This is a genomic window from Streptomyces brasiliensis, assembly GCF_014647875.1.
Taxonomy (GTDB): domain Bacteria; phylum Actinomycetota; class Actinomycetes; order Streptomycetales; family Streptomycetaceae; genus Streptomyces; species Streptomyces brasiliensis.
Genome location: NZ_BMQA01000007.1, coordinates 226789 through 283421 on the forward strand (window position 1 = coordinate 226789; position 56633 = coordinate 283421).

48 protein-coding genes and 5 pseudogenes (2 of these 53 only partly in view) are annotated in these 56633 nt (G+C 71.2%); 26 read left to right on the plus strand and 27 right to left on the minus strand.

Features of this window, described 5'->3' with window-relative positions; all coding sequences use genetic code 11:
• Both IEZ19_RS13925 and IEZ19_RS13930 read left to right on the plus strand, forming a co-directional pair.
• Positions 1–256, plus strand: partial view of a 3-hydroxyacyl-CoA dehydrogenase gene (locus IEZ19_RS13925; protein ID WP_189311458.1) — the 3' portion only. 1262 nt of this gene lie to the left of the window's left edge; only the last 256 of its 1518 coding nucleotides appear in the window; the start codon falls outside the window, past its left edge; it ends in the stop codon at positions 254–256.
• Entirely contained in the window at positions 253–840 is a 588-nt protein-coding gene (locus IEZ19_RS13930) for a TetR/AcrR family transcriptional regulator (protein WP_189311459.1), read from the plus strand. The genes IEZ19_RS13925 and IEZ19_RS13930 overlap by 4 nt, the downstream gene beginning before the upstream one ends.
• A 2-nt stretch (positions 841–842) precedes the next feature.
• On the opposite strand, the gene IEZ19_RS13935 is transcribed toward IEZ19_RS13930, so the two are convergent.
• On the minus strand, positions 843–1328 hold the full coding sequence (locus tag IEZ19_RS13935; protein WP_189311571.1) for an Lrp/AsnC family transcriptional regulator: 486 nt from the start codon (positions 1326–1328) through the stop codon (positions 843–845).
• Between the two features lie 190 nt (positions 1329–1518).
• Between IEZ19_RS13935 and pdhA (IEZ19_RS13940) the strand changes: the two genes are divergently transcribed.
• The 7 genes from pdhA (IEZ19_RS13940) (at position 1519) to IEZ19_RS13970 (ending at position 9851) form a co-directional block, all read left to right on the plus strand.
• A complete protein-coding gene (pdhA, locus tag IEZ19_RS13940) occupies positions 1519–2655 on the plus strand; it encodes a pyruvate dehydrogenase (acetyl-transferring) E1 component subunit alpha (RefSeq protein WP_189311460.1) in 1137 nt (378 codons plus the stop codon).
• Positions 2652–3656 (plus strand): alpha-ketoacid dehydrogenase subunit beta, encoded by a 1005-nt coding sequence (locus IEZ19_RS13945; protein WP_189311461.1) that lies wholly within the window; start codon positions 2652–2654, stop codon positions 3654–3656. Before pdhA (IEZ19_RS13940) ends, IEZ19_RS13945 begins: the two co-directional genes overlap by 4 nt.
• Positions 3656–5107 (plus strand): dihydrolipoamide acetyltransferase family protein, encoded by a 1452-nt coding sequence (locus IEZ19_RS13950; RefSeq protein WP_189311462.1) that lies wholly within the window; start codon positions 3656–3658, stop codon positions 5105–5107. Before IEZ19_RS13945 ends, IEZ19_RS13950 begins: the two co-directional genes overlap by 1 nt.
• Positions 5108–5383: 276 nt before the next feature.
• The gene (locus tag IEZ19_RS13955) at positions 5384–6280 is read left to right on the plus strand and encodes an NTP transferase domain-containing protein (RefSeq protein WP_189311572.1); all 897 of its coding nucleotides are present in this window, start codon (positions 5384–5386) and stop codon (positions 6278–6280) included.
• Positions 6277–7731 carry a molybdopterin molybdotransferase MoeA gene (locus tag IEZ19_RS13960; RefSeq protein ID WP_189311463.1) on the plus strand — a complete coding sequence of 485 codons (1455 nt, stop codon included), beginning with the start codon at positions 6277–6279 and terminating at the stop codon, positions 7729–7731. The genes IEZ19_RS13955 and IEZ19_RS13960 overlap by 4 nt, the downstream gene beginning before the upstream one ends.
• Entirely contained in the window at positions 7728–8825 is a 1098-nt protein-coding gene (locus tag IEZ19_RS13965; RefSeq protein ID WP_189311464.1) for a potassium channel family protein, read from the plus strand. The genes IEZ19_RS13960 and IEZ19_RS13965 overlap by 4 nt, the downstream gene beginning before the upstream one ends.
• 45 nt (positions 8826–8870) lie before the next feature.
• Complete coding sequence (locus IEZ19_RS13970; RefSeq protein ID WP_189311465.1) at positions 8871–9851, plus strand: NAD(P)H-quinone oxidoreductase; 981 nt, start codon at positions 8871–8873, stop codon at positions 9849–9851.
• Between the two features lie 66 nt (positions 9852–9917).
• On the opposite strand, the gene IEZ19_RS13975 is transcribed toward IEZ19_RS13970, so the two are convergent.
• The gene (locus tag IEZ19_RS13975; RefSeq protein ID WP_189311590.1) at positions 9918–10553 is read right to left on the minus strand and encodes a hypothetical protein; all 636 of its coding nucleotides are present in this window, start codon (positions 10551–10553) and stop codon (positions 9918–9920) included.
• A 163-nt stretch (positions 10554–10716) separates the two neighbouring features.
• Between IEZ19_RS13975 and IEZ19_RS13980 the strand changes: the two genes are divergently transcribed.
• Positions 10717–11253 (plus strand): bacterial proteasome activator family protein, encoded by a 537-nt coding sequence (locus IEZ19_RS13980; RefSeq protein WP_189311466.1) that lies wholly within the window; start codon positions 10717–10719, stop codon positions 11251–11253.
• Positions 11254–11331: 78 nt separating this feature from the next.
• Here IEZ19_RS13980 and IEZ19_RS13985 read toward each other — a convergent pair whose 3' ends face one another.
• Entirely contained in the window at positions 11332–12978 is a 1647-nt protein-coding gene (locus IEZ19_RS13985; RefSeq protein ID WP_189311467.1) for a protein kinase domain-containing protein, read from the minus strand.
• 330 nt (positions 12979–13308) lie between these two features.
• On the opposite strand from IEZ19_RS13985, the gene IEZ19_RS13990 reads away from it, so the two are divergent.
• Positions 13309–14862, plus strand: coding sequence for a protein kinase domain-containing protein (locus IEZ19_RS13990; protein ID WP_189311468.1), 1554 nt, complete (start codon positions 13309–13311; stop codon positions 14860–14862).
• Positions 14863–15020: 158 nt separating this feature from the next.
• On the opposite strand, the gene IEZ19_RS13995 is transcribed toward IEZ19_RS13990, so the two are convergent.
• Positions 15021–16067, minus strand: a complete 1047-nt coding sequence (locus IEZ19_RS13995; RefSeq protein ID WP_189311469.1) for a phosphotransferase — start codon at positions 16065–16067, stop codon at positions 15021–15023.
• 55 nt (positions 16068–16122) lie between these two features.
• Positions 16123–16299 carry a hypothetical protein gene (locus tag IEZ19_RS14000; protein ID WP_189311470.1) on the minus strand — a complete coding sequence of 59 codons (177 nt, stop codon included), beginning with the start codon at positions 16297–16299 and terminating at the stop codon, positions 16123–16125.
• A gap of 334 nt (positions 16300–16633) precedes the next feature.
• Between IEZ19_RS14000 and pdhA (IEZ19_RS14005) the strand changes: the two genes are divergently transcribed.
• From pdhA (IEZ19_RS14005) to IEZ19_RS14015, 3 genes are read left to right on the plus strand one after another with little or no spacing between them, the layout of a single operon-like run.
• Positions 16634–17821 (plus strand): pyruvate dehydrogenase (acetyl-transferring) E1 component subunit alpha, encoded by a 1188-nt coding sequence (pdhA, locus tag IEZ19_RS14005; protein WP_189311471.1) that lies wholly within the window; start codon positions 16634–16636, stop codon positions 17819–17821.
• A 2-nt stretch (positions 17822–17823) separates the two neighbouring features.
• Positions 17824–18819, plus strand: coding sequence for an alpha-ketoacid dehydrogenase subunit beta (locus tag IEZ19_RS14010; RefSeq protein ID WP_189311472.1), 996 nt, complete (start codon positions 17824–17826; stop codon positions 18817–18819).
• Positions 18820–18829: 10 nt separating this feature from the next.
• Complete coding sequence (locus IEZ19_RS14015) at positions 18830–20242, plus strand: dihydrolipoamide acetyltransferase family protein (RefSeq protein ID WP_189311473.1); 1413 nt, start codon at positions 18830–18832, stop codon at positions 20240–20242.
• Positions 20243–20601: 359 nt separating this feature from the next.
• Here IEZ19_RS14015 and IEZ19_RS14020 read toward each other — a convergent pair whose 3' ends face one another.
• Positions 20602–21504, minus strand: coding sequence for a D-alanyl-D-alanine carboxypeptidase family protein (locus IEZ19_RS14020; RefSeq protein WP_189311474.1), 903 nt, complete (start codon positions 21502–21504; stop codon positions 20602–20604).
• A 227-nt stretch (positions 21505–21731) separates the two neighbouring features.
• Between IEZ19_RS14020 and IEZ19_RS14025 the strand changes: the two genes are divergently transcribed.
• Entirely contained in the window at positions 21732–22382 is a 651-nt protein-coding gene (locus tag IEZ19_RS14025) for a GntR family transcriptional regulator (protein WP_189311475.1), read from the plus strand.
• Positions 22379–23674 (plus strand): MFS transporter, encoded by a 1296-nt coding sequence (locus IEZ19_RS14030; protein ID WP_189311476.1) that lies wholly within the window; start codon positions 22379–22381, stop codon positions 23672–23674. Before IEZ19_RS14025 ends, IEZ19_RS14030 begins: the two co-directional genes overlap by 4 nt.
• Positions 23675–23684: 10 nt before the next feature.
• On the opposite strand, the pseudogene IEZ19_RS14035 reads toward IEZ19_RS14030, so the two are convergent.
• Both IEZ19_RS14035 and IEZ19_RS14040 read right to left on the minus strand, forming a co-directional pair.
• Positions 23685–24483 (minus strand): annotated as a pseudogene (locus tag IEZ19_RS14035) (methyltransferase domain-containing protein).
• A gap of 86 nt (positions 24484–24569) precedes the next feature.
• On the minus strand, positions 24570–25394 hold the full coding sequence (locus IEZ19_RS14040) for a maleylpyruvate isomerase family mycothiol-dependent enzyme (RefSeq protein WP_189311477.1): 825 nt from the start codon (positions 25392–25394) through the stop codon (positions 24570–24572).
• Between the two features lie 227 nt (positions 25395–25621).
• Between IEZ19_RS14040 and IEZ19_RS14045 the strand changes: the two genes are divergently transcribed.
• The gene (locus tag IEZ19_RS14045; RefSeq protein ID WP_189311478.1) at positions 25622–26446 is read left to right on the plus strand and encodes a carbon-nitrogen family hydrolase; all 825 of its coding nucleotides are present in this window, start codon (positions 25622–25624) and stop codon (positions 26444–26446) included.
• A 39-nt stretch (positions 26447–26485) separates the two neighbouring features.
• Here the strand turns inward: IEZ19_RS14045 and IEZ19_RS14050 are convergent, their stop codons facing one another.
• From IEZ19_RS14050 to IEZ19_RS14060, 3 genes are all read right to left on the minus strand, one after another.
• Entirely contained in the window at positions 26486–29203 is a 2718-nt protein-coding gene (locus tag IEZ19_RS14050) for a SpoIIE family protein phosphatase (RefSeq protein ID WP_189311479.1), read from the minus strand.
• Between the two features lie 71 nt (positions 29204–29274).
• On the minus strand, positions 29275–29769 hold the full coding sequence (locus IEZ19_RS14055; RefSeq protein WP_189311480.1) for an LURP-one-related/scramblase family protein: 495 nt from the start codon (positions 29767–29769) through the stop codon (positions 29275–29277).
• A complete protein-coding gene (locus IEZ19_RS14060; protein ID WP_189311481.1) occupies positions 29766–30761 on the minus strand; it encodes a GlxA family transcriptional regulator in 996 nt (331 codons plus the stop codon). Before IEZ19_RS14060 ends, IEZ19_RS14055 begins: the two co-directional genes overlap by 4 nt.
• A 52-nt stretch (positions 30762–30813) precedes the next feature.
• Between IEZ19_RS14060 and IEZ19_RS14065 the strand changes: the two genes are divergently transcribed.
• Positions 30814–31233 (plus strand): cupin domain-containing protein, encoded by a 420-nt coding sequence (locus IEZ19_RS14065; protein ID WP_189311482.1) that lies wholly within the window; start codon positions 30814–30816, stop codon positions 31231–31233.
• 29 nt (positions 31234–31262) lie between these two features.
• Positions 31263–33101 carry an NHL domain-containing thioredoxin family protein gene (locus IEZ19_RS14070; protein ID WP_189311483.1) on the plus strand — a complete coding sequence of 613 codons (1839 nt, stop codon included), beginning with the start codon at positions 31263–31265 and terminating at the stop codon, positions 33099–33101.
• Between the two features lie 5 nt (positions 33102–33106).
• Here IEZ19_RS14070 and IEZ19_RS14075 read toward each other — a convergent pair whose 3' ends face one another.
• From IEZ19_RS14075 to IEZ19_RS14090, 4 genes are all read right to left on the minus strand, one after another.
• Complete coding sequence (locus tag IEZ19_RS14075; RefSeq protein WP_189311484.1) at positions 33107–33271, minus strand: hypothetical protein; 165 nt, start codon at positions 33269–33271, stop codon at positions 33107–33109.
• 63 nt (positions 33272–33334) lie between these two features.
• The gene (locus tag IEZ19_RS14080; RefSeq protein WP_268248631.1) at positions 33335–34471 is read right to left on the minus strand and encodes a glycosyltransferase family 2 protein; all 1137 of its coding nucleotides are present in this window, start codon (positions 34469–34471) and stop codon (positions 33335–33337) included.
• A 202-nt stretch (positions 34472–34673) separates the two neighbouring features.
• Complete coding sequence (locus tag IEZ19_RS14085; RefSeq protein WP_189311485.1) at positions 34674–35996, minus strand: M18 family aminopeptidase; 1323 nt, start codon at positions 35994–35996, stop codon at positions 34674–34676.
• 85 nt (positions 35997–36081) lie between these two features.
• A complete protein-coding gene (locus IEZ19_RS14090) occupies positions 36082–37923 on the minus strand; it encodes an acyl-CoA dehydrogenase (protein ID WP_189311486.1) in 1842 nt (613 codons plus the stop codon).
• Positions 37924–38066: 143 nt separating this feature from the next.
• On the opposite strand from IEZ19_RS14090, the gene IEZ19_RS14095 reads away from it, so the two are divergent.
• The 3 genes and pseudogenes from IEZ19_RS14095 (at position 38067) to IEZ19_RS14105 (ending at position 40570) form a co-directional block, all read left to right on the plus strand.
• A complete protein-coding gene (locus tag IEZ19_RS14095) occupies positions 38067–38537 on the plus strand; it encodes an SseB family protein (RefSeq protein WP_189311487.1) in 471 nt (156 codons plus the stop codon).
• A 135-nt stretch (positions 38538–38672) separates the two neighbouring features.
• Positions 38673–39377, plus strand: a pseudogene (locus IEZ19_RS14100) (pirin family protein); the annotation flags it as partial.
• A 161-nt stretch (positions 39378–39538) separates the two neighbouring features.
• Positions 39539–40570 (plus strand): AI-2E family transporter, encoded by a 1032-nt coding sequence (locus IEZ19_RS14105; protein WP_189311488.1) that lies wholly within the window; start codon positions 39539–39541, stop codon positions 40568–40570.
• Positions 40571–40647: 77 nt separating this feature from the next.
• Here IEZ19_RS14105 and IEZ19_RS14110 read toward each other — a convergent pair.
• Positions 40648–41331 (minus strand): annotated as a pseudogene (locus tag IEZ19_RS14110) (phosphatase); the annotation flags it as partial.
• 147 nt (positions 41332–41478) lie between these two features.
• Between IEZ19_RS14110 and aspS the strand changes: the two are divergent.
• A complete protein-coding gene (gene aspS, locus IEZ19_RS14115) occupies positions 41479–43242 on the plus strand; it encodes an aspartate--tRNA ligase (protein WP_189311489.1) in 1764 nt (587 codons plus the stop codon).
• Between the two features lie 93 nt (positions 43243–43335).
• Here aspS and IEZ19_RS14120 read toward each other — a convergent pair whose 3' ends face one another.
• The 9 genes and pseudogenes from IEZ19_RS14120 to IEZ19_RS14160 form a co-directional block, all read right to left on the minus strand.
• Entirely contained in the window at positions 43336–43749 is a 414-nt protein-coding gene (locus IEZ19_RS14120) for a CoA-binding protein (RefSeq protein WP_189311575.1), read from the minus strand.
• A gap of 95 nt (positions 43750–43844) precedes the next feature.
• A complete protein-coding gene (locus IEZ19_RS14125) occupies positions 43845–44525 on the minus strand; it encodes a hypothetical protein (protein WP_189311576.1) in 681 nt (226 codons plus the stop codon).
• A gap of 58 nt (positions 44526–44583) precedes the next feature.
• Positions 44584–46170, minus strand: coding sequence for a methionine--tRNA ligase (metG, locus tag IEZ19_RS14130; RefSeq protein WP_189311490.1), 1587 nt, complete (start codon positions 46168–46170; stop codon positions 44584–44586).
• Between the two features lie 4 nt (positions 46171–46174).
• A complete protein-coding gene (gene metG, locus IEZ19_RS14135; protein ID WP_189311491.1) occupies positions 46175–47899 on the minus strand; it encodes a methionine--tRNA ligase in 1725 nt (574 codons plus the stop codon).
• A gap of 137 nt (positions 47900–48036) precedes the next feature.
• The gene (locus tag IEZ19_RS14140; protein WP_189311492.1) at positions 48037–49527 is read right to left on the minus strand and encodes a VWA domain-containing protein; all 1491 of its coding nucleotides are present in this window, start codon (positions 49525–49527) and stop codon (positions 48037–48039) included.
• 145 nt (positions 49528–49672) lie between these two features.
• Positions 49673–50087, minus strand: a pseudogene (locus tag IEZ19_RS14145) (FUSC family protein); the annotation flags it as partial.
• Between the two features lie 110 nt (positions 50088–50197).
• Positions 50198–50347 (minus strand): annotated as a pseudogene (locus IEZ19_RS50630) (endonuclease/exonuclease/phosphatase family protein); the annotation flags it as partial.
• Positions 50348–50372: 25 nt separating this feature from the next.
• Positions 50373–51317: a hypothetical protein gene (locus IEZ19_RS14155; protein WP_189311494.1), complete on the minus strand. Its 945-nt coding sequence runs from the start codon at positions 51315–51317 to the stop codon at positions 50373–50375.
• Positions 51318–51605: 288 nt separating this feature from the next.
• Positions 51606–52052, minus strand: a complete 447-nt coding sequence (locus tag IEZ19_RS14160) for a hypothetical protein (protein WP_189311495.1) — start codon at positions 52050–52052, stop codon at positions 51606–51608.
• 130 nt (positions 52053–52182) lie between these two features.
• Between IEZ19_RS14160 and IEZ19_RS14165 the strand changes: the two genes are divergently transcribed.
• Both IEZ19_RS14165 and IEZ19_RS14170 read left to right on the plus strand, forming a co-directional pair.
• Positions 52183–53373 carry a PP2C family protein-serine/threonine phosphatase gene (locus tag IEZ19_RS14165; RefSeq protein ID WP_189311577.1) on the plus strand — a complete coding sequence of 397 codons (1191 nt, stop codon included), beginning with the start codon at positions 52183–52185 and terminating at the stop codon, positions 53371–53373.
• Between the two features lie 62 nt (positions 53374–53435).
• Positions 53436–54569, plus strand: coding sequence for a hypothetical protein (locus IEZ19_RS14170; RefSeq protein ID WP_189311496.1), 1134 nt, complete (start codon positions 53436–53438; stop codon positions 54567–54569).
• Between the two features lie 7 nt (positions 54570–54576).
• On the opposite strand, the gene IEZ19_RS14175 is transcribed toward IEZ19_RS14170, so the two are convergent.
• Entirely contained in the window at positions 54577–55818 is a 1242-nt protein-coding gene (locus IEZ19_RS14175; protein ID WP_229840310.1) for an amidohydrolase, read from the minus strand.
• 4 nt (positions 55819–55822) lie between these two features.
• The gene (locus IEZ19_RS14180; protein ID WP_189311498.1) at positions 55823–56023 is read right to left on the minus strand and encodes a hypothetical protein; all 201 of its coding nucleotides are present in this window, start codon (positions 56021–56023) and stop codon (positions 55823–55825) included.
• A gap of 111 nt (positions 56024–56134) precedes the next feature.
• Here IEZ19_RS14180 and IEZ19_RS14185 point away from each other — a divergent pair, with 111 nt between their 5' ends.
• Positions 56135–56633, plus strand: partial view of a helix-turn-helix domain-containing protein gene (locus IEZ19_RS14185; RefSeq protein ID WP_189311499.1) — the start only. It continues 845 nt past the right edge of the window; the window shows 499 of its 1344 coding nt (coding positions 1–499); its start codon is at positions 56135–56137; the stop codon falls past the right edge of the window.

Genomic DNA, 56633 nt, shown 5'->3' on the forward strand with positions numbered 1-56633 from the left:
CGCCCGGATCGTCGACCTGGCGCACGACGCCGTCGCCAAGGGCGTCGCGACCGAGGAGGACATCGACACGGCGATGCGCCTGGGCGTCAACTACCCGCTCGGCCCCTTCGAGTGGAGCCGCAGGCTCGGCCGCGGCTGGGCCTACGACCTCCTAGACGACCTGCATCTGCGCGACCCCTCGGGCCGCTACGCGCCCTCCCTCGCCCTATACCGCCACGCGTACGCCTCCGACAAGCGGGAGGGCAGCACCTCATGACCACCGCCAAGCGCGACACATACACCCCGGAGACGCTGCTCTCGGTCGCCGTCCGGGTCTTCAACGAGCGCGGCTACGACGGCACCTCCATGGAGCACCTCTCCAAGGCGGCGGGCATCTCCAAGTCGTCGATCTACCACCACGTGTCCGGCAAGGAGGAACTGCTGCGCCGGGCCGTCAGCAGGGCGCTCGACGGCCTCTTCGGGATCCTCGACGAGGACCACGCGCGCGTGGGGCGTGCCGCGGACCGTCTGGAGTACGTCGTACGGCGCATGGTCGAGGTGCTCATAGCCGAGCTGCCGTACGTGACGCTGCTGCTGCGCGTGCGCGGCAACACCGGGACCGAGCGCTGGGCGCTGGAACGGCGCCGCGAGTTCGACCACCAGGTGGCCGCGCTGCTGAGTGCGGCCGCCGCAGACGGGGACGTGCGGGGCGACGTGGAGGTCCGCCTCGCGACCCGGCTGGTCTTCGGGATGATCAACTCGATCGTGGAGTGGTACCGGCCCGACGGGCGCGGCGTGAGCGAGCGCGAGGTGGCCGACGCGGTGGTGCGGCTGGTCTTCTCCGGCCTGCGGCGCGACTGACCTCAGCCCTCCGGTTCCAGGTCCTCCTCCTCGAACACCAGCAACGTGCGCGTGCTCAGCACCTCGGGGATCGCCTGGAGCCGGGTGAGCACCAGCTCGCGCAGTGCTCTGTTGTCCGGCGTGTGCACCAGCAGCAGGACGTCGAAGTCGCCGCCCACCAGCGCGATGTGGGAGGCACCGGGCAACTGCCGGAGCTGCTCGCGCACCGTGCGCCACGTGTTCTGCACGATCTTCAGCGTGATGTACGCCGAGGTGCCCTGCCCGGCGCGCTCGTGGTCGACGCGGGCCCCGAAGCCGCGGATCACGCCGTCCTCGACGAGACGGTTGATGCGCGCGTAGGCGTTGGCGCGGGAGACGTGGACGCGCTCGGCGACGGACCGTATCGACGCGCGGCCGTCCGCCTGGAGGATCTGCAGAATGTCCTGATCTATGGCGTCCAGCGGACGCGCGGGCGCCGGTACGGCACTGTCCTCGGGACCTTCGGCCATTTGTTCAGATGCCATGCGCCCTCCCCTCCCTGCCATGGACGTACTGCGTTCATTTCAAGTTGTGGAGAACCGTTTGTCCACAGCCTGGAGGTGCCTGTAGCCAAAATGTGTCGGCGACCGAACAATCGGTAGGTGAGGCGCCTCACAGTCGACGCGCCTCCCGTAGCCACTCCCACGAGGAGGTGCCGTCATGACGGTCATGGAGCAGCGGGGCGCGTACCGGCCATCGCCGCCGCCCGCCTGGCAGCCCAGGATGGACCCCGCACCGCTGCTGCCCGACGCCGAGCCCCACCGCGTCCTCGGCACGGAGGCCGCCGCCAAGGCCGACCCGGACCTGCTGCGCAGGCTGTACGCGCAGCTGGTGCGCGGCCGCCGGTACAACGCGCAGGCCACCGCCCTCACCAAGCAGGGCCGGCTCGCCGTCTACCCCTCCAGCACCGGCCAGGAGGCCTGCGAGATCGCCGCCGCGCTGGCGCTCGAGGAGCGCGACTGGCTCTTCCCCAGCTACCGCGACACCCTCGCCGTCGTCGCCCGCGGCGTCGACCCCGTCGAGGCGCTGACCCTGCTGCGCGGCGACTGGCACACCGGCTACGACCCCTACGCGCACCGCGTGGCCCCCCTGAGCACCCCGCTCGCCACCCAGCTCCCGCACGCCGTCGGCCTCGCGCACGCCGCCCGCCTCAAGGGCGACGACGTGGTCGCGCTCGCCATGGTCGGCGACGGCGGCACCAGCGAGGGCGACTTCCACGAGGCGCTGAACTTCGCCGCCGTCTGGCAGGCCCCCGTCGTCTTCCTGGTCCAGAACAACGGCTTCGCCATCTCCGTCCCGCTCGCCAAGCAGACCGCCGCACCCTCCCTGGCCCACAAGGCCGTCGGGTACGGCATGCGGGGCCGGCTGGTCGACGGCAACGACGCCGCCGCCGTGCACGAGGTCCTCTCCGACGCCGTACGGCACGCGCGCGCCGGCGGCGGCCCGACCCTGATCGAGGCCGTCACGTACCGCATCGACGCCCACACCAACGCCGATGACGCGACCCGCTACCGCGGTGACGCCGAGGTAGCGGCCTGGCGCGACCACGACCCGATCCTGCTGCTGGAACGCGAACTGACGGGCCGCGAGCTCCTCGACGAGGAGGGCATCGCCGCCGCCCGCGAGGACGCCGAGACCATGGCGGCCGACCTGCGCGAGCGCATGAACCGGGACCCGCGGCTCGACCCCCTGGACATCTTCGCCCACGTGTACGCCGAGCCGACCCCACAACTGCAGGAGCAGCAGGCCCTGTTGCGGGCCGAGCTGGAGGCCGAGCAGGAAGGCGGCCGTCGATGACCACCGTGGCCGTCAAGCCCGCCACCATGGCGCAGGCCCTCACGCGCGCGTTGCGCGACGCGATGGCCGACGACCCCGCAGTGCACGTCATGGGAGAGGACGTCGGCACCCTCGGCGGCGTCTTCCGGGTCACCGACGGACTCGCCAAGGAGTTCGGCGAGGACCGCTGCACCGACACCCCGCTGGCCGAGGCGGGCATCCTCGGCACGGCCGTCGGCATGGCGATGTACGGACTGCGCCCGGTCGTGGAGATGCAGTTCGACGCCTTCGCCTACCCGGCGTTCGAGCAACTGGCCAGTCACGTAGCCAAGATGCGCAACCGCACCCGCGGCGCGATGCCCCTGCCGATCACCATCCGCGTCCCCTACGGCGGCGGCATCGGCGGCGTCGAGCACCACAGCGACTCGTCCGAGGCGTACTACATGGCGACTCCGGGGCTCCATGTCGTCACGCCCGCGACCGTCGCCGACGCCTACGGACTGCTGCGCGCCGCGATCGCCTCCGACGACCCGGTCGTCTTCCTGGAGCCGAAGCGGCTGTACTGGTCCAAGGACGCCTGGAACCCTGAGCACCCGACGGCCGTTGAACCCATCGGCCGCGCGGTGGTGCGGCGCTCGGGCCGGAGCGCCACGCTCATCACGTACGGGCCGTCCGTCCCCGTCTGCCTCGAAGCCGCCGAGGCGGCACAGGCGGAGGGATGGGACCTCGAAGTCGTCGACCTGCGCTCGCTGGTGCCGTTCGACGACGAGACGGTCGCCGCCTCGGTACGGCGGACCGGGCGCGCGGTCGTCGTGCACGAGTCGGGCGGGTTCGGCGGCCCGGGCGGGGAGATCGCGGCCCGCGTCACGGAGCGCTGCTTCCATCATCTGGAGGCACCGGTGCTGCGCGTGGCCGGATTCGACATCCCCTACCCGCCGCCGATGCTGGAGAGGCACCACCTGCCCGGCGTCGACCGGATCCTGGACGCGGTGGCGCGTCTGCAGTGGGAGGCCGAAGGCTGATGGCACAGGTGCTGGAGTTCAAGCTCCCCGACCTCGGGGAGGGGCTGACCGAGGCGGAGATCGTCCGCTGGCTGGTCGAGGTCGGTGACGTGGTCGCCGTCGACCAGCCGGTCGTCGAGGTCGAGACGGCCAAGGCGATGGTCGAGGTCCCCTGCCCGTACGGCGGCGTGGTCACCGCCCGCTTCGGCGAGGAGGGCACGGAACTGCCCGTCGGGGCACCGCTGATCACCGTGGCGGTGGGCAAGTCCGACGTCGGCGAGGAGCCCGAGGGCTCGGGCAACGTCCTGGTGGGCTACGGCACGGGCACCGCGCCGGCGCGGCGGCGAAGGGTGCGGCCGACGCCGGTCGGATCTGCGGGAGCGGGTGCGGCGGGCGGGGTGCCCGAGCGAGGAGCGGCCGCGGCAGGAGGCCCGGCCGACGCGGGCGTGCCGGCCGGGCACGGCAGCATGTCGGCGGCGAGCCCGGCCAACGGCTCCGCCGGAGCGGTTGCGCCCGTCACGCGCAACGGATCCGCCTCCGACGGGCCGCATGCCGAGGGCCCCGTTCCCGTGATCTCCCCCCTCGTGCGCCGGCTCGCCCGGGACAACGGCCTGGACCTGCGGCAGCTGACGGGATCGGGACCCGACGGGCTCATCCTGCGCGTGGACGTGGAGGACGCGTTGCGGGCGGGCGCGGCCCAAGCGGGACCGGCCTGGACCGCGATCACGCCGACGACCCTGGCTCCGGCTCCGGCTCCTGTACCCCTCACACAACCCGGCGCCCAAGCCACCCGCATCCCCCTCAAGGGCATCCGCGGAGCCGTTGCCGACAAGCTCTCCCGCAGCCGGCGGGAGATCCCGGACGCGACCTGCTGGGTGGACGCCGACGCGACGGAACTCATGCGCGCGCGGTCGGCGATGAACGCCGCCGGTGGCCCGAAGATCTCCCTCCTCGCGCTCCTCGCCCGGATCTGCACCGCCGCCCTGGCCCGGTTCCCCGAACTCAACTCGTCGGTCGACATCCAGGCCCGCGAGGTCGTGCAGTTCGACCAGGTCCACCTCGGCTTCGCCGCGCAGACCGAGCGCGGGCTGGTCGTCCCCGTCGTACGGGACGCGCACGCGCGGGACGCCGAGGGGCTGACGGCGGAGTTCGCGCGGCTGACCGAGGCCGCGCGCACCGGGACCCTGACGCCCGGGGAACTCACCGGCGGGACCTTCACGTTGAACAACTACGGCGTGTTCGGCGTCGACGGCTCCACGCCGATCATCAACCACCCCGAGGCGGCCATGCTCGGCGTGGGCCGCATCGTCCCCAAGCCCTGGGTGCACGAGGGCGAACTGGCGGTGCGGCAGGTCGTCCAGCTGTCTCTCACCTTCGACCACAGGGTGTGCGACGGCGGCACGGCGGGCGGCTTCCTGCGGTACGTGGCGGACTGCGTGGAGCAGCCCGCGGTGCTGCTGCGCACCCTGTGAACCCCGGGCATACGGACACCGCTCTGTCCGCATGCCGTACGGGGGTATGGCAATGATCCATCCGGCGCCCATACTCGGAGGGTGACCGCCCACGACGAGCCCGCCGCACCACACGCGACGGAACCGCACGCCGCGGCAGCGCCGGCTGCCGCCGCCGAGGAAGGCGCGCCGTACGACACCGCGCCGGAGGCCGCGCTCGGCGCGCGCCGGGCCGATGCGCCGTACGGCGTCGCGCCCGAGATCGACGTCGCGCACGATGTCGCGTCCGAGGCCGGCATGCCGTACGACGCCGTCGTGCTCGCCGGAGGTGCCGCGCGGCGGCTCGGTGGGGCCGACAAGCCCGGTGTGCGGGTCGGCGGGCGGCGGCTGCTCGACCGGGTGCTCGAGGCCTGCGCCGGTGCGCGCACCACGGTCGTCGTTGCGGATCCCCGGCCCACCGCGCGCCCGGTGCGCTGGGCGCGCGAGGAGCCGCCCGGCGGCGGGCCGGTCGCCGCGCTCGATGCCGGGCTGCGGCACACCACGGCTCAGTACGCGGTCGTGCTCTCCGCCGACCTGCCGTTCCTCGAAGAGGTCACGGTACGGCGGCTGCTGACCGCCCTGCACACCAGCGGCGCCGACGGCGCGCTGCTCACCGACGCGGACGGCCGCGACCAGCCGCTCGTGGCCGCGTACCGCACGACCGCACTGCGGCGCGCGCTGACGGAACTCGCCGGCGCCGCGTCCACCGGCGGCCGGGCGGGGGCCGGTGCCCTCGCCGGGCTGCCTCTGCGCCGATTGGCCGGCGCACTCGACCTCACCCGCGTTCCGGACCCGCTCGCGTCCTTCGACTGCGACACCTGGGACGACATCGCCGACGCCAGGGCACGCATCAGGGAGCATGAGCACGTGTTGGATGAATGGATCTCCGCAGTCAAGGCCGAGCTGGGCATCGACCTGGACGTCGACACCGGCGTCCTCCTCGACCTGGCACGCGACGCCGCCCACGGGGTGGCCCGGCCCGCGGCCCCGCTGACCACCTTCCTCGTCGGCTACGCGGCAGCGCAGGGCGAGGGAGGCCCCGAGGCGGTCGCCGAGGCCGCCCGCAAGGCCGCCGCGCTGGCGCTGCGCTGGGAGGAAGAGAACAGCGCACCCCTGTCCGCCGAGAAGCCCGACCCGGGCCCGGACGCCGGATGACCGCCCGCGGCATCCGGGCCGGTGAGCCCGCCGAGGACCTCGAAGATCTCGACGTCGAGGAGGCGCTCGCCCTCGTGAGGGAACACAGGCAGCACGCGGAACATGGGACGTACGGCGGTTCCGGGGAACCCGTGCGTCGCAGTACGGACCCGGGCCCCGGCCCCGGCCCCGGTGCCGGCGGCCATCTGCCCGCACCCGCGCCGCAGAGCCGACCGGACGGACCGGAGCACCTGGAGCACCCGGGGCGGCAGAAGGCCACCCCCTGGCCCGAGGCCCGCGACATTGCGGCCCGCGCGGCCAGGTCCGGTACCCGCCGCCCGCCCGTCTCCGTGGCCCTCGGCGACGCCCTCGGCCTGGTCCTGGCCGCCCCGCTCGACGCGCTCACCGACCTGCCTTCCTTCGACACCTCCGCGATGGACGGCTGGGCCGTCGCCGGCCCCGGGCCCTGGCACGTGCGCGAGGAGGGCGTCCTCGCCGGGTACGCGCAGCCCGAGCCGCTGACGGACGGCGAGGCCGTACGCATCGCGACCGGTGCCCGTGTTCCCGGCGACACCACCGCCGTCCTGCGCAGCGAGCACGGCAGCACCGACGGCAAGGGCCGGCTGCACGCCACCGGCGAGGTGAAACACGGCCAGGACATCCGCCCGCGCGGCCAGGAGTGCCGGATCGGCGACCAACTGCTGCCGGTCGGCACCCTGGTCACCCCCGCTGTGCTGGGCCTCGCCGCGGCCGCCGGATACGACAGGGTCACCGCCGTCCCCCGCCCCAGTGCCGAAATCCTTGTCCTCGGCGACGAGTTGCTCACCGACGGGCTGCCGCACGACGGACTGATCCGTGACGCGCTCGGCCCGATGATGCCGCCCTGGCTGCGCGCGCTCGGTGCCGAGGTCATCGCGGTGCGCCGGCTCGGTGACGACGCCGGGGCCCTGCACGCGGCGATCACCACTTCCGGCGCCGACCTCCTCGTCACGACGGGCGGCACCGCCGCGGGCCCCGTCGACCACGTCCACCCCATCCTGCGGCGTATCGGTGCCGAACTCCTCGTCGACGGTGTCAAGGTGCGCCCCGGCCACCCCATGCTGTTGGCCCGCACCAAGGAGAACCAGCACCTCGTCGGCCTGCCCGGCAACCCCCTCGCTGCCGTCTCCGGTGTGCTCACCCTCGCCGAGCCGCTGCTGCGCACCCTGGCCGCCCGTCCGGCGCCCCAGCCGTATGCGCTGCCACTGCTGGGCACGGTGCACGGGCATCCGTACGACACCCGGCTCGTTCCCGTCGTCCTGCGCGACGACGGTGCCGTGCCGCTGCACTACTTCGGACCGGCGATGCTGCGCGGTGTCGCCGCCGCCGACGCCCTCGCCGTCGTACCGCCGGGCGGGGCCCAGCACGGTCAGGAGACGGAACTGCTCGACCTGCCCTGGGCGGCAGCCGGCATCGGGGTGTGTTTCACGTGAAACTTCCGGGTTATGACGCCATCGCCCGCCAGGCGGGCGAGCATCTGGTGACCCATCGGGTGGAGCTCCCGAGGAAAGTGGTGGAGCGCCCGATCCGCCAGGTCGTCCAACGGCTGTTGATGGCCCTCCTGGTGCTCGTCGTGACGGCACTGATCGTCTATGCCGAGCACGACGGCTACACCGACAACTCCGACAACTCCGTCGATCTGCTCGACGCGTTCTACTACGCGACGGTCACCCTCTCCACCACCGGATACGGCGACATCACCCCGGTCAGTGACGGAGCCCGGCTGACCAACATCCTCGTCATCACGCCCCTGCGCGTGCTGTTCCTCATCATCCTGGTCGGCACCACGCTCGAGGTCCTCACCGAACGCACCCGTGAGGAATGGCGCCTGAACCGCTGGAGGTCCACCGTGCGTGATCACACCGTCGTCATCGGCTTCGGCACCAAGGGGCGTTCGGCGGTCCAGACCGTCCTGGCGACCGGGCTGAAGAAGGAGCAGGTCGTCGTGGTCGACCCCAGTGCCAAGGCGGTCGACGCGGCAACGGCCGAGGGCTTCGCCGGTGTCGTCGGGGACGCGACCCGCAGCGACGTCCTCAAGCGGGCCGAGGTGCACAAGGCGCGGCAGATCATCGTCGCACCACAGCGGGACGACACGGCCGTCCTCGTCACGCTGACCGCCCGTCAGCTCAATCGCGGCGCGAAGATCGTGGCCACGGCGCGCGAGGAGGAGAACGCGCCGCTGCTCAAGCAGTCCGGCGCGGATGCCGTCATCACCAGTGCCAGCGCGGCCGGGCGGCTCCTCGGACTGTCCGTGCTCAGCCCCGCCGCCGGCATGGTCATGGAGGACCTCATCCAGCAGGGCAGCGGCCTCGACCTCGTCGAACGGCCCGTCGTCAAGGCCGAGGTGGGCAGGGGACCGCGCGAGGTGGACGACCTGGTGGTGAGCGTCGTACGCGGCCATCGTGTGCTCGGCTACGACGACCCGGCCATCGGTACGCTCCAGTCGGCGGACCGGCTCATCACGATCGTGCGGGCGACACCGGGTACGCAGGTCACGCCGGACATCCGGCCGATACCCCGGGCATAGCGACTGCCCGCGCGGCGCCGCCGTCGTGGGAGTAGCGTCGCCGTCATGCATGCGATCACGATTCCCGAACCTGGTGGGCCCGAGGCGCTGGTGTGGGACGAGGTCCCCGATCCGGTGCCGGGTGAGGGCGAGGTGCTGGTCGAGGTGGTGGCCAGCGCTGTCAACCGTGCCGACCTGTTGCAACGGCAGGGCTTCTACAAGCCGCCGCCGGGTGCGTCCTCCTACCCCGGCCTGGAGTGCTCCGGCAGGATCGCCGCGGTCGGCCCCGGGGTGTCCGGCTGGGCCGTCGGCGACGAGGTGTGCGCGCTGCTGGCGGGCGGCGGTTACGCCGAGAAGGTCGTCGTTCCGGCCGGCCAGCTGCTGCCCGTGCCGGAGGGCGTGGACCTCAAGCAGGCCGCGGCGCTGCCCGAGGTGGTGTGCACGGTCTGGTCGAACGTCTTCATGATCTCCCATCTGCGTCCGGGTGAGACGTTGCTGGTGCACGGTGGTTCCAGCGGCATCGGCACGATGGCGATCCAGCTCGCCAAGGCCGTCGGCGCCAAGGTCGCGGTCACGGCCGGCACCAAGGAGAAGCTCGACTACTGCGCCGAGCTGGGCGCGGACATCCTGGTCAACTACCGGGAGCAGGACTTCGTGGCCGAGGTGAAGCAGGCCACCGACGGGGCGGGTGCCGACGTCATCCTGGACAACATGGGTGCGAAGTACCTGGACCGCAACGTCCAGACTCTCGCCGTCAACGGCAGGCTTGCCGTGATCGGTCTCCAGGGCGGCGCCAAGGGCGAACTGAACCTCGGGGCGCTCCTCAACAAGCGGGCCGCGATCACCGCGACCTCGCTTCGCGCCCGCCCGCTCGCGGAGAAGGCGGCCGTCGTCGCCGCCGTACGCGAACACGTGTGGCCGCTGCTCACGGCGGGCCACGTCCGCCCGATCGTCGACCGTGAGCTGCCCATGGCAGAGGCCGCGGAGGCCCACCGGGTTCTGGAGGCGAGCGACCACATCGGAAAGGTGCTGCTGGTGGCGCCGTAGCGTGCCGTGGTAGTTCCTGGGGTGACCGCAGTCGCGCCGTTGGCTCAGGCAGCCGCAGCCGCGCCGTCAGCTCCTGCGCAGCCGCAGCCCCAGGAACGCGAGGCCGAGACCGATTCCGATGAGGACCAGGCCGCTGCCCAGCGGCAGGATGCGCAGGACGGGCTCGGTCGTGTCCTCGCCGCTCTGCCCGACGTTCTTCCGGCCCACGGGAGCCGGTGTGGCGGCCGAGGGGACCAGGGCAGCCCGGGGCGAGCCGGACGCGGAGGGCGCGGCCGAGGCCGTGGCGGACTCGCTTTCGTCCTCGTCGTTCCCGGGCTCGTCCCGACCCTCTTCGTCCCGCCACGTGTCGTCCTCGTCCTCGATGTCGAGCCGGCCCGGTCGCAGCCGCCCCTCACCGGGCCGGCTGCCCGCCCGGGACGGTTCGGGCGTCGTGGACGGGGAGGAAGACACCGACGCCGTGGGGCCGCGGGAGCCCGATGGGGAGACGTGTCTGGACGCGGAGGCCGAGGCGGATGCAGAGCCGGAGGCCGAAGCCGAGGCGTGCCGCGAGGAGGGCGCGGAGGGCGAGCCCGAGTGGCGGCCCTCGGCGCCGTACGCGGTACTCGCGCCGTACGTCGCGGTCGTGCCGTACGGCAGCACCACCACCGCCGCGACCGGCAGGAGCCGTGCGAGGCGGAGTGGGAGACGCAGCCATGGAGTCACGTCGGTGACCTCCCGGAGCTCATTCGCCGAGATCAATGACCTTCAGCTTCACATTTGTGTGCAAGTAGGGCATTTCTGATTAGCCCGACAGGTCGAAACGGTGAATCAGCCGTACCGGGGGGCACCACGGTGATGAGGTGTACGGGTGCGAGAGAATGGCGGCATGGAGATGCCGAGGAACGAAAGGTCGCCGGAGAACCCCCAGATCCTGGTCGTGGGCCAGGACGGCATGGCGCTCGGTGGCGGAGGAGACGACGACTCCCGCGAGATCCCGGTGACGGAGCAGGTGGAGCAGCCCGCCAAGGTGATGCGCATCGGCAGCATGATCAAGCAGCTGCTGGAGGAAGTGCGCGCCGCTCCCCTGGACGAGGCCAGCCGGGTCCGGCTCAAGGAGATCCACCGCAGTTCCGTGAAGGAGTTGGAGGACGGTCTCGCGCCCGAGCTGGTCGAGGAGCTGGAGCGGCTCTCCCTGCCGTTCAGGGACGACGGCACCCCCAGTGACGCGGAACTGCGTATCGCGCAGGCGCAGTTGGTGGGGTGGCTCGAGGGACTCTTCCACGGGATCCAGACCACGCTGTTCGCCCAGCAGATGGCCGCCCGGGCCCAGTTGGAGCAGATGCGCCGCGCGCTGCCGCCCGGGGTGGGCGACGGCCACGAGGAACCACGCTCGGGCGGCCGCTCGGGCGGGCCCTACCTGTAGAACACCAGCCGACCGACCCCCTCGACACAAAGGGCCCGGCGATCCGTCGCCGGGCCCTTTCCGCTGTCTGCGGGCCGATCAGCCGTTGGCCGGATTGCCCGTCGAGACCTTGAGCTGGATCTTCGGCATGTCCTTCGGGTCGACGTCCGTGTCGGCGGCGGGGAACTGCTCCATGATCGTGCCGTCGCCGTAGGTGTTCTCGTCGACGGGGATCTCCTGCATCTCCCAGCCCGCGGCCTGGAAGCACTCCTTGACCGACTTGATGTACTTGAACTTGAAGTCGGGGACCCGGATCTTGTCCGGGTCGTCGTACGACTCCTGAGGCTCCGTGCACTCCGTCTTGTCGATCGTCTTCGACTCGTCCGGGCCGCGGTAGCCCGCCGCCTGGGACGACGACGCCGAGGCGCTCGCACTGCCGCCGCCGCCCTTGGTGTCGTCACCGCCGCCGTTGTTGTTGAGGGTCAGCGCGACGATCAGGCCGACGACCGCGACGAGTGACACCACGATCGAGCCGATGATCACCGGCTTGTTGCTGCCCTTGCCGCCGCCCGGCCCCGAGGACTGGACCGCGCTCTGGGGCGTGATGTTGTACGGCGGCGGGGTCGACGGGGTCTGCTGGCCGTACCCGTTCGGGGCCGGCGTCCGGTAGCCGCCCTGCTGCGGATAGCCGTACGCCGGGGAGGGCACCGGTGTGCCGTACGGGTTCGGCGCCGGAGTGGGCTGGTACGGCGTCTGCACCGGGCCGTTCTGCGCCGGGGTCTGGCCGACCGGCGGGAACACGGCGGAGCCGACGCCCGAGCCGCTCTGGCTGGGGGCGCCCGGGACGATGCTCGGCGCGGCCGCCTGGAAGGAGGCGGCGACGCGCAGACACTCGTCGCGCATCGACTCGGCAGTGGGGAAGCGCTCGTTCGGGTTCTTCTTCAGCGCGCGGGCGACCAGCGCGTCCACGGCCGGCGGCAGCGAGCGGTTGATCGACGAAGGAGCCACCGGCTCCTCCTGCACATGTGCGTACGCGATCGCGAGCGGCGAGTCCGCGTCGAACGGCAGCCGTCCGGTGACCAGTTGGAACAGCATGATGCCGACCGAGTACAGGTCGGAGCGGGCGTCCACACCGCGGCCGAGTGCCTGCTCGGGCGAGAGGTACTGCGGGGTGCCGACGACCATGCCGGTCTGCGTCATCGACGTGACGCCCGACTGCATGGCGCGGGCGATGCCGAAGTCCATCACCTTGACGACGCCGCGCTTGGTCATCATCACGTTGCCCGGCTTGATGTCGCGGTGGACCAGCCCCATCTCGTGGCTGATCTCCAGCGCGGCCAGCACGTCCGCGGTGACCTTGAGCGCCTTGTCGGCGGGCATCGCGCCGTACTGCCGTACGTCCTCGTCGAGCACCGAGCCCAGCGGGCGGCCCTCGATGTACTCCATGACGATGTACGGCGTCGTCATGGAGTCAAGGTCGTCCTCGCCGGTGTCGAAGACCGAGACGATGTTGATGTGCGTGAGCTTCGCCACGGCCTGCGCCTCGCGGCGGAACCGCTCGCGAAAGGCCTGCTCGCGGCCCAGCTCGGTGTGCAGCGTCTTGATCGCGACCTGCCGGTCCAGCACGGCGTCGTACGCCAGGTGCACCGAGGCCATGCCGCCCTCGCCGAGCAAGTCGCGCAGCTGGTAGCGGCCGCCGGCGAGCGCCCGCCCCGCGTACCGACCCTGTGCGCCGTCCTGGCTCATGTCTTCGCGTCCCCCACTGGACCGTCAGGCGCCCTCGTTGATCGAATGCGTCATTCCCGGCCAAGTCTGCCGGAGGGCACTGACACGTCAAGCTCGGTGCCCGTTCCGTGACCGTACGCGAAAGAAGCGTCGCGGAAGCGTTACAGCCGCCGTACGCCCGGCACACAGGATTTGCACGACAGCGCGTGCCGGCGGTTTGATAGCCGGTCCGTCTCGGGTCCGTTCCGGCTCGGATCCCGGACCGGAGGTCACCGCGGAGGCTGTAGCGTGGCCGACGGAGACCCGTAACAACACCGCGCGCACCGCGGGCAGAAACGACGGCGAGGACAGATGGCACAGACGCACAGCGCCCAGGGCCCGTCCGACCCCGAGGCGACTGGCGGCGGCATGTCAGACGCGCCGGAGATGTGGGGCAACGGAGGGCTCGTCGGTGACGGCCGGTACCGGTTGACCCGCAGGCTCGGCCGGGGCGGCATGGCAGAGGTGTTCGCCGCCGAGGACGTGAGACTCGGCCGCACGGTGGCGGTCAAGCTGCTGCGCTCCGACCTCGCCGAGGACCCGGTCTCCAAGGCCCGTTTCACGCGCGAGGCCCAGTCGGTGGCCGGCCTCAACCACCACGCCATCGTCGCCGTGTACGACTCCGGCGAGGATTACGTCGGCGGCCAGTCCGTGCCGTACATCGTGATGGAGCTGGTCGAGGGCCGCACCATCCGCGACCTGCTGATCAACGCCGAGGCGCCCGGGCCCGAGCAGGCCCTGATCATCGTCTCCGGTGTGCTCGAGGCCCTCGCCTACTCGCACCAGCACGGCATCGTGCACCGCGACATCAAGCCCGCCAACGTCATCATCACGCACAACGGCGCCGTCAAGGTGATGGACTTCGGCATCGCCCGTGCGCTGCACGGCGCGTCCACGACGATGACACAGACCGGCATGGTCATGGGCACCCCGCAGTACCTCTCGCCGGAGCAGGCGCTCGGCAAGGCGGTCGACCACCGCTCCGACCTGTACGCGACCGGCTGCCTGCTGTACGAACTGCTCGCGCTGCGGCCTCCGTTCACCGGTGAGACCCCGCTGTCGGTGGTCTACCAGCACGTGCAGGACATCCCGACCCCGCCGTCGGAGACCTCGGACGCCTCACCGCCGGAGCTCGACGGCCTGGTCATGCGCTCGCTGGCCAAGGAGCCGGACGACCGCTTCCAGACGGCCGAGGAGATGCGCGGCCTGGTCCAGTACGGCCTGCAGATGCTGTACGACCAGGGCAGCCACACCGGCACCTGGAACACCGGCCCCGTGGACGTGCACGACGGCCGGCAGACTCCGGCGGGCGGTTTCGCGGGGACGACCGCGATGCCGCACCCCATGGGCGGCCCCGGCACCACGCAGATCCCGCAGCCGATCCTGCCGGGCGGCTACGGCAACGGCGACGAGGGCGGCTTCGAGGGGCACGGCAACAAGGGCAGCGGCCGCGGCAAGCTGTGGATCCTGGCGGTCCTCGCGGTGATCGCGATCGCGGCGGGCGTGGCGCTGGCGCTGAACAACACCGGCGGCGGCAGCGGCGGTCCGGGTACGACGCAGTCGCCGACGACCTCGCCGACCACCGCGGACGAGAAGCCGAGCAAGAGCCCGAGCGACGAGGCGACGGACGAGGCGACCGACCCGGCCACGGACAGCGGTTCGGACCAGAACACCGGTTCCGGCTACACGCCGTCGGCCACCCCGTCGTACACCATGTCCGACCCGGAGACCAACGGCCCGACCGACGAGCCGACGGACCCGACGACGTCCCAGGAGCCGACGGACCCGGGGACCTCGTCGCAGCCGGAGCCGTCGGACCCGGTGACCCCGACGGGCGGCAGCCCGAGCGGCGACGCGGGTCCTTGAAGGCCACCGGCCATCGTGCCCACCCTGTGAGGCCGTCCACCCTGTGAGGCCGTGCGCCTCCTGCCTGACCGCCACGCACGCGTGAGAGCCGCCTTCGGCCCACGCGCGCGTGGCGTTCCGTTTCGTACGCACCTGCCCGTCGCCCGCCCCGTGCCCGCTCACGCCTCGACGAAGGCGTCGCACACCGCGTCGTACTCCCGGGTCCACCACACCGCGAGCGCCGAGGCGGCCGGGAACTGGGGGTCGGCTCGGGTGTCGCCGCGTTCGTAGTGCCAGCGCAGCATCCAGAAGTCGTTGAGCCGCTCCCACCACACGCGGTGCACGGCCGCCGCGAGTTGTGAGGGCGTGGCCCGGGCCGCGCGCCGGTACGCGCGCGCGTACGCCCGCACCCTCGGCAGGTCGAGTGCCCCCGCGGGCCGTACGAAGAAGATCGCGGCGGCGCGGACGGCCTCCTCCGCGCGGGGCTGCACGCCGAGCCGGTCCCAGTCGACGATCGCGGCCGGGGCGTCGCCCTTGTAGAGCAGGTTGAACGGGTGGAAGTCGCCGTGCACCCAGCCCACCGAGCCGCCGCGCGGCGGCCGCCGGTCCGCGTGCTGTTCGAGGAGCACCCGGCGCTCGAGGAGGCGGTGGCGGGCGAGCGCGTCGAAGGCGTCGGCGGGGCGGTGCCGGCGGACGTGGCCGAGCAGGTCGTCGATGAGTGCGAAGGTGTCCGCGGGGTCGGCGCTCTCCACCGGGTGGGGGCCGGTGGCGGGACGCGTGCGCCCCTGTGGCGGCATCACTTGCTCCAGACAGGCGTGCACGGCGCCCAGGAGCGCCCCGAGCCGCGTGCACTGCCCGGTGGTGAGCTGCCCGCCGTGCCGGTGTCGGCCGTCGATCCAGGGGTGCAGGGCGTAGGCGTGGCCGCCGACGACGGCGACCGTACGGCCGTCGCGGCCGGCGAGCGGCGGGGCGACCGGGACGCCGAGGGCGGCCAGGCGCTGGGTGGCCCGGTGCCGGCGCTCGATCGCGGCGGGGTCGGCGGTGTCGGGGTCGAAGTGGTGCTTGAGGAAGTAGCGGCCGCGGGTCGTGCGCAGGCGGTAGCCGCGGTTGAGGAGGCCCTGGTCGACGGGTTCACAGGTGACGGGGGAACCGGCGGCGTACAGGCGGAGCAGGCGGCCCAGAGGGGGCGTGTGGGGTACGGGGGGTGGTACACAGGAGCGCGGCACGCCCCAGATGGTAGGACACCGCACGCGCCTGTGAGCTGCGTGTTGTCACAGAATGTCACTTTCGATCACAGTGAATGCTCGAAGTGTCGCGTGCGCTCCGTAGGATCGACACGTTGTTCTTGATCGTCTTCTCGGCGAGGTGCAGCTCGTCGCCGGCCCGGCGGGAGACGGGCTCGTGGACGTCGCGCCGGACGAGCTCGTGGCCGTCGAAGAGGAAGCCCTGATTTGTCATGCTTCGGGCGCGAAGGCAGTCTCACACGCAAAGTCTTCCCGTGGCCCCGGTCCGCGGGATAACGTGCCGTTGCTCCGGCCTCCTGCAAGGCTGTGACCAGCGCCCTTCCAGGCCACGGCGATTTACTTGGAAATCCAAGCAAAATCGCAGGTCAGGCGGGGTTTCACAGAAATGTGGCGCACTGGGTAACGTGATGGTTGCAGGGCGCTCGCCGGGGCACCTGTCACGCCTGTTCCGGCCCAGTGGCACCCACCCCGTGCTCCGGGTGCCGGCAACAGGTGAGCCGCACTGGTTACCCGGCAATCCCGGGGGCCGGACCGACGGAGGAGCACACGTGACCGTGGACAGCAGTGCCGCGCGCAAGCCGCGACGCAGCGCCGCAGGCAAGGCCGGCACCACCGGCACCAAGCGCACCACAGTGAAGAAGAGCACCGAACCCGAACTCGTCCAGCTGCTGACGCCCGAGGGCGAGCGCGTCGAGGACGCGAGGTACGCCGAGTACGCGGAGTACGTCGCCGGGATCACCCCCGAGGAGCTGCGCGGTCTGTACCGCGACATGGTGCTCACCCGGCGCTTCGACGCCGAGGCCACCGCCCTGCAGCGCCAGGGCGAGCTGGGCCTGTGGGCGTCCCTGCTCGGCCAGGAGGCCGCGCAGATCGGCTCCGGCCGCGCCACCCGCGACGACGACTACGTCTTCCCGACCTACCGCGAGCACGGCGTCGCCTGGTGCCGCGGCGTCGACCCGACCAACCTGCTGGGCATGTTCCGCGGCGTGAACAACGGCGGCTGGGACCCCAACAGCAACAACTTCCATCTCTACACGATCGTCATCGGCTCCCAGGCGCTGCACGCGACGGGCTACGCGATGGGTGTGGCCAAGGACGGCGCCGACTCGGCGGTCATCGCCTACTTCGGCGACGGCGCCTCCAGCCAGGGCGACGTGGCCGAGGCGTTCACGTTCTCCGCGGTCTACAACGCGCCCGTCGTGTTCTTCTGCCAGAACAACCAGTGGGCGATCTCCGAGCCGACCGAGAAGCAGACCCGCGTGCCGCTCTACCAGCGCGCCCAGGGCTACGGCTTCCCCGGCGTGCGCGTGGACGGCAACGACGTCCTCGCCTGTCTGGCGGTCACCAAGTGGGCGCTGGAGCGCGCCCGCGGCGGCGAGGGCCCGACGCTGGTCGAGGCGTACACGTACCGCATGGGCGCCCACACCACCTCCGACGACCCCACGCGCTACCGGGGCGACGAGGAGCGCCTGGCCTGGGAGGCGAAGGACCCGATCCTGCGCCTTCGCCGCTACCTCGAGGCCGCAAACCACGCGGACGAGGGATTCTTCGCGGAACTCGAGGCGGAGAGCGAGGCGTTGGGCAAACGAGTGCGGGAGGTGGTCCGTGCCATGCCTGACCCGGACACCTTCGCCATCTTCGAGAACGTGTACGCGGACGGGCACGCGCTCGTCGACGAGGAGCGAGCGCAGTTCGCCGCCTACCAGGCGTCGTTCGCGGACGTAGAGGGGGCCTGACCATGGCAGCGGAGACCAAGGCCACGAAGAGCATGCCTCTGGCCAAGGCGATCAACGAGTCGCTGCGGCACGCCCTGGAGGCCGACCCCAAGGTCCTCGTCATGGGCGAGGACGTCGGCAAGCTCGGCGGCGTCTTCCGGGTGACGGACGGCCTGCAGAAGGACTTCGGCGAGAGCCGCGTCATCGACACCCCGCTCGCCGAGTCCGGCATCGTCGGCACCGCCATCGGCCTCGCGCTGCGCGGCTACCGCCCGGTGGTGGAGATCCAGTTCGACGGCTTCGTCTTCCCGGCGTACGACCAGATCGTCACCCAGCTCGCGAAGATGCACGCGCGCTCGCTGGGCAAGGTCAAGCTTCCCGTCGTCGTTCGCATCCCCTACGGGGGTGGCATCGGCGCGGTCGAGCACCACTCCGAGTCCCCCGAGGCCCTGTTCGCGCACGTGGCGGGCCTGAAGGTGGTCTCCCCGTCCAACGCGTCCGACGCGTACTGGATGATGCAGCAGGCCATCCAGAGCGACGACCCGGTGATCTACTTCGAGCCCAAGCGGCGCTACTGGGACAAGGCCGAGGTCAACACCGAGGCCATCCCCGACCCGCTGCACAGGGCGCGCGTAGTCCGCGAGGGCACCGACCTGACCCTTGCCGCGTACGGCCCGATGGTGAAGCTCTGCCAGGAGGTCGCCGACGCGGCCGCCGAGGAGGGCAAGTCCCTGGAGGTCCTGGACCTCAGGTCCGTCTCCCCGCTCGACTTCGACGCGATCCAGGCCTCGGTGGAGAAGACCCGCCGCCTGGTCGTGGTCCACGAGGCACCGGTGTTCCTCGGCTCCGGCGCGGAGATCGCCGCCCGGATCACGGAGCGCTGCTTCTACCACCTGGAGGCTCCCGTGCTCCGGGTGGGCGGCTACCACGCCCCCTATCCGCCGGCCCGCATCGAGGAGTCGTACCTTCCGGACCTGGACCGGGTGCTCGACGCCGTCGACCGTGCCCTGGCGTACTGAGGAGAGGGTCGTGACGACGATGACGGAAGCGTCCGTGCGCGAGTTCAAGATGCCCGACGTGGGCGAGGGACTCACCGAGGCCGAGATCCTCAAGTGGTACGTGCAGCCGGGCGACAAGGTGACCGACGGCCAGGTGGTGTGCGAGGTCGAGACCGCCAAGGCGGCCGTCGAACTCCCCATCCCGTACGACGGCGTGGTCCGCGAACTGCACTTCCCCGAGGGCACCACGGTGGACGTGGGCACGTCCATCATCGCGGTGGACGTGTCGGGCGGCGCCGCGCCCGTGCCGGCTCCCGCGGAGCCGCAGCCGGCGGAGCAGCCCGCGGCGGAGCCGAAGCCGGAGGGCCGCAAGCCGGTGCTCGTCGGGTACGGCGTCGCCGAGTCCTCGACCAAGCGCCGCCCGCGCAAGAGCAGCGAGACCGTGGCCGCGGAGGCGGACCGGGCCGCCCAGGCGATCCAGGCCGAGCTGAACGGCCACGGCGCAGCTGCCGTCGCAGCCCGCCGCCCGCTGGCCAAGCCGCCGGTGCGCAAGCTGGCGAAGGATCTCGGCGTCGACCTGGCGACGGTGACCCCGACCGGCCCGGACGGCATCATCACGCGCGAGGACGTCCACGCGGCCGTGGCCGCGCCCACGGCGCCCGAGGTCCCCGCGACCGTGGCGCCGGCAGCGGTCGCGCCCGCCGCACCCGTGGCCCCCGCCCCGGTGGTGACGTACGACGGCGCGCGCGAGACCCGTGTCCCGGTCAAGGGCGTCCGCAAGGCGACCGCGCAGGCGATGGTCGGCTCGGCGTTCACGGCACCGCACGTCACGGAGTTCGTGACGGTGGACGTGACGCGCACGATGAAGCTGGTCGAGGAGCTGAAGCAGGACAGGGAGATGCAGGGTCTGCGGGTCAACCCGCTGCTTCTGATCGCCAAGGCCCTGCTGGTCGCCATCAAGCGCAACCCGGACGTCAACGCGTCCTGGGACGAGGCGAACCAGGAGATCGTGCTCAAGCACTACGTCAACCTGGGCATCGCCGCGGCCACCCCGCGCGGTCTGATCGTCCCGAACATCAAGGACGCGCACGCCAAGACGCTCCCGCAACTGGCCCAGGCACTTGGCGAGTTGGTGTCCACGGCCCGCGAGGGCAAGACGTCCCCGGCAGCGATGCAGGGCGGCACGGTCACGATCACCAACGTCGGCGTCTTCGGCGTCGACACCGGCACGCCGATCCTCAACCCCGGCGAGTCCGCGATCCTCGCGGTCGGCGCGATCAAGCTCCAGCCGTGGGTCCACAAGGGCAAGGTGAAGCCTCGTCAGGTCACCACCCTGGCCCTGAGCTTCGATCACCGCCTGGTGGACGGTGAGCTGGGCTCCAAGGTGCTGGCCGACGTGGCGGCGATCCTGGAGCAGCCGAAGCGGCTGATCACCTGGGCGTAGCCCGCGACAACACGAAGGGCCGCGCATCCCGGTGAGGTTTGCGCGGCCCTTTTCCGGCCCAGTGCCGGGGCAGCGAGATCGAGTTGGATGTCCTCGTGGTCCAGGCCTGGTCGGCGTGGCGTGACCCGGACCAGGTCGGTCATATGACGGCCTGGTAGCCCTGCCGGCCCGTCGCGATCTTCACGCGGCCGACGAACGAGCCCGGTCCGTGCCGAGGCTGCCGGGATTTCGTCAGCGGGTGCCCCCGAGTGAGACCACGTTCACCGCACACGTACGTCAGGAACACGGCGCACTGTCGTGACACCGAAGCGGGCCCGTCGTGACGGCACGACAGGCCCGTTGCGTACGGTGACCCGAGGTCAGCCGAGCTTGGCGAAGCCGTAGCTCATGAGCTTCTTGGCGTCCGACTCGCGCTGGGTGATGGACGTGGAGGCGAGGACCGTGCCGATGACCGTCTTGCCACCCCGTGTCGCGGCGAAGACCAGGCAGTACTTGGCCTCGGCGCCGGAGCCGGTCTTCACGCCGATCGTGCCGCTGTAGCTGCTGAGCAGACCGTTCGTGTTGGTCCACTTCGCCATCGTGCGGGTGCCGCCGGTCTTGGTGATCGTCTTCGCCGTGTACGACTTGGTCTTGACGACCGAGCGGAACGTGCTGCTCTTCATCGCGCTGCTGGCGAGCTTCGTGAGGTCGCGCGGCGTCGAGTAGTTGGAGCCGTTGCCGATGCCGTCGAACGAATCGAAGTGCGTGTTCGTGAGGCCCAGCTGCTTGGCCTTGGTGTTCATCTTGCCGATGAAGGACTTCACGCGCGCGGCCCGCGTCGAGCCCGTGCCGAACTTGTCGGCGAGCGCGTAGGCGGCGTCGCAGCCGGACGGCAGCATCAGGCCGTACAGCAGCTGGCGGACGGTGACCTTGTCGCCGACGATCAGATGGGCCGAGGAGGCGTTCTTCGACACGATGTAGTCGCTGTACGCCTTCTGGATCGTGACCTTGGCGTCCAGGTTGAGGTTCGACTGCGTGAGCACGACCTTCGCGGTCATGATCTTCGTGGTGGAACCGGTGGAACGCCGGGTGTCCGCCGCCTTTGTGTACAGCGTCTTGGCGTTCGCGTCGTTCATGACGTAACCGCCCTTGGCCACGATCGACGGCGTGGTGACGGCCTGAGCGGGCGCCGCGGTAAGGGCTCCGGTGGCGATCATGGCGCCGGCGGTGACGGAGACCGCGGCGGCTCTGCGAAGACGGATGCCCTTGATGCCGGTTTTCAAGTCAGATACCCCGATTATGTTGAATGCCCCTGGTGTGCGGCCGAGTTGAGGTGGCAAGCGAGTGGGGCCGCATGGGTGTGACATGCGAGCGGGATTGATGGTTGTGCGCGGGCGGGGACTTTTTCGAATCCGTCGCGTGCGGGGCTCGCGTCCGCCCTGCGTGAGGCCGACGTCCGCATCCTGGACGTCGGTGACGCTTGCGTACGTGTTGTATCTATCATGTGGACATGCATACGGCCGTGAGGCAGCCCCCTGCCGCCGACCGCGTCTACGCGCACGTCAAGCAGGGCGTCCTGGACCGCCGCTACGAAGGCGGCACCCTGCTCACGGAGGGTGAACTGGCCGAGGCCGTCGGGGTCTCCCGGACACCCGTGCGCGAGGCGCTGCTGCGGCTCGAGGTGGAGGGGCTGATCAAGCTCTACCCCAAGAAGGGCGCCCTGGTGCTGCCCGTCTCAGCGCAGGAGATCGCCGACGTCGTGGAGACTCGGCTCCTGGTGGAGCAGCACGCCGCGCGCAAGGCCATACCCGCACCGCCGAGGCTGCTCGAGCGCCTGGCGGAACTGCTCGCCGAGCAGAAGGCACAGGCCGCCACCGGTGACTTCGCCGCCGCCGCGGTCACCGACCGCTGTTTCCACGCCGAGATCGTGCGCAGTGGCGGCAACGAGATCCTCTCCCGCCTCTACGACCAACTGCGTGACCGTCAGCTGCGGATGGGCGTCGCCGTCATGTACTCCCACCCCGACCGAATCGCCAAGACGCTCTCCGAGCACGAGGAGATCCTCGACGCGCTGCGCTCCGGGGACGCGGAGGCGGCCGTCGGGATCGTGCACCGGCACGTGAGCTGGTTCTCGAACCTGGCGCGGGGTGAGGTCCGATGACGGGCGCCGCTCTCCCGGATGATCCACCCGGCGGCCGTCGCGCCGTATGGGTGTGGTGCGTCGGCGTCTCGGTCTACTTCGTCGCCGTCATCTTCCGTACGTCCCTGGGCGTCGCCGGCCTCGACGCCGCCGTCCGCTTCCATGTGGGCGCCTCGGCCCTGTCGACCTTCTCGATCCTCCAGCTCCTGGTCTACGCGGGCATGCAGATACCCGTGGGTCTGCTGGTCGACCGGCTCGGCACCAAGAAGGTGCTGGGTCTGGGGGCCTTGCTGTTCACGGCGGGCCAACTGGGCTTCGCGTTCTCGCCGTCGTACGGCACCGCGCTCGCCTCGCGCGCGCTGCTGGGCTGCGGCGACGCCATGACGTTCATCAGCGTGCTGCGCCTCGGCACCCGCTGGTTCCCGGCCCGGCGCGGACCCCTGGTCGCCCAGCTCGCCGGTCTCGTCGGCATGGCGGGCAACCTCATCTCCACCCTGGTGCTGGCCCGGCTGCTGCACGGCCTCGGCTGGGGCCCGGCGTTCGCGGGCAGCGCGCTGGCCGGAGTGGTCGTCCTGATCCTGCTCGTGCTGTTCCTGAAGGACCAACCCGAGGGCCACGAACCGGATCCCGTTCCGCACCAGGGCGCGGCCTACGTCCGCAAGCAGATCGCCGCCTCCTGGCGGGAGCCGGGCACCCGGCTGGGCATGTGGGTGCACTTCACCACCCAGTTCCCGGCGATGGTGTTCCTGCTGCTGTGGGGACTGCCCTTCCTCGTCGAGGCCCAGGGCCTCGGCCGCGCCACGGCCGGCGAACTGCTCACCCTGGTCGTCCTGTCCAACATGGTGGTCGGTCTGGTCTACGGCCAGATCGTCGCGCGGCATCACACGGCGCGGCTTCCCCTGGCCCTCGGCACGGTCGCGGCGACGGCCGGCGTGTGGGCGGCGACCCTCACCTATCCGGCGGACCACGCCCCGATGTGGCTGCTGCTGGTGCTGTGCACGGTGCTGGGCGCCTGCGGACCGGCCTCGATGCTCGGCTTCGACTTCGCCCGCCCCGCCAACCCGCCCGAGCGTCAGGGCACGGCGTCCGGGATCACCAACATGGGTGGTTTCATCGCGTCGATGACGACCCTGTTCGCGATCGGAGTCCTGCTGGACGCCACCGGCGACAACTACACGGTCGCGTTCTCGGCCGTGTTCGTCCTCCAGGCGCTCGGGGTGAGCCAGATCCTGCGGCTGCGCAGGCGGGCGGCGCGGCGCGAGCGGGAACGGCTGGTCGCCAGCCGCGTGGAGACGGTGCACGTGCCGGCGTGAGCCGCTCGGGTCAGCCGCTCACGGGTACGAGCGTCAGATAGGCGATGCCCAGGACACCGCGGTAGGTGAGCCACTGGGAGCGATGGGTGTCGAGCCGTTCGCGGGTCTCGGCGGCCAGCGGATGGTCCGGGTGCCCGGCGAGCCACACCTCGGTGTCCGCCTGGTACGCCGACTCGAACTCCTCCCACTCCGCTGGGCTCGCGGTCTCCGTCCACTCCGGCCGGAAACCGGCGTCGACGGCGAGGTCGAGCAGCCGGGCGAGGCCGTAGTGGTCGTCGGCGGAGGCGCCGGGCCACATGCCGGACAGCTCGGCCGGGGCCGGGGTCCGCTCCCAGAAGCCCTCACCGAGCACCACCCGCCCGCCGTCGGCGACCAGCCGCCGCAGTTCCCGCAGGGCCTCGGTGGTGTGCCGGGGAGGCTCGGCCGTGCTCAGCGCATGGCTCGCGCCCAGACACAGCACCAGGTCGGCGGGCCCGCGCCGGGTCCCCACGGCCGACTCCTCGACGAACTCCACCCGGTCCGCGAGCCCCCGCGCCCGCGCGTTGCGCCGCCCCCGCTCCAGATCCTCGCCGCGCAGATCGACGCCCGTACCGCACGGCCGGGTGCGGGCGGCTAACGGTGGCGGGCCGCGCTCCGGTGACCCGCCGCACCATCGCGTCCGCCCGCACGTCGGAGAGAGGACCGTGGAAGGTGAGCCGGGTGAGGCGGGGCGGAAGCCCTCCGGGGGCACCGGGCGCGTCGGTGGGGTCGGTCGACTCGGCAGTGCGTGACTCGGCGGTGGCGGAGTCGGTGAACTCGGTGTCGGTCATGGGGGGGCACGCTAGTTTCCGGCGGCGGAGCGCCGACAGCGAATATCGGTACGCCGACGACCCGCGCTCACTCCACCTTCCGGCCGTTACTGCGTGACCGTGAAGTTCCGCAGGATCGCCGCCGTCAGATCCGGGTCGCCCTCCGCCTTCACGCGGTCCGCGACCGACTCCGGGGTGACCCGGCCGCATGCCAGACGGACGTACGTCTCCCAGTCGAGGGTGAGGGTCGCGGCGGGGCCCAGGGCGGGGGCGGTCTCCAGCGTGCCGCGGCCCTGGATGTCGACGCGGATGGTGCGCAGGAACTCCACCGGCCCGTGCACGTCGAAGACGACCGCGGAACTGCGCGGAGCGCTCGCGTCGCCCGCGACGACCTGGGGAAGCTCACCGAGCAGATAGTCACGGGCGATGTACGCACCCGGGGAGTCCAGGTTGCCCGGGCGGCCCAGGGCAGCGCGCAGGTCCTGCTCGTGCACCCACACGTCGAAGGCGCGGTACCGCATCGCCTCTTCGAGCGTGTTCTCGGCGCCGAGGGGGCCGCGCACCTTGGTGCCCGGGTCACGCGACTCGTTCCGCAGCTGGCGGTTGCGGCGGATGATCGTGTACTCCAGCTCGGACGTCATCTCCGGCGCCGTGTGGTGGCGGCGCACGTCGACCTGCATCTCCATGTACCGCTGGTGCTCGTTGGTGACGTGAAACAGGTCACGCGGCAGCGTGTGGATGGGGCGCGGGTCGCCGAGCATCTCGCAGTCCATGCCGATGACGTGCGAGACGACGTCGCGGACCGACCAGCCCGGGCAGGGCGTCCGCCGGTTCCACTCGCCCTCGACAAGGGGCTGCACCAGCTCGGATATCGCTTCGATGGAGTGGGTCCACGCGTCGGCGTAGGGCTGGAGGGTGGGATGCAGACTCACGGAACGGGACCCCTCGGCGGTCGTTACACGGGCGGTTGGTGGCGGCGGTGCCAGTGGGAGGTGGCTGTCGGCGGGTGCCTCGGAACTGTTGGGAACTCCCCCTGGCTCTCGGCTTCGCTCGAACAGGGGGGACCCCCAAGCTACGCTGCTGTGAGGCACCCCGGCAGTGCTTTCGTGTGACGATCGTAGGCCCGTGTGGACGGCTCGAATGCCAGGACGGTGGTAGTGTGCACGCCTCGCTGATCCAAATCGCCGTAGAAGATGGCGAATCGGTCGAATCGCGAAGGCGGCGCGTGGCCGCCCTCGTACGAGAACAAGCCGGAGCCGATCTCGTGGTCCTGCCCGAGCTGTGGACCACCGGTGCTTTTGCCTACGAGGAGTTCGGGAACGAGGCCGAGCCGCTCGAGGGCCCGACGTACGAAGTGATGGCGAAGGCGGCGAGCGACGCGGGCGTGTGGCTGCACGCGGGCTCGATCCCGGAACGCGCTCCATCTGAAAGCGGCTCCGCGCCGGGGTCTGGCCCTCTCTACAACACGTCTCTCGTCTTCACCCCCTCCGGCGACCTGGCCGCCGCCTATCGCAAGATCCACCGCTTCGGTTTCGACAAGGGCGAGGCCGTCCTGATGAGCGCCGGGCACGACCTGGTGACGGTCCGGCTGCCGGAGACCACTCTGGGCGTGGCCACCTGCTACGACCTCCGCTTCCCCGAACTCTTCCGCGGTCTCGTCGACGCCGGTGCCGAGACCCTGGTGATCCCGGCGGGCTGGCCGGAACGCCGGCGAGCGCACTGGACGCTGCTGGCCCGGGCGCGGGCGGTCGAGAACCAGGCGTTCGTGCTCGCGTGTGGAACGGCCGGGACGCACGCCCGGGTTCCCCAGGCGGGTCACTCGATCGTGGTCGATCCCTGGGGCGAGGTGCTGGCCGAGGCGGGCCCCGGAGAGGAGGTCCTCACGGTGGACTTCGACCCGGCGAAGGTGGCGACGACGCGCGAGGCGTTCCCGGCGCTGAAGGATCGCGTACTGGGACTGGAACCACCGCGCCGGGCCCTTTAGACGTCGGGATCGCTGGACCTCGCCCAGCTGCGCCTGCGCCTACCCGGACACAGCCGGCTCCCCGAACCCCGACGACCCCCCGGACCCCGCCGTCATCTCGTCCCCGAGCGGCTGTTCCGTCCAGATGACCTTGCCCTCCGGGGTGTACCGAGTGCCCCACCGCTCCGCGAACTGGGCCACGAGGAACAACCCGCGCCCGCCCTCGTCGGTCGTCGCCGCGCGGCGCAGGTGCGGGGCCGTGCTGCTGCCGTCGGACACCTCGCAGATCAGGCTGCGGTCGCGGATCAGCCGTACGTGGATGGGACAGCCGGCGTGCCGGATGGCGTTCGTGACCAGCTCGCTCAGGATCAGCTCGGTCGTGAACGCCACGTCCTCCAGGCCCCACTCCTCCAGGGTCCGGGTCGCAGCCGCCCGCACCCGGCCCACGGCCTCCGGGTCGGCCGGCACCTCCCAGGCCGCCGTCCGGTCGGCCGGGAGCAGCCGCGTCCGGGCCACGACCAGGACGATGTCGTCGCGCGGCCGGTCGGGCACCAGTTCCCTGAGCACGGACCGGCAGATCTCCTCCGGTGTCCGGGCGGCGCCGGCCAGCGTCCCGCGCAGCCGTTCGAGGCACTCGTCGATGTCGCGGTCCTGGTCCTCGACCAGCCCGTCCGTGTACAGCACCAGCGAACTGCCCTCGTCCAGCCGCAGCGAGGTCGCCTCGAAGGGCAGCTGACCGCCCAGTCCCAGCGGCGGCCCGCCGGGCACGTCGAGAATCTCCGCACCGCCGTCGGGGCGGATGACGGCCGGTGCCAGATGCCCGGCCCGGGACAGGGTGCACACCCCGGTGCCGGGGTCGTACACGGCGTACAGGCAGGTGGCCCCGGTGACCGGCGGCCCCTCGCCGTCGCCGGACTCGTCCTGGTCGATGCGGGAGACGAGTTCGTCCAGGTGCCACAGCAACTCGTCGGGCGGCACGTCCAGGGTCGAGAAGTTGTGGACGGCGGTGCGCAGCCGGCCCATCGTCGCCGCGGCGTGCAGTCCGTGCCCGACGACGTCCCCCACGATGAGCGCGACCCGCGCGCCGGGCAACGGGATCACGTCGAACCAGTCGCCGCCGACCCCGCCCTGCGAGGCCAGCGCGGGCAGATAGGCGTACGCCACGTCGAGGGCGTTCTGGTCGGGCAGGGCCCGGGGCAGCAGGCTGCGCTGCAGCGTGACGGCCATGCCGTGCTCACGCGTGTAGCGGCGGGCGTTGTCGATGCTGACGGCGGCCCGGGCCACGAGTTCCTCGGCGAGGGAGACGTCGTCCGGCTCGAAGGGCGGGCGCCGACCGGAGCGCCAGAAGGTGGCCACGCCCATGTTGACGCCGCGGGCGCGCAGCGGCGCCGCGAGCATCGAGTGGATCCCGGACTCCACGATCCGCCGCGCCCGCTCGGGGTCCTGCTCCTGCCAGCCGGCGAAGGCGGTCAGATCGGCGTCCAGTACGGCCTCGCCGGTGCCGAAGCCGGCCGCCTGCGGGGTGTCCGGCGCGAAGCGGATCAGCTGGCCCGGCCCGTGGAGCGGGGTCCCCTGCCGTACTCCCTGGAAGCCGACGCGGCGCATGTCCTCGCCGTTGGGCGGCGGCTCGCCGCCCCGCAGCACGGGGTCCGCGAGGTCGACGGTGACGAAGTCGGCGAACCGGGGCACCGCGAAGTTCGCCAGCTCCTGGGCGGTGTGGGCCACGTCGAGGCCGGTGCCGACCTCCAGGCCGGCGTCGAAGAGCAGCTTCAGCCGCTCCTGGGCCATGTCCGCCCGGCCGGTGAGGGCCTGCAGTTCGGTGGTGTCCCGCAGCGTCGCGACGCTGCCGGGCGGACCGCCGTCCCGGTCGGTCGACCGCTGGCTGACGGCAAGCAGTCGGCCCTGCGCCGGATGCACCTCGTCGGTGGCGTTACGACCGGAGGCGAACAGCCGGGCCAGGTCGCGGCCGATGTCCAGATCGAGCGGCGAGCCGCCCTCCGCGTCCGGGCCCAGCCCGAGCAGCCTGCGCGCCTCGTCGTTGGCCAGCGCGATCCTGCCGTTCCCGTCCATGATCAGCACGCCCTCCCGTACGGCGTGCAGCACGGCGTCGTGATGCTCGTACATCCGCGTCATCTCGGCGGGCTCCAGGCCGTGCGTCTGGCGCTTCAGCCGCCTGCTGACCAGGGCCGTACCGGCGGTGGCGATGGCCAGCGCGACGACCGCCGAACCGAGCAGCATCGGCAGTTGCTGTTCGACGACCCCGCTCACCTTCTTGAGCGTGACCCCGGCGGCGACCAGGCCGACGACCTTGCCCTGCGCGTCCTTGACGGGGACCACGGCGCGCACGGAGGGGCCCAGCGTGCCGGCGTAGGTCTCCTGGACGACCCCGCCCGCCACGGCCGGTGAGATGCGGCCGATGTAGTGCTTGCCGATCTGGGTGGGGTCGGGGTGGGCGTAGCGGACGCCGTCGGTGCTCATCACGACGATGAAGTCCACGCCGGACGCCTTGCACGCCGCCTCGGCGCGCGGCTGGAGCACCGCGCTCGGGTCGGGACTCTGCAGCGCCTCCGCCACGCCGGGAGCGTGGGCGAAGGTCTCGGCCACGGCCAGGGAACGGTTGCGGGCCTCGCGCTCGCTGTCGTGCCGGACCTGAAGGAACACGGTGACCACTGCGGCGACCACCAGGAGCACGACGATCGCCGCCTGAAGGACGAAAACCTGCCGGGCGACGGTGCGCACGCTCAGTGCCGAGCGCAGGCGGCCGAGGAATCCCGCCATGTTTCCTTTATCTCACAAGCAGTACTGGTCCTCCTCCCAGCTCAGCCTCGCCCGTGCGCCCTCGGCCGGCCTCAGTCCCCGTCCCGCTCCTTCTCGGCGAGGTGGATCACGCACACCGCCACCGCGATCAGCAGCGCCGGGTCCGCGTCGTCCCGTACGACGTCGACGCCGTACGTCTCCCGGACGTGCAGCCATCGCCGGGAGATCACCGCGAGCAGCTCACCGTCGTACTCGACGGCGAACTCGCGGTCCAGGATCTTGCCGCTGACGTCGAGCTCGGTGCCGTCCACCAGGGACACGCGGTAGTGGTTGCGCAGCAGGGACAGCCGCTTGCGCCGGATGGTCGCCAAGGGCTCGCCGCCGCGCTCCATCACCATCGTGTCCCGCAGGGCGAACATCTTCCGGTGGATGTCGACGAGCACACGCCCGTGCGTGTCCTTCAGCTCGAAGGTGTCCCGCAGACGCATCGCCTTGCCGTCGACGAGGAACACCTTGTCGCCGTGCTCGTCCTCGATCCAGTAGTCCTCGCCGAAGCCGAGGAGCCGGTCGCGTACCAGGAATCTCATGCTGTTACGGCTTCCCCGCGCGCGGGACCGAAACGCCGCCGGTAGGCCGACGGGCTGAGCCCGGTCTCGCGCCGCAGCCGTGCCCGCAGGTTGGCGGCGGTGCCGAGACCGCTCCGGGCCGCCACCACGTCCAGCCGTTCCTCGCCCCGCTCGATCAGCCGGCAGGCGAGGGCGACACGCTCCCCGGTCAGCCAGGCCAGCGGCGTGGTGCCCAGTTGCGTACGGAACCGGCGGTGCAGCGTGGCGGGGGAGACGGCGGCGCGGGCGGCCAGGTCCGCCACGGTCAGCTGCTCGCCCAGCCGCTCCTGCGCCCACGCGAGCAGCGGGCCGAGCGACTCGTCCGGCACGTCCGGCACCGGCCGCTCCACGAACTGCCGCTGCCCGCCGTCCCGGTGCGCGGCGAACACCAGCCGCCGGGAGACGGCGTTGGCGATCTCGGCGCCGTGGTCACGCCGGACGACGTGCAGCCCCAGGTCGAGGGCGGAGGCACTGCCGGACGCGGTGAGGATGTCGCCGTCGTCCACGAACAGCACGTCCGGCTCCAGCCGCACGCGCGGGAAGCGAGCCTGGAAGGACTCGGCCCACATCCAGTGACAGGCCGCCCGCCGTCCGTCCAGCAGTCCGGCCTCGGCGATCGTGAACGCGCCCGAGCAGAACCCGACGAGCCGGGCGCCACGCGCGTGTGCCCGTCGCACGACGTCCAGGACGCGCGGCGAGCGCGGCACATCGGTGTCCGGCCGGTTCGGCACGATCAATGTGTCCGCCTCCTCGGCCGCCTCCAGTCCGGCCACCCCGGTGAGCGTGAAGAACCCGTCCCGCATCCGGGTGTCCGGCCCGGCCGCGCACAACCGGAAGTCGTACAGCTCCCGCCCCAGCTCGGGCCGACGCAGCCCGAACACCTCGATCGCGCAGCTCATCTCGAAGGGATTGGAGTTCTCGTCGACGACGAGGACGACACGATGAGGTGCCGCCTGAGAGGATCCTTGCGCCATATGCGATTCCTAGCACTCGCGCGGTCCCAAGGCCACCGCGAAGGATGACCGCATGACCCAGAACGCGACCTCCCCGATCTCCCCGGCCTCCCCGGTCTCGCTGCCCTCGGCCCTGGCGTCCTTCACCGAGCAGTGGAGCCCCCGCATCGTGACGTCCGTCAACGACTACGACGTCCGCATCGCGAAGGTCGAGGGCGACCACGTCTGGCACGTCCACGACCACACCGACGAGTTCTTTCTGGTCCTGGAGGGTGAACTGCACATCGCCCTTCGCGAGCCGGCCGGCGAACGCACGGTCGTCCTCTCCAAGGGTTCGGTCTTCACGGTCCCGCACGGCACGGAACACAAGCCGTACGCCCCGGTCCCGACGGCCATCCTCCTCTTCGAACCGACCGGCACCCTGACGGTCGGCGACCGCCACGAAGACATCCCGGCGCACGTGGACGCGACGACCGGACACGCGCTGGGCTGACTGTCGGTGGCGAGTGGCACCCTTGATCCATGAGCGACACCACCCCTGCCCCGACCCGCCGCCGTGCCCGTGTCCGCGCTCCCGAGCTGATCGGCAAGGGCGGCTGGCTGAACACGGGCGGTACCCAGTACACCCTCGCCGACCTGCGGGGGCGCATCGTCATTCTGGATTTTTGGACGTTCTGCTGCATCAACTGTCTGCACGTCCTGGACGAGCTGCGGGAGCTGGAGGAGAAGCACCGGGACACCGTCGTGATCGTCGGGGTGCACTCGCCGAAGTTCGTGCACGAGGCCGAGCACGGGGCCGTGGTGGACGCCGTCGAGCGGTACGGGGTGGAGCATCCCGTGCTCGACGATCCGGAGCTGGCCACCTGGAAGCAGTACGCCGTGCGGGCCTGGCCGACGCTCGTCGTGATCGACCCCGAGGGATACGTGGTCGCCCAGCACGCCGGTGAGGGGCATGCGCACGCCATTGCGCGGCTCGTGGAGGAGCTGGAGGCCGAGCACGCCGCGAAGGGCACGCTGCGCCGGGGCGACGGGCCGTACGTCGCGCCGGAGCCCGAGCCGACCGTACTGCGCTTCCCCGGCAAGGCGATGTTGCTGCCCGGCGGGAACTTCCTGGTCAGCGACACCACACGGCACCAGCTGGTGGAGCTGGCCGAGGACGGTGAGAGCGTCGTGCGGCGGATCGGCTCCGGGGTGCGCGGGTTCGCGGACGGTGCGGCGGACGCGGCGTCCTTCAGCGAGCCGCAGGGTCTGGCCCTCCTCGACGACTCGTCCGTGATCGTCGCCGACACCGTCAACCACGCCCTGCGCCGCGTCGACCTCGCCACCGGTGAGGTGAGCACCCTCGCCGGCACGGGCAAGCAGTGGTGGCAGGGGTCAGCCGCCTCCGGTCCGGCCCGTGAGGTCGACCTCTCGTCGCCCTGGGACGTTGCCCTGTTCGGCGGCAAGGTGTGGATCGCCATGGCGGGTGTGCATCAGCTGTGGGCGTACGACCCGGCCGAGGGGACCGTGGGCGTGGCGGCGGGTACGACCAATGAGGGGCTCGTCGACGGGCCCGCCGACCAGGCCTGGTTCGCTCAGCCCTCCGGTCTCGCGGCCACCGCCGACCGGCTCTGGCTCGCCGACTCCGAGACGTCGGCGCTGCGCTGGGTGGACCCCGACGGCACCGTCCACACGGCCGTCGGCACCGGTCTGTTCGACTTCGGCCACCGGGACGGCGCCGCCGAACAGGCTCTGCTCCAGCATCCGTTGGGGGTGACCGCGCTGCCCGACGGTTCGGTGGCCGTGGCCGACACGTACAACCACGCGCTACGGCGCTTCGATCCGGCGAGCGGCGAAGTGACCACGCTGGCCACGGACCTGCGTGAGCCGAGCGACGCGGTGCTGGTCGGCGACGACATCGTGGTCGTCGAGTCGGCCCGGCACCGGCTGACCCGGCTGCGGCTGCCCGAGGAGGCGGTGCGGGTGGCGGCGGTCGCCCATCGCACCCAGCGCGCGGCCACGGAAGTCGCGGCCGGCAGGCTGCGGTTGGACGTGGTCTTCCAGGCGCCCGCCGGTCAGAAGCTCGACACGCGGTACGGCCCCTCGACCCGCCTTCTCGTCTCCTCCACGCCGCCCGAGCTGCTGCTCGCGGGCGAGGGCGCGGACACGGACCTGTCCCGTGAGCTGGAGCTCAACCCCGCTGTCCAGGAAGGCGTGTTGCACGTCTCGGCGATGGCGGCGTCCTGCGATGACGACCCGTCCGCCGAGTTTCCCGCCTGCCATGTCCACCAGCAGGACTGGGGCGTTCCGGTCCGCCTCGTCGAGGGTGGGGCGGACCGGCTGCCGCTGGTGCTTGCAGGGATGGACGACCAGGAGGACTGAGGGAGTCAGCGGCGGCGCGGGCGCGGCGCCAGCTTGAACAGGGCCACCCCGGCGGCCAGCAGCGTGGTGGCCGCCACCATCAGCGCGATGCTGTTCAGCCAGACGCCGGTGGCCGCCAGGGTGGCACCGCCCGCGCCGGTGGTGCCGGCGCCTATCACTCGTCCGTACATCGTGCTTCTCCGTTTCGAGGGTTCGGTTTGCGTAGGTGAGGGTGTTTCCGCGTGGGGGGCGGTTCAGGTGGCGACCCACTTCTCCTCGCTGCGGCGCAGCAGGCCCCACAGGGAGGAGAAGTAGACGGCGTGCTGGAACAGGTCGTAGAGCATCTCGGGGATCATCACCGCGGCGACGAGGACGGCCCGGGGGCCCGCGCGGCGTACGGAGACGGTCTTCTCGACCACGAAGATCAGGCCGATCGCGGTCCAGAACGGTGACATGCCGGGCCAGCCGTACAGCGAGGTGCACGTGATCATGAAGGTCAGATAGACGAGGAAGGACAGCGCGCCGAAGCCCATCAGGAACTGCTGGAGGAAGTAGCGGGCGGTCACCCGGGTCCAGCCGTAGTCGCGCAGGTTCTCCAGGGCGCCGCGCTGCCAGCGCAGCCGCTGGTGCCACAGTTTGGACAGGGTGGGCATGACCTCGGTGGTGACCGCGCAGCCGGCCGGGGACATCGCCCGGTAGCCGAGGGTCTTGACCGCCTTGGTCATCTCGTCGTCCTCGGTGAGCGAGGCGAGGCTGTAGTAGTTCGTGCCGCCGCCGATGACTCCGGCGCGGCGGGCGGCGCGGACCTCGCGCAGGACGCGGGCTCGGAACATGGTGCCGGTGCCGGTGAGCACCTGGGCCTTGCCGCCGGTGCGTTCCAGTTCCCAGGCGTAGCGGTGGAACTCCATGCGCTGGAGCAGGCCGAGGAGGCCGCCGCCGGGCTCGCCGTAGAAGACGCCGCCGACGGCGCCGACCTTGCGGTTGAAGGCGGCGATGGCGGTCTCGGCGAACCAGGGGCTGAGCACGGTGTCGGCGTCCTGGACGAGCAGCAGGTCGCGGTCGTCGAGGTGGGGCAGTACCCAGGCGATGGCCTGGTTGAGGGCGCCGGCCTTCTTGTGGGTGTTGCCCTGGGTGAGGAAGACCTGGGCGCCGAGGGAGGTGGCGATGGCGGCGGTGTCGTCGGTGCAGTTGTCGGCGACGACGATGACCAGGTCGGGTCGCCGGGTCTGGCGCCACAGGCCGTCGAGGGCGGCGGCGATGCGATCCTGTTCGTTGTGGGCCGGTATCAGGACGGCGAGGCGGGGCCGGTCGGCGGATGCGTCCGGTGCGGCGTGCGCCCTGCGGGCGGCGTGACGCGGCGAATGCGACGCGCTGTTCGCGAGGTGGCGCACGGCGAGCCCCCGGTCAGGATGTGTGGAGGACCCGGCTTCCCCTCCTGGCCCTCAGATGTGAAGAGTCTTCACGATTTCCACACAACTCCACAAGTTGCCTTGGATAACGGATTTCTCAAGGCGCGGCTCGGCCGAGGAACGCCGATGACAGAACCTGCCGGCTCCCGGGGCCGAATCCTCCGGGAGCCGAGCGGGGCGGCGGTCAGTTCTCCAGGAACGCCACCAACGCGTTGGCCAGCATGTGCGGGTCGTTCGCGCCGCACAGTTCGCGGGCGCTGTGCATCGACAGGATCGCGACGCCGATGTCGACCGTCCTGATGCCGTGCCGGGCCGCCGTGATGGGGCCGATCGTCGTGCCGCAGGGCATCGAGTTGTTGGAGACGAAGGACTGGAAGGGCACGCCCGCCTTCTCGCAGGCCGCGGCGAAGACCGCGCGGCCCGAACCGTCCGTCGCGTAGCGGTTGTTGACGTTGACCTTCAGGATCGGGCCGCCGTCGACCCGCGGGTGGTGCGTCGGGTCGTGGCGCTCCGCGTAGTTGGGGTGTACCGCGTGGCCCGTGTCCGAGGACAGGCAGATCGTGCCGGCGAAGGCGCGTGCCCGGTCCTCGTACGAACCTCCGCGCGCGAACACCGAGCGCTCCAGGACTCCGCCCAGCAGTGGTCCGTCCGCCCCGCTGTCCGACTGCGAGCCGTTCTCCTCGTGGTCGAAGGCGGCGAGGACCGGGATGTGGGGAAGGGCCGTTCCCGAGGCCGCCACCGCCGCCAGCGCCGCCGTCCCCGCGTGGACCGACAGCAGGTTGTCCATGCGCGGCCCGGCGAGCAGTTCACGGTCGCGGCCCAGGAAGGCCGGTGCCTCCACGGAGTGCGTCATCAGATCCCAGCCGGTCACCTCGCCCGACGGCAGTCCGGACTCCTCCTCCAGGAAGGCGATAAGGTCGCCGTCGCGCACGTCGTCGCCGAGGCCCCAGATCGGCTGCATGTGCCGCTGCTTGTCGAGCTTGAGCCCCTCGGCGGTCACCGACCGGTCGAGGTGGATGGCCAGTTGGGGCACCCGCAGGAGCGGCCGGTCGATGTTCACGAGGCGCGTCGAGCCGTTCCGCAGGGTCAGCCGGCCGGCCAGGCCCAGATCCCGGTCGAGCCAGGAGTTGAGCAGCGGCCCGCCGTAGATCTCCACGGCGACCTGGCGCCAGCCGTGCGCGCCGGTGTCCGGGAGCGGCTTGACGCGCAGGTTGGGCGAGTCGGTGTGGGCGCCGACGATCCGGAACGGCGTATGGGCTCCGGCGCCCTCGGGGACGTACCAGGCCACGATCGCGCCGCCGCGCAGTACGAACCTGCCGCCGCTTCCCGCGGCGGAAGCCGCTGATGTCTCCGCGTCCCAGGCGTCCGTCTCGGCGACCTGGCGGAAACCGGCCTTCTCCAGCCGCGCGGCGGCGTTCGCCACGGCGTGGTACGGCGACGGGCTCGCCGCGAGGAAGGACATCAGGTCGTCGGTGTGGCCCCGGTCGAAGCGGGTTGATGCGCTCATGGGTTTCTAGCTTAACGACGTACGTGGGTCTCCTCCCTGTGACGGGAGCAGACCCACGTAGGTGGTCGGAGCGACGGGCCGGTGACTAGAACGCGGCCTCGTCCAGCTCCATCAGGTCCAGGTCGACGTTCTCCGAGACCTTGCGGGCCAGGGTGACGCCGGGCAGGACGTTGGCCGCGAAGAACTTCGCCGCGGCGATCTTGCCGGTGTAGAAGGCCACATCTTTGGACGACACGGCCTTGGCGGACGCCGTCTCCAGCTTCTCGGCGGCGACCGCGGCGCCCTTCAGGAGCAGGTAGCCGACGATGACGTCGCCGGAGGCGAGCAGCAGGCGGGTGGTGTTCAGGCCGACCTTGTAGATGTTCTTGACGTCCTGCTCGGTGGCGGCGAGGTCGGTCAGCATGAGGCCGACGATGGCCTCCAGCTCGACAGCGGCCTTCGCGAGGTGCTCGCGGGCGCCCGCCAGCTCCTCACCGCCGGTGCCGAGGGCCAGGAACTTCTTGATGTCCTCGGCGAGGGAGTTCAGCGCTGCGCCCTGGTTGCGGACGATCTTCCGGAAGAAGTAGTCCTGGCCCTGGATCGCGGTCGTGCCCTCGTAGAGGGTGTCGATCTTGGCGTCGCGGATGTACTGCTCGATCGGGTACTCCTGCAGGAAGCCGGAGCCGCCGAAGGTCTGCAGCGACTGGGCGAGCTGCTCGTAGCCCTTCTCGGAGCCGTAGCCCTTGACGATCGGCAGGAGCAGGTCGTTCAGCGCGTGCTCGGTCGACGCGTCCTCGCCGTTCGCCTCCTTGACCGCGATGGCGTCCTGGATCGAGGCCGTGTAGAGGACGAGGGCGCGCATGCCCTCCGCGTACGCCTTCTGCGTGATGAGCGAACGGCGCACGTCGGGGTGGTGGGTGATGGTGACCTTGGGCGCGGTCTTGTCCATGAACTTCGCCAGGTCGGGACCCTGGACGCGCTCCTTGGCGTACTCCAGCGCGTTCAGGTAGCCCGTGGACAGCGTGGAGATCGCCTTCGTGCCGACCATCATGCGGGCGAACTCGATGATGCGGAACATCTGGCGGATGCCGTCGTGCTTGTCGCCGATCAGCCAGCCCTTGGCGGGGTGGCGGTCGCCGAAGGTCATCTCGCAGGTGTTGGAGGCCTTGAGGCCCATCTTGTGCTCGACGTTGGTGGCGTAGACGCCGTTGCGCTCGCCCAGCTCGCCGGTCTCGAAGTCGAAGAGGTACTTGGGTACGAGGAAGAGGGACAGGCCCTTGGTGCCGGGACCGGCGCCCTCGGGGCGGGCGAGCACGTAGTGAAGGATGTTCTCCTCCATGTCGTGCTCACCGGAGGTGATGAAGCGCTTCACGCCCTCGATGTGCCAGGAGCCGTCCTCCTGCTGGATCGCCTTGGTGCGGCCGGCGCCGACGTCCGAACCGGCGTCGGGCTCGGTGAGCACCATGGTGGAGCCCCAGGTCTTCTCCACGGCGATCTCGGCGACCTTCTTCTGCCACTCGGTGCCCTCCTCGAAGAGGATGCGGGCGAACGCCGGGCCGGAGGAGTACATCCAGATCGCCGGGTTCGAGCCGAGGATCAGCTCCGCGTACGACCAGATCAGGGACGGCGGGGCCGTCGTGCCGCCGATCTCCTCGGGCAGGCCGAGGCGCCAGTACTCGGAGTCCATGAAGGCCTTGTAGCTCTTCTTGAAGGACGCCGGGACCGGCGCGGTGTTCGTCTCGGGGTCGAAGACCGGCGGGTTGCGGTCGGCGTCGGCGAAGGACTCGGCCAGCTCGTGCTCGGCGAGCCGCGTCAGCTCCTCCAGGACGCTCTTCGCGGTGTCCGTGTCCATCTCGGCGAAGGGGCCGGTGCCGTACAGCTTGTCGCGGCCGAGGACTTCGAAGAGGTTGAACTCGATGTCGCGCAGATTCGACTTGTAGTGCCCCATGTGACGGCTCCGTATCGGACTCGGCGAGGCACTGACTCCTCGCATCTGGATTCATGCACCAATGAATGACTACGATGATGCTACCCGTCGGTAATAAGAAGCAACCCCGAACCGGTCATCTGTGACTCAGTACGCTTGCGTCCATGTACGGCTATGACCAGAACCTCGGCGCTCAGCAGCAGTACGCCCCGCCGCAGCAGCCGGCGGGCGGTGCCGGTGGGTACGGCCAGCAGCCGCCGCTGTACCCGGAGCCGTCGCCGCCGTCGCTCGCGGACGCGGTGCGGGCCTTCACCACCGGCCAGTTGGCCGCGGAGGACTTCCAGCAGGTCTTCGCGACCTCGAAGGTGTACTGCCCGCGCGGTGACAACCCCGGGTTCCTCGCCCTGCACAACACCCAGCAGCCGGTGATCCCGATGTTCACCTCGCTGAAGGAGTTGCGCCGGTACGCGGGCAAGGAGTCCAAGTACTTCGTGATCACCGGCTCCGAGGTGATCGACCTCCTGCCGACCGGCTACGGCTTCGTCCTCGACATGGAGGGCGAGCACCGCATGGTCTTCGACGCGAAGGCGGTCGAGCAGATGGTCGAGTTCGCGATGCGCCGCATGTATGGCTAGACGCCCTCGCCGCGCAGACGGCTGAGGCGCTGCCCCGCTCTCGCGTGAGCCCGGAGGGGAATTCCCTCCGGGCTTTCTCTGTTGGGGGTGGCAGAAAGTTCAACGCTCAACTAATCTGGGTCCTCAAGGAGGTACATCGACGGCATCTTCGACCACCAGGACTCGCACGGCGGGGGCGGCACCATCACCAACGGTGACACCCAGTGGATGACGGCGGGCGCCGGCCTCCTGCACATCGAGGCCCCGCCGGAGCACCTCGTCGTGTCCGGTGGCCTCTTCCACGGTCTGCAGCTGTGGGTGAACCTGCCGGCCAAGGACAAGATGATGGCGCCGCGCTACCAGGACATCCGTGCAGGCAGCGTCCAGCTGCTCACGTCCCCCGACGGCGGCGCGCTCCTGCGCGTCATCGCCGGTGAGCTGGACGGTCACGCGGGCCCCGGCGTCACGCACACGCCGATCACCATGATCCACGCGACGCTGGCGCCCGGCGCGGAGATCACGCTGCCCTGGCGCGAGGACTTCAACGCCCTGGCGTACGTGCTGGCGGGCAGGGGCACGGTCGGCGCCGACCACCGCCCGGTCAAGCTCGGCCAGGCCGCGGTCTTCGGCAACGGCTCCTCGCTGACCGTCCGCGCGGACGAGAAGCAGGACTCCAACACCCCTGACCTCGAGGTCGTCCTCCTCGGTGGTCAGCCGATCCGTGAGCCCATGGCCCACTACGGCCCGTTCGTCATGAACACCCGCGAAGAGCTCCAGCAGGCCTTCGAGGACTTCCAGAAGGGTCGCCTCGGCACCGTCCCGGCGGTCCACGGCATGACGGAGGCCGGCCCGCAGGCCTGACCCCGGCCCCGCACCCCCGCACCACCCCGACGAGCCGTGCGCCATGTGGCCCACGGCTCGTCGTCGTCCGGCGGCGGGGCGGTGTCGGACGGCTGACGACCCGTCACCCGGCCGGACCGTGCGCGCAGGACACGGTGGGCGGTGCGTGGTGCGCTGGGGGAGTGCAGCTGCTCCCCGAACCGATCCGGCGCCTCGCGGCCTGGTGCGTGGTGATCCTGCTGGTCTCCGGGGTCGCGTGGGTCGGGATCCGGCTGTGCGTGGAGTTCCGCACGGCCGTGACACCCGTGCTGCTCGCACTGCTGGGCACCGCGCTGCTCGGGCCGCTGTACCGGCGCCTCGTGCGAGCGGGCGTCCAGCGGTCCGTGGCCGCCGGGCTCACCTGTGTCGCGGTCGTGGCCGTGGTCGGCGGCGCCGTGTACATCGTGGTCGCCGCGCTGATCGACACCGGGAACGAGATCATCGCCTCGCTGCGGCAGGCCGGCAAGTCCCTCGCCCAGCACTTCGGGGCGGCCGGCACTTCGCTCGACGACCTCGCCGCCAACTCCAAGGGCCTGCTGGCCAAGTTCGGCGGAACGGCCGCCGCCAACGTGATCAGCGGGGTGAGCGTGGTCGCCGAGTCCATCGCCATGGCCGTACTCGCCCTGCTGCTCGTGTTCTTCTTCCTGCGCGACTCCCACCGGGCCGTAGAGACCCTCAGATCCGTCGCCCCGCGCGGCACCGCCGGCCTCCTCGAGGCCATGGCCCGCCGTGCCTTCGGGGCGATCGAGGGATTCATGCGCGGCACCACCGTCATCGCGCTCATCGACGCCCTCTGCATCACCCTCGGACTGCTCGTGCTCCAGGTGCCGGGCGCGCCGGGCCTGGGCGCGCTGGTCTTCGTCGCCGCCTACATCCCCTACCTCGGCGCCTTCCTCTCCGGCGCGGTGGCCGTGCTCGTGGCGCTCGCCGACCGGGGTTTCGTGATCGCGCTGTGGGTGCTCGGCGTCGTGGTCGCCGTCCAACTGCTGGAGGGGCATGTGCTGCAGCCGATGATCCAGAGCAGGACCGTGCAGATGCATCCGGCGGTGGTGATGGTCACGATCACGGCAGGGGCGTCCGTCGCGGGGATCGTGGGGTTGCTGCTGGCCGTACCGCTGACCGCGGCCGCCTTCGGCGTCGTGCACGAACTCAGGAGCCGGTACGCCCCCGAGTAGTCACCGTCGTTCACCGGTGCTCGTACAGCTCGAACCAGATGCTCTTGCCCTCGCCTCGCGGAGTGACCCCACTCGTTGACGGCACGTCCGGTGCGGATCACCTCCGCCGCCGGGTAGTGCGTCTCCAGCGGCATGTTGAAGAAGGGCGCCTTGGTACCCAGCTCCTGCCCGTGGTGGCCGATGATCGTCAGCCGGCCGCCGACCGGGGCGTACACCGCGAGCCCGTCCGGCGTGAAGCCCGGCATCGACAGTCCGGCCGCGACCCGCAGGGCCTCCGCCATGGACCGTGCCTCCGCCAGCGCCCGGCCCGCGTCCAGCAGGAACGCCTCCCAGGAGCGCCGCCAGTCCCCCGTGACCGCGCTCCGGCCCGCCGGTGTTCCCGGTGTCGGCTCGGTGACCTCCTGGAGGGTGCAGATCAGTTCGTACGCGTGTCTCTCGGGGTCGTAGGACGGCTTGGAGCGGCTGCGGACGACCCGGACGATACGGCCCTGCTCGTCCATGACCCGGATCCGCACCTCGGCGAGCGTGCCCTCGGCGGCGGCCAGCTGGACCACCCCGGTGATCTCGTTCCAGTCGACGGAATGAAACCGGGCCCGTAGCCGGGCCTCGGAGAGAGTGGCCGGCTCGGCGGGCATCCCGATCAGCCGTGCCGCCTCCGCGTCCGCGGTGACCAGCCCGGTGGCGGTGTCCCAGTGCCACAGCCCGGTTGCGAGGGCGGCCAGGACGTCCCCGGTGGCGGGCAGGGGCCCGCCAGTAAGCATTGCCCCACTTTATGGAGAGATGATCGAAGAATGCCACCGGTCGTCCACCGGGTAATGGTGGGGAGCCGATCTTGGGGTGCCCGGTAGGCTTGGGGGGAGTTTCACGTGAAACACGCCCCCCGATCCGCGAAGACTGGATGAACGACGATGCATCGGTACAGGTCCCACACCTGCGGCGAGCTCCGCGCCTCTGACGTCGGCACCGACGTCCGGTTGAGTGGCTGGCTGCACAATCGGCGCGACCTGGGCGGCATCCTCTTCATCGATCTGCGCGACCACTACGGCATCACGCAGCTCGTGGCCCGCCCCGGCACGGCGTCGTACGAGGCCCTCGACAAGCTCTCCAAGGAGACCGTCGTCCGCATCGACGGCCGCGTGGTCTCCCGGGGCGCGGAGAACGTGAACCCGGACCTGCCGACCGGCGAGATCGAGATCGAGGTCTCCGAGGTCGAGGTGCTGGGCGCGGCCGCCCCGCTCCCCTTCACGATCAACGCCGAGGACGGGGTCAACGAGGAGCGGCGCCTGGAGTACCGCTTCCTCGACCTGCGCCGTGAGCGCATGCACCGCAACATCATGCTGCGTACGGCCGTGATCTCCGCGATCCGGCACAAGATGACGGCGCTGGGCTTCAACGAGATGGCGACGCCGATCCTGTCCGCGACCTCCCCCGAGGGCGCGCGTGACTTCGTCGTCCCGTCCCGTCTGAACCCGGGCAAGTTCTACGCGCTCCCCCAGGCGCCGCAGCAGTTCAAGCAGCTGCTGATGATCTCCGGCTTCGACCGCTACTTCCAGATCGCGCCCTGCTTCCGTGACGAGGACGCCCGCGCGGACCGCTCGCCCGGCGAGTTCTACCAGCTCGACGTCGAGATGAGCTTCGTCGAGCAGGAGGACGTGTTCCAGCCGATCGAGCAGCTGATGACGGAGCTGTTCGAGGAGTTCGGGAACGGCCGCCACGTCACCTCGCCCTTCCCGCGGATCCCGTTCCGCGAGGCGATGCTGAAGTACGGCTCCGACAAGCCGGACCTGCGCGCCAAGCTCGAACTCGTCGACATCACCGACATCTTCGAGGGTTCGGAGTTCAAGGCGTTCGCCGGCAAGCACGTCCGTGCCCTGCCGGTCCCGGACGTCTCCTCCCAGCCCCGCAAGTTCTTCGACCAGCTCGGCGACTTCGCGGTGACGCTGGGCGCGAAGGGCCTGGCCTGGGTCCGTGTCGCCGAGGACGGCTCCCTCTCGGGCCCGATCGCGAAGTTCCTCACGGAGGGCAACGTCGCGGAGCTGACGAAGCGCCTGTCCCTCGCTCCCGGCCATGCGGTGTTCTTCGGCGCGGGCGAGTTCGACGAGGTCTCGAAGATCATGGGCGCGGTGCGCGTCGAGGCCGCCAAGCGTGCCGGCCACTTCGAGGAGAACGTCTTCCGCTTCTGCTGGATCGTCGACTTCCCGATGTACGAGAAGGACGAGGAGACCGGCGCGATCGACTTCTCGCACAACCCGTTCTCGATGCCGCAGGGTGGTCTGGAGGCGCTGGAGACCCAGGACCCGCTGGACATCCTGGGCTGGCAGTACGACATCGTCTGCAACGGCGTCGAGCTGTCGTCCGGAGCGATCCGGAACCACGAGCCGGACATCATGCTCAAGGCGTTCGAGATCGCGGGCTACGACCGCGAGACGGTGGAGGAGAAGTTCGCGGGCATGCTCCGCGCGTTCCGCTTCGGCGCCCCGCCGCACGGCGGCATCGCCCCGGGTGTCGACCGCATCGTCATGCTCCTCGCGGACGAGCCGAACATCCGCGAGACGATCTCCTTCCCGCTCAACGGCAACGCCCAGGACCTGATGATGGGCGCTCCGACGGAGCTGGAAGAGGCCCGGCTGAAGGAACTGCACCTGTCGGTGCGGAAGCCGCAGCCGAAGTAGGCGTTCACGCGAAGCGGCCCGGAACCTCGGAGGTTCCGGGCCGCTTTCGCATGTGTGCGGCCGAGGTCCGGGCGGAAGCGCGGCAGCGGATCGTCAGCCGAGCCCCAGCCGGGGTATCTCCCGTCCCGGGGAGCGGTCCATCACCATCAACAGGCCGGCCTCGCGAGTCCTGTCGTAGGCGGCCTCGTCTATGACGTCCACCTGGAACCAGACCGCCTTGGCGCCGATCGCCACAGCCTGGTCGGCGATGGCTCCGGCGAGGGCGGAGTTGACGAACACGTTCACCACGTCCACCGGGAAGGGGATCGCCGCGAGGGAGGCGTAGCCCTGCTCACCGTGCACCGCCTCGGCCTTCGGATGCACGGGCACGACCCTCTTACCGATGCGCTGCAGCTTCGCGGCCACGCGGTAGGCAGCCCGTTCGGGGTTGTCGGACAGGCCCACCACGGCCCAGGTGTCTCCAGCAGCGGTGAGAATCTGCCTCATCGTCATGTCATCGCTGTAGATCGTCATGCCCGGCACCTCCGTGAGGGTCGTCAGCAGCATGAGGAGACGGTAGTGGCTCTGCATACTGTATGCAATGCCTGTCGCCATATGACCCATCAACCGTCCTCCCCGTCCGGAGACGCACCGTCCTCCAGGAGGCGTTCCGCGATGTCGTCGGACCAGCGCTGGGCCCAGGCGCGCAGGGTGCTGATCGCGGTGTCGTCCAGGCCGTATCTCAGGAAGTCCGCGTCGGAGTAGAAGTCCGTGCCGGTGAGGCGGGACTGGAGGGTGGGCAGGTCGAAGGGGTCGTGGGCGTGGCGGCGGCCAAGTTCCTCCAGGTCGGGGAGGGAGAAGCGGGCCGCGGCCGCCTGCGCGTCGATCAGGTCGACGGCCGCGCCCCGGTCGTACAGAGCCCGGATCTTCGTGCCGACGGCGTCCTCGAGCGAGAGGGCCGGGCCGTACTCGGTGAGCGCCGGCGGCTGCCAGAAGACCTCCTTGTGCAGTGCCAGGGCGCACGGGCGGCCGGTCGGCGGGTCCGTGACCGTCAACTGCGCGGTGAGCGCGGTGACGGGCCCGGCCTGGACCTGCCTTCCCCGCGCCTCCAGGGCCGCGCCGACGGCATGTGCGATCCGCTCCATCGGCTCGGGGCTCTCGGTGGCGAAGTCGAGGTTGGCGTGCGGGCGTTGCAGCAGTCCGTGCGCCTGGAGAGCACAGCCACCGGCGAGGACCAGGTCGTGGGGGATGCCGGCGGACACGACGTCGGCGAGGAGCCGGTCCTGGAGTTCGGGGAGGTTCACGGCATCCGTACTCTGCCAGAACAGGGACGCCGTGCCTGTCCACGGCACCCCCGTCGGGCTATGTGTTCGGGTTCTCCTCCAGGCGGGGGAACAGGGCTGGGCCCTTGGCCACCGTTGTGCCGGGTGGGAGTCGGCCCCATCCGCCGGCCTCGTGGATTCGCTGGGCGGGCAGGGGGCCGAGAGACGGTTCCGCGCCCAGGGATGTCCAGAGCTGCTGGGACGTCCGGGGCATGACCGGGTTCAGCAGGACCGCCACCGCCCGGAGGGACTCCGCGGCCGTGTACAGGATCGTGCCCAGGCGGGCTCTGGCCTCCGGCGTGTCGTCCTTCGCGATCTTCCACGGCTGCTGCTGCGTGAGGTAGCCGTTGACCTGGCGGACGAAGTCGAAGATCGCCAGGATGCCGCCCTGGAAGTCCAGCTGGTCGCCGACGCGGCGGTCGGCCTCGGTGACGGTCCTCGTGAGGCTTTCGCGAATCGTCCGCTCCGCCTCGCCGTCCGTCTTCGCTTCCGGGAGCGTGCCGGCGAAGTACCGGCCGATCATCGCCGTCACCCGGGAGGCCAGGTTGCCGTAGTCGTTCGCCAGCTCGCTCGTGTAGCGGGCCGTGAAGTCCTCCCAGGAGAACGAGCCGTCCTGGCCGAAGGCGATGGCGCGCAGGAAGTACCAGCGGTACGCGTCCACGCCGAAGTGCGAGGTGAGGTCCTGCGGTTCGATGCCGGTCAGGTTGGACTTCGACATCTTCTCGCCGCCGACCAGCAGCCAGCCGTTGGCAGCGATCCGGCCCGGCAGCGGCAGGCCCTGTGCCATGAGCATCGCCGGCCAGATCACCGCGTGGAAGCGGAGGATGTCCCTGCCGATCAGATGGACGTCCGCGGGGAAGACGTCGTCGAATCGGGCCGGGTTCTCGTTGTAGCCGACCGCCGTCGCGTAGTTGAGCAGGGCGTCGGCCCAGACGTAGATGACGTGGTGTTCGTCCCAGGGGACCGGGACGCCCCAGGCGAACGTCGAGCGGGAGATGGAGAGGTCCTGCAGGCCCCTGCGGACGAAGTTCACGACCTCGTTGCGCGCCGACTCGGGCTGGATGAAGTCGGGGTGCGCCTCGTAGTGCGCGAGGAGCCGGTCGCCGTAGTCGCTCAGTCTGAAGAAGTAGTTGTCCTCGCTGAGCATCTCCACCGGCCGGCGATGGATCGCGCACAGCTTCTGTCCCGCGAACTCGCCCTCGCCGTCGATGAGTTCACCGGGCAGCTTGAACTCCTCGCAGGCCACGCAGTACGGGCCCTCGTAACGGCCCTGATAGATCTCGCCCTTGTCGTACAGGTCCTGGAAGAACTCCTGGACCCGGTCCGTGTGCCGTTGTTGCGTGGTGCGGATGAAATCGTCGTTCGAGATCTGCAGGTGCTCCCACAGGGGTTGCCAGGCATCCGTGACCAGGCGGTCGGCCCACTCCTGCGGGCCGACCCCGTTCGCCTCGGCCGTGCGCAGGATCTTCTGGCCGTGTTCGTCGGTGCCGGTGAGGAACCAGACGCGCTCGCCGCGCTGCCGGTGCCAGCGGGCGAGCACGTCCGCCGCGACCGTGGTGTAGGCGTGACCGAGGTGCGGTGCGTCGTTGACGTAGTAGATCGGGGTGGTGACGTAGTACGACGTCACTCGCTCAGCCCTCCTCGCCGCCGAACCGCTCCTTGTACGCCGCCAGGTCGTCGTCCGTCAGCTTGGCGAACAGCACCGGCGGGACCGTGAAGGGGGTGCCGGACGGGACCGCGGTCAGGGACTTCGCCTCTTCGGGCGAGACCCAGACCGCACGCTTTTGATCAGACGCAGTGTCCGGCAGCGCGAACGCCGCGCGCATCGCCGCAGCCGTCGACGGGATGACGGGCTCCGAGACCACCGCGTAGAGGTGGATCAGGTTCATCGCCGTGCGCAGGGTGAGCGCCGCGCCGTCCTTGTCGGTCTTGATCTCCAGCCAGGGGGCCTTCTCCTCGAGGTAGGAGTTGCCCGCCGACCACAGGGCGCGCAGCGCGGCGGCCGCCTTGCGGAACTGAAGGGACTCCATGTGCTCCTCGTACTCGGCGAGCAGGCGCGCGATCTCCGCGCCGAGCCGCGCCTCCGCCTCACCGGGCTCGCCGCCGGCCGGGACCTCCTCGCCGAAGCGCTTCTTCGAGAAGGACAGGACGCGGTTGACGAAGTTGCCCAGGGTGTCGGCCAGGTCCTTGTTGACCGTCGCCGTGAAGTGCTCCCAGGTGAAGGACGCGTCGTCCGACTCGGGGGCGTTGGCGATCAGGAAGTAGCGCCAGTAGTCGGCGGGGAGGATCTCCAGGGCCTGGTCGGTGAAGACGCCGCGCTTCTGGGAGGTGGAGAACTTTCCTCCGTAGTACGTCAGCCAGTTGAAGGCCTTGACGTAGTCGACCTTCTTCCACGGCTCGCGCACGCCCAGCTCGGTGGCCGGGAACATCACGGTGTGGAAGGGGACGTTGTCCTTGGCCATGAACTCCGTGTAGCGGACGTCCGCGTCGACGTCGTACCACCACGACTTCCAGTCGCCGCCGGTGGCGTCGGCCCACTCCTTCGTCGCGCCGATGTACTCGATCGGGGCGTCGAACCAGACGTAGAAGACCTTGCCCTCGGCGGCCAGCTCGGGCCAGGTGTCCGCCGGGACCGGGACGCCCCAGTCCAGGTCACGGGTGATCGCGCGGTCGTGCAGGCCCTCGGTCAGCCACTTGTGCGCGATGGAGGAGGCCAGCTGCGGCCAGTCCTTGTCGTGCCGGGCGACCCATTCACGGACCTCGTTCTCCAGCTTCGACTGGAGGAGGAAGAGGTGCTTGGTCTCCCGCACCTCCAGGTCCGTGGAGCCCGAGATCGCGGATCGGGGGTTGATCAGGTCCGTGGGGTCGAGGACGCGGGTGCAGTTCTCGCACTGGTCGCCGCGGGCCTTGTCGTAGCCGCAGTAGGGGCAGGTGCCCTCGACGTAGCGGTCCGGGAGGAAACGGCCGTCGGTCGGGGAGTACACCTGGCGGATCGCCCGCTCCTCGATGAAGCCGTTCTCGTTGAGGCGGCGGGCGAAGTGCTGGGTGATCTCGACGTTCTCGGCGGAGGAGCTGCGGCCGAAGTAGTCGAACGCTAGTGCGAAGCCGTCGTAGACCGCCTTCTGGGCGTCGTGGGCCTGGGCGCAGAACTCGGCGACCGAGAGACCGGCCTCCTTCGCGGCCAGCTCGGCGGGGGTGCCGTGCTCGTCCGTCGCGCAGATGTAGAGGACGTCGTGGCCGCGCTGGCGGAGGTAACGGGAGTACACGTCGGCCGGGAGCATGGACCCCACCATGTTGCCCAGGTGCTTGATCCCGTTGATGTACGGAAGGGCGCTGGTGATGAGGTGTCGAGCCATCGGGGGCTGCTCCCAGGTCGGGGTGTTGTACGAACCTTGAAATCGTAGCCGACATGTGTATGCCGCCCGCTTCCCGTTTTACGGGGTGAGAAGCGGGCGGCACGGGGGCTTCGGGGTGTTATCGGTGTTATGTGGCGTTACGGGCGCCAGCTTGCCAGTACGCCCTCGTAGAGCTCCGTGTCCGTGAGCTCCCGGGGCGTCGGGCCCGCGTGGAAGAACGACGTGTTCGGGGTCTTCAGCTTGCGGAGGTAGTCGAAGGCCTTGTTGTCGTGCTCGCCGAAGGCGACGAAGGAGAAGAAGACGGAGGGGTTCGTCTTCGCGGCGTCCGTGAGGGACTGGGTCGCCGGGGTCTTCGCGTCGGGGGCGCCGTCCGTCTGGAAGACGACGAGGGCGGGAGTCGCCGGGTCGTGTTCCTTCTGGTGGTGGGTGAGTACGGCCTCCACGGCGGCGTGGTAGCTGGTACGGCCCATGCGGCCGAGGGAGGCGTGGACCTCGTCGATCTTGTTCTCGTGGTCGGTGAGGGTGAGGTCGGTGGTGCCGTCCACCTCCGTGGAGAAGAAGACGACGTGGACGGTGGGGCGCGGGGCGGGGTCCAGGTGGGCGGCGAGGGCGAGGGTCTGCTCGGCGAGGGACTGGGCCGAGCCGTCCTTGTAGTACGGGCGCATGCTCGCGGAGCGGTCCAGGACGAGGTAGAGCTTCGCTCGGGTGCCGGTGAGGTGGGTGTCGGTGAGGGTGGTGGTGGCGGCGTTGTATGCGGTGACCAGGCCCTGCGGGAGCTTGGCCGTGTCGATCACCTCGGCTTCGCCGTCGGCTCGATCGGTGTTCCCACCCGCACCACCCGTGCTGCTCTCGTCGTCGGGTGCGGGTGGCCCCTGCGGGGCGGCCTCGCCGTCGGCGGCCTCCGGTTCGGTCGTGGCCGGTTCGGGCTGAGCGGCGACTTCGGCGACCGGGGTGGATTCCTCCACCACCTCGGGGGTCGGCTCCGGCTCCGGTGTGGCCTCGGTGGTCGGCTCGGGGGCAGTGGTCACTTCGGCGGTCGGCTCGGGTTCGGCCGTGACCTCCGCGATCTGAGCCGGCTCCGGTTCCGAAACCGGCTCCGGCTCCGGAACCGATACAGGCTCCGCCTCGGCCACCGGCTCGGGCTCCGTCAGGGGCTCGGACGACAGCTCCGGTTCCGGCTGCTCGTCCGTCACCGACGCCACCTCTGCAACAGGCTCGGCCTCGGCCACGGGCTCGGAGCCCGCGTCACTTGCCGGTGCGTCCTCGGCCACGGGCTCACTTGCCGGCGCGTCCTCGGCTGTCGGCTCGATCTCCGGTTCCGCCTCGGCCACGGGCTCACTTGCCGGTGCGTCCTCGGCTGTCGGCTCGATCTCCGGTTCCGCCTCGGCCGTCGGCTCGGCCTCCGGGTCCGGCTCCGCCGGACGCTGCTTGGCAGGTGCCGGCACTGTCACGTTGTCGAACGCCGCCGCGACCAACTCGTGCTCGTCCGGCTCCGACTTGCGCGGTTCCGGGAGTCGCGGGGTCGGGGTCGGCTCCTGGGTGGGGAGTCGGTCCGCACCCTCCGGTTCGGCCGTCTGCCCCTTGCGTGAGCGGCCGAACGCGTTCCGCAGGAGAGTGAGAATGCCCATGGTGCGCAACCCTTCGCGTGAGTTGGTGCCCGTCGATCCCTGGCCAGGACGGACACGTAAGGTTAGCCGCCCTCGGTGGCGATCTTGGGGTGGGGCGAGGCCACGGGATCTGGCCACGCGGCGTCCGATGTCGGGGGCCGTGAGGTCAGTGCGGCGAGGCGATCGCCCTCGCCGCCGCGACCTCCTGGCGCAGCGGCTCCAGGACGCTGTCCGCCGGACCCGCGAGGTCCCTGCGGACCTCGACCAGCGTGTCCGCCTCCCGGACACCTTCCGACAACTCCCGTAGTTGCAGGACGACTTGGGCGATCTCGGCCGGTGACGGGGGCGGCGCGCCGTGGCGTACCCGCACCCGGGCACACGACCAGCGGCCACCATGCTGCCGCGCGGCGGCCGGTGGGCGGGGGCTCGGTCAGGGCGCGCTGGAACTCGGTGCGGATGACCGAGAGGTCCCGGTAGAGGCGGCGGCGCATTCGTGCGCGGGCCGACGGATCGGGTGCGGGGCCGAACGCCGTCTCGACATAGCGGGACGTGTCGGCGACCGCGTCCGCCAGCCGGTCGCCGTGGGCGGCGGGGGCGGCCCCGGCTGCTGGCTCAGCGGGGGCAGCGGAGTGCCCGGCAACTCGCGGGACATGCGCCCATTATGACCATGCCGGCTTGACCGGAGGCCGGGTCATCTTCGCTGGTGGAGCGTGACATCGACGACAAGCACGCGGTGGTCGGTGCCGGCCGGGCACGGAGAGCGGGCGTCGCGCGCGGAGAAGTCACCGGACACGAGTACGTGGCCGATCCGGGCGCCTATGGCCCCGGCGGTCCGGGCCGGTAGGTCACGGCCCGGGCGTACGCTGTCACACGCGCGCGCGGGTGGGCGCCGGCACCTGTCCGGACGCGGCTGCCGCGCGCCGGCGCCGTACCAGCCGCCGGAATCGCAGGTACCGGGTCAGCCGGACGCCCAGTGCCACGGTCAGGCCGAGGCCGAACAGCAGCCAGGAGACGGTGCGCAGGGTCGAGGTGAGGGCGTCGTAGACGGCGGCCGCGGCCGGGCGGGAGACGTCGGCGGGCAGGTCGGCGAGGGTGAGATGGCGGCCGACCGCGACGGCGACGGCGAGCAGCGCGCCGCCCAGGGCCGTGCCGAGCGCGGTCGCGGTGACGGCGCGGCGGCGGTGCGCCGCGAGGGCGATCCCGGCGACGGCGAAGACGACGGCCGCGACGGGGAGCCAGAAGCCGGCGACTTCGAGCACGTGGAACCCCTTCCGGTAGCTGGCCAGTTCGCCGGCCGGGAGCACGGCCAGCGTGGTGTGCTCGACCGGGATGCGGTCGGCGAGCGGCATGTGGTCCTCGGCCAGTTGTCGTTTGAGCTGGGCGGTGACGGGGGCGAGGTCGACGGTGAGCGGCCGGTCGATCAGGTCCGCCTCGTCGCTCGCGTCGTCCTCGTCGCGCAGGGCGCGGAGCACGGCGTCGTGGGTGGCGCGGTTGCCGGCGTCCCAGGCGAGGCGGTAGGCGCGGGTCTGGGTGAAGGAGTGAACCGCGTCGCGCACGAAGGGGCCTACGGACCCGCGGGCCGTGCGGACGTCGAATTTGTGGTCGACCTCGCGCATGATTCCGGCGCCCACGGTGTCCGCGACGGCGTTGCGGACGTCCGGGTCGGTGGCGAGGGGCGCCATCGTCGTGACGTACCGGCCGGTGTCGGCCAGGCCGTACGCCGCCCATGCCGCCAGCGCGCTGAACGGCACGAGCAGGCAGGACAGGGCGATCAGCGCCGCCGACAGGGCGCTCCTTAGGCGAGGGGGCACGTTTCCAGAAAACGGTGCCGGAGGCTGCGCCGCGAGCGGGGTTGCTGCGTTCGGGCTACTGGGATGGTTGGTTTGGGTGAGGGGTGTCGATGCGGGGTGCCCGGGGTTGCGCTGTGGGGTGGGGCCGCTTGCCCGCGCTGTTCAGTTTCCCGGCGTTGCCCTGTGGGCCCCGCCCACCCGTGCCGCCTGGGGGTCCCGCCAGGCCCTTGAGGCACTGGGGGCATGACCGCCCGCAGCTACGGCGGGTATGGCGAGTTCGACTGCCCGCGGCTACGGCGGGGCCGTCGGTCAGCGGATTTTGTGGCCCTCCGCGTCCTCGTGTGTGTAGTAGCGGTAGAAGAGGACTACGAAGACGCCCGCCGCCACCGCCAGGGCCAGGCCCGCCGAGCCCAGGATCGGGTGGCCTCCGCCGCTCAGGCTGTAGAGGAAGCCGAAGGCTATGCCTGTGAAGGCGGCCCAGAGGATCGCGTGGACCTCGCGGCGCAGGCGGGGGGCCAGGGCCATCAGGCCCATGCAGACGGCCATGAAGACGATCGCCGTCACGAAGCCGAACAGGACGTTCCAGCCGGTGATCGGGCCGCCGTAGCGGGTGTTGCCCGCTGCCCAGTAGCCGTAGATCAGGCCGAGTACGACCGGTACCGCGACCCTGGCGATCTTGTGGGTGCGCTCGCTGAAGATGTCGGGAAGCCGGCCAGCCCGTGGCACGCCGCCGGTGGTCGGTGCTGCTTGAGCCATGAGAGCACTCCTCTCTCCACACCTCGCCCCCGCCTTCCAGGGCACACCTGGGGAGGGTGGCCGGCAAGTCGTGGCGCGGGAATGGCCGGGAATGGTGTGGGGATCCCATGGGAATGCCCGTACGGCCCGGATGCGGTGCGCACCCCGCCGTGTTTCGCTGAAGTGCGTGAACCACGACGAGGACCTGCGGCGGCGGGAGCTGCTGCGGTTCCGCGGGCGGAGCGTCGCGTGGGTGCCGCCGCTGCTGCTGCTCTTCGTGGTCGTGCTGGTCGACGTGAACACCACCGAGCGGTTCCGGATCATCTCCTGGATCATCCTCGTGCCCGGTATCGCCGCCGCGATATGCGGCGTGTGGACGACGGCGGCGTTCGCGGTGACCTGCGTGGTGCTGTACATCTTCGTGGACAGCGCCTGGCCCAGCGAGTACCAGGCGGGCCTGCCCGACTTCGTCCTGGTCGCCCTCGGTGGCGCCCTGGCCACGCTGGCCTGCGTGATCCGGCTGCGCGCCGAACGCCGCATGCTGCACATGCAGGACATCGCCGAGACCACCCGACTTACCGTGCTGCGCCCGCTGCCGCAGGACTGGGCCGGACTCGAGAACGCGGCCGTCTATCTCACGGCCGACGTCGAGGCCCGCGTCGGCGGCGACTTCTACGACATCCAGCCAGGCCCGTACGGCACCCGGGTTTTCGTCGGCGACGTGCAGGGCAAGGGGCTGGGCGCGGTGGCGGCGGCGGCCTCGCTGCTCGGCACGTTCCGGGAGGCCGCCTTCCACGAGCCGGAACTGACCGCCGTCGCCGCCCGCCTGGAGACCCGGATGGACCGCCACCGCTACCACAGCGGCTACCTGGGCAACGAGGACGGCGACCGCTTCGCCACCGCCGTGCTGCTCGGCTTCCCCTGGGAATCCGACGGGCAGGTCGAGGTCGTGAACTTCGGCCACGAACCCCCGCTCGTCGTCGGCCCGTGCGGGATGCGCCGGCTGCCTCCCGGCGACGGGCTCCCCCTCGGCCTCGGCGACCTCACCGGCAGCCTTCCGCCCATGCGCCGGGTGCCGCTGGCCGACGGGGAGACCGTGCTGCTGGTGACCGACGGCGTGACGGAGGCCCGGAACGCGGCCGGTGAGTTCTATCCGCTGGAGCGGGACGTCGCGCGGGCGGTGGCCGCTGATCCAGGAACGGCCGAACCCCGTCGGCTGGTGGCGCTGGTGCGGGACGGCACACTGAGACACAGCGGTGGCCGGCTCGCGGACGACACCACGGTCTTCGCGGTACGGCCGGCACCGGGCGAAGGCCCCGTACGGGGACGTTTGCCGTCTTGAGGTCCGTGCGTTCAACGGCAGCGGCTACGGTGCTGCCGTAGGTGATCGACAGGGGAGGGACGATGCCCGGAACCGTGCTGCTGCTCGCGGCCTCGCCGGTGGGCCGGGGGCGCCTGGTGGACGCGGTCTCCGTGCTTCCCGTCCTCGCGGCCGTCGACCCCGCCGTGCTGTCGGGCACGGACACCGCCCATGTGGTCGAACTCGCCGACCCGCTCGAGCCGCAGGCCGTCCTGACCCGGCTGCGCGCCGCCGCAGCCGCGCCCGGACCGCTCACCGTCTTCGTCACGGGCCAGCTCCATCTCGACCGGCGTCAGCGCCTGCCGCATCTGGCACTGGCCCGCACCACCGCGTCCACCGTCCGCTACACCGCCCTGCCCTGGCAGTGGATCCGCGAGGAACTGCGGCTGCGCCCGCCCGGCGCGACCAGCCTCCTCGTCGACCTGCACGCGGACACCGAGACCTGGGAGCAACTGCGCGGCCGGCCCCTCGACTCGGGCCGGGGCAACGCCGTGTACGGCCGTATCGCGCCTCCCCCCGCCCGCCGTACGGTCGCCGTCCCGTCGTACATGAAGGCGGTGGCGACGCTGCTGCGCAGCGGACACCGGCCGCCGCTGGAGGAACTGCACCGGCAGGCGCTCGACCGGATACCCGGCGAGGCGGCCACGAACGTCCTGCTGGCCGCGTGGGCGCCGCAGGGAGCGGGCCCGGACGGCGGGGCCCGGCAGGGCAACGGCCTGCACGTCGACGGCCGGTACGACGGCGGCCCGGGCGGTGGTGATCCGCACGCCGCCATCGCCGCCGCCGTACAGGCCGGGCGGCACACCGACGCCGACACGCTCGCCGCGCGCTGGGAACAGGCCGCCGTACGGGCACACGGGCCGGGCTCCCTGGACGCCCTGCACTGGGCCGAAGTCCGCGCGGATCTCGCGATGTTCGCGGGGGACGCGGCGCGCAGCTGCCGCACCTGGCTGACCGTGGCCGGCGCCCGGCTGGCCGCCGGGCAGGCGGCGGACGCGCCCGAGGTGGAGGCGGCCGTGGACCGCGCCCACCACCAGTGGGGGCAGATCGACGACACGGCGCGGGCCCGTGAACTCGGGCCCGCGCTCGCGGAGTTGAGACTCAGGGTGCCGGGACGCCGGGAGGGTGCCCTGGACCACGTCCAGCAGCAGCTGCGCCAGCTGCAGACCCAGGACTGAACCGCCGTCATCCCGCCGACAACAGCGCCAGCGCCCCCGACACCAGCGTCCGCACGCCCGGTGCCACCGTCGTGAGGTCGGGGGCGAAGTGCGGGCTGTGGTTGCTGGGCACTGCCTGGAACTTCTCCTGGAAGCCGGCGCCGGGGGCCCGTTCCCAGACCTCGGTGGGCGTGGTGGTCACGAACCAGTAGGAGTACGGGATCGAGCCCGCCGCCAGCTCGGGGAAGTCCTCGCTGCCCATCGCCGGGCCCGGGTCGAAGACCGTGCCGGTGCCGAAGACCTCGCCGTGCACCGTGGCCACCCGGCGGTCGGTGTCCGCGTCGTTGACCGTCTCCGGGAAGGTGCTGCCTACGGTCACGTCGGGCTCGCGCGGGCAGCCCGCCGCCAGGCACTCGCCGCGGGCGACGCGCCGGATCGCGGCCAGCATCCGCGTCCGCACCGCGTCCGACTGCGTGCGCAGGTTGAGGGCGATGTGCGCCTCGGACGGGATGATGTTGTGCCGGGTGCCCGCCTCGATGCGGCCGACGGTGAGCACGGCGGACTCGCGGGCGGCGATCTCGCGGGAGACGACGGTCTGCAGCCGGGTGACGAGATGGGCGGCGGTCACCACGGGGTCGACGGTCGTCTCGGGCCGTGAGCCGTGCCCGCCCCTGCCGTGCACCACGATGTCGACGTCCGTCGAGGCGGACATGATCAGCCCCGGCGCGTGCGGGTACAGCCCCGCCGGACCCGGCGCCGCGTGCTGCCCCAGCAGGACGTCCGGGCGCGCGAACCGCTCGTACAGCCCGTCCGCGACCATCCGGGCCGCTCCCTGACCGGTCTCCTCGGCGGGCTGTCCCACCACCAGCAGCGTCCCCGACCAGGTCTCCCGCCCGGCGGCCAGCGCCTCGGCGGCCCCCGCCAGCCAGGTGACGTGCAGATCGTGCCCGCAGGCGTGCATCACGCCGTCCGCCCCGGAGGCGTACGGCAGTCCGGTCTCCTCGCGCACCGGCAGCGCGTCCATGTCCGCGCGCAGCAGCACGGTCGGCCCGTCCCCGTTGCGCAGCTGCCCGGCGACCCCGGTGCCGCCGATCCCGTCGGCCGTCTCGAACCCGGCCGCCGCCAGGCGCCGGGCCAGCTTTCCGGCGGTGCGGTGCTCGCGCAGGGACAGTTCGGGGTGGCGGTGCAGGTCCCGGTAGAAGTCCTTCAGGTCCGGCACCGGCAGGTCGGCGGTGAGGTCCAGCGCGGTACGGGCGGCGGCAGAGGTCACGGGATCAGCGTAGGTGCCCGGACGGCGGTTGGGGGTGGTGCTGGGCATGCCGCGTGACCTGTGGGGCCGGTTCCTCCTGGGCCGCCCGGGCCGGGCCCGCGTTGGCCGCCGTGATCAGGGCGACCACCGTCACCACGGCAGCGGTCAGGCCCCTGGCGTACCGTTCGGTGGGGCGTCCGTAGCGTGCGGATGTGCGTCCGAGCACGGCAACCTCGCAACAACAGCGATGTGTTAAGCATGCTTAATCCGCCGTTTAACCTAGAGGCTGTCGGAGCCGAACGGCAAGGGGTTCAGGGATAGTTGGGGGAGCCGCAGGATGCAGGAGCGGGACGATCCGGAGACCATCGGGCGACGCGTGCAACAACTGCGCAGCGAACGCGGGATGACGCAGCGCCAGTTGGCGGAGCCCGCCTACACGCCCGCGTACATCTCCACCCTGGAGGCGGGCCGGGTGCGCGCCTCCGACGACGCGCTGCGGCACATCGCCGGGCGGCTCGGCGTCGCCTTCGAGGAGCTGGCGATCGGGCGGCCCGCCCACCTCGCCACCGATCTGCGCCTCCGCCTCACCGAGGCCCAGCGCACCCTGGCCACCGGGGACACCGAGGAGGCGGCCGCGCAGTACGCCGCCCTGTTCGCGGAGGCCGAGAGGCACGGACTGCCCGTCGAACAGGCCACGGCGCTGCTCGGGCTCGGCGAGTGCGCCCTCGACACCGGTGACCTGGTCGAGGCGCGGCAGTACTTCGAGCGGGCCGAGGAGAGCATGGCCGGTGAACCCCTGCCGGTGCGCGTCCCGGCCGTGCGCGGACGCGCCGTCG

What these genes read in the sequence shown, in the direction of transcription:
- IEZ19_RS14075 (WP_189311484.1), bottom strand. Translation starts at nt 33,271, where the DNA reads ATGTACGGACGAGTGATAGGCGCCGGCACCACCGGCGCGGGCGGTGCC.
- IEZ19_RS14000 (WP_189311470.1), bottom strand. Translation starts at nt 16,299, where the DNA reads ATGACAAATCAGGGCTTCCTCTTCGACGGCCACGAGCTCGTCCGGCGC.
- IEZ19_RS13935 (WP_189311571.1), bottom strand. Translation starts at nt 1,328, where the DNA reads ATGGCCGAAGGTCCCGAGGACAGTGCCGTACCGGCGCCCGCGCGTCCG.
- IEZ19_RS13945 (WP_189311461.1), top strand. Translation starts at nt 2,652, where the DNA reads ATGACCACCGTGGCCGTCAAGCCCGCCACCATGGCGCAGGCCCTCACG.
- metG (WP_189311491.1), bottom strand. Translation starts at nt 47,899, where the DNA reads ATGGCTCGACACCTCATCACCAGCGCCCTTCCGTACATCAACGGGATC.
- IEZ19_RS13985 (WP_189311467.1), bottom strand. Translation starts at nt 12,978, where the DNA reads ATGAGCCAGGACGGCGCACAGGGTCGGTACGCGGGGCGGGCGCTCGCC.
- IEZ19_RS14140 (WP_189311492.1), bottom strand. Translation starts at nt 49,527, where the DNA reads ATGGGCATTCTCACTCTCCTGCGGAACGCGTTCGGCCGCTCACGCAAG.
- IEZ19_RS13980 (WP_189311466.1), top strand. Translation starts at nt 10,717, where the DNA reads ATGGAGATGCCGAGGAACGAAAGGTCGCCGGAGAACCCCCAGATCCTG.
- IEZ19_RS13930 (WP_189311459.1), top strand. Translation starts at nt 253, where the DNA reads ATGACCACCGCCAAGCGCGACACATACACCCCGGAGACGCTGCTCTCG.
- IEZ19_RS14065 (WP_189311482.1), top strand. Translation starts at nt 30,814, where the DNA reads ATGACCCAGAACGCGACCTCCCCGATCTCCCCGGCCTCCCCGGTCTCG.
- IEZ19_RS14055 (WP_189311480.1), bottom strand. Translation starts at nt 29,769, where the DNA reads ATGAGATTCCTGGTACGCGACCGGCTCCTCGGCTTCGGCGAGGACTAC.
- IEZ19_RS14070 (WP_189311483.1), top strand. Translation starts at nt 31,263, where the DNA reads ATGAGCGACACCACCCCTGCCCCGACCCGCCGCCGTGCCCGTGTCCGC.
- IEZ19_RS14085 (WP_189311485.1), bottom strand. Translation starts at nt 35,996, where the DNA reads ATGAGCGCATCAACCCGCTTCGACCGGGGCCACACCGACGACCTGATG.
- IEZ19_RS14030 (WP_189311476.1), top strand. Translation starts at nt 22,379, where the DNA reads ATGACGGGCGCCGCTCTCCCGGATGATCCACCCGGCGGCCGTCGCGCC.
- IEZ19_RS14060 (WP_189311481.1), bottom strand. Translation starts at nt 30,761, where the DNA reads ATGGCGCAAGGATCCTCTCAGGCGGCACCTCATCGTGTCGTCCTCGTC.
- IEZ19_RS13950 (WP_189311462.1), top strand. Translation starts at nt 3,656, where the DNA reads ATGGCACAGGTGCTGGAGTTCAAGCTCCCCGACCTCGGGGAGGGGCTG.
- IEZ19_RS13960 (WP_189311463.1), top strand. Translation starts at nt 6,277, where the DNA reads ATGACCGCCCGCGGCATCCGGGCCGGTGAGCCCGCCGAGGACCTCGAA.
- IEZ19_RS14090 (WP_189311486.1), bottom strand. Translation starts at nt 37,923, where the DNA reads ATGGGGCACTACAAGTCGAATCTGCGCGACATCGAGTTCAACCTCTTC.
- IEZ19_RS13955 (WP_189311572.1), top strand. Translation starts at nt 5,384, where the DNA reads ATGCCGTACGACGCCGTCGTGCTCGCCGGAGGTGCCGCGCGGCGGCTC.
- IEZ19_RS13990 (WP_189311468.1), top strand. Translation starts at nt 13,309, where the DNA reads ATGGCACAGACGCACAGCGCCCAGGGCCCGTCCGACCCCGAGGCGACT.
- IEZ19_RS14025 (WP_189311475.1), top strand. Translation starts at nt 21,732, where the DNA reads ATGCATACGGCCGTGAGGCAGCCCCCTGCCGCCGACCGCGTCTACGCG.
- IEZ19_RS14095 (WP_189311487.1), top strand. Translation starts at nt 38,067, where the DNA reads ATGTACGGCTATGACCAGAACCTCGGCGCTCAGCAGCAGTACGCCCCG.
- IEZ19_RS14160 (WP_189311495.1), bottom strand. Translation starts at nt 52,052, where the DNA reads ATGGCTCAAGCAGCACCGACCACCGGCGGCGTGCCACGGGCTGGCCGG.
- IEZ19_RS14170 (WP_189311496.1), top strand. Translation starts at nt 53,436, where the DNA reads ATGCCCGGAACCGTGCTGCTGCTCGCGGCCTCGCCGGTGGGCCGGGGG.
- IEZ19_RS14165 (WP_189311577.1), top strand. Translation starts at nt 52,183, where the DNA reads ATGCGGTGCGCACCCCGCCGTGTTTCGCTGAAGTGCGTGAACCACGAC.
- IEZ19_RS14050 (WP_189311479.1), bottom strand. Translation starts at nt 29,203, where the DNA reads ATGGCGGGATTCCTCGGCCGCCTGCGCTCGGCACTGAGCGTGCGCACC.
- IEZ19_RS13970 (WP_189311465.1), top strand. Translation starts at nt 8,871, where the DNA reads ATGCATGCGATCACGATTCCCGAACCTGGTGGGCCCGAGGCGCTGGTG.
- IEZ19_RS14010 (WP_189311472.1), top strand. Translation starts at nt 17,824, where the DNA reads ATGGCAGCGGAGACCAAGGCCACGAAGAGCATGCCTCTGGCCAAGGCG.
- pdhA (WP_189311460.1), top strand. Translation starts at nt 1,519, where the DNA reads ATGACGGTCATGGAGCAGCGGGGCGCGTACCGGCCATCGCCGCCGCCC.
- aspS (WP_189311489.1), top strand. Translation starts at nt 41,479, where the DNA reads ATGCATCGGTACAGGTCCCACACCTGCGGCGAGCTCCGCGCCTCTGAC.